This window comes from Streptomyces sp. NBC_00019, from assembly GCF_045041015.1.
Classification (GTDB): Bacteria; Actinomycetota; Actinomycetes; order Streptomycetales; family Streptomycetaceae; genus Streptomyces.
The window spans coordinates 8,932,441-8,987,211 of the sequence record NZ_CP108302.1 but is presented as its reverse complement, the minus strand read 5'-3'; the positions used below and the strand labels follow the sequence as shown (position 1 = coordinate 8,987,211).

General features: G+C 71.3%; 53 protein-coding genes, 1 tRNA gene and 6 pseudogenes (2 of these 60 cut by a window edge). 28 read left to right on the top strand and 32 right to left on the bottom strand.

The window, feature by feature from the left end; all coding sequences use genetic code 11:
- A protein-coding gene (locus tag OHU89_RS41640) for a M1 family metallopeptidase (RefSeq protein WP_405650324.1) crosses the window boundary here: on the bottom strand, window positions 1–1,323 show its 5' portion. Its footprint begins 213 nt before the window's first position; 1,323 of the gene's 1,536 nt are visible here — the first part of the coding sequence; its start codon is at window positions 1,321–1,323; the stop codon falls past the left edge of the window.
- A gap of 207 nt (window positions 1,324–1,530) precedes the next feature.
- On the opposite strand from OHU89_RS41640, the gene OHU89_RS41635 reads away from it, so the two are divergent.
- The 4 genes from OHU89_RS41635 (at window position 1,531) to OHU89_RS41620 (ending at window position 5,666) form a co-directional block, all read left to right on the top strand.
- Window positions 1,531–3,750, top strand: a complete 2,220-nt coding sequence (locus OHU89_RS41635) for an NADP-dependent isocitrate dehydrogenase (RefSeq protein ID WP_405650322.1) — start codon at window positions 1,531–1,533, stop codon at window positions 3,748–3,750.
- Between the two features lie 208 nt (window positions 3,751–3,958).
- On the top strand, window positions 3,959–4,822 hold the full coding sequence (locus tag OHU89_RS41630) for a helix-turn-helix domain-containing protein (protein ID WP_405650320.1): 864 nt from the start codon (window positions 3,959–3,961) through the stop codon (window positions 4,820–4,822).
- On the top strand, window positions 4,819–5,049 hold the full coding sequence (locus OHU89_RS41625) for a DUF397 domain-containing protein (RefSeq protein ID WP_405650319.1): 231 nt from the start codon (window positions 4,819–4,821) through the stop codon (window positions 5,047–5,049). Before OHU89_RS41630 ends, OHU89_RS41625 begins: the two co-directional genes overlap by 4 nt.
- A 26-nt stretch (window positions 5,050–5,075) precedes the next feature.
- Window positions 5,076–5,666, top strand: a complete 591-nt coding sequence (locus OHU89_RS41620) for a hypothetical protein (protein WP_405650318.1) — start codon at window positions 5,076–5,078, stop codon at window positions 5,664–5,666.
- A gap of 14 nt (window positions 5,667–5,680) precedes the next feature.
- On the opposite strand, the gene OHU89_RS41615 is transcribed toward OHU89_RS41620, so the two are convergent.
- Window positions 5,681–6,022 carry a DUF5713 family protein gene (locus OHU89_RS41615; protein WP_405650316.1) on the bottom strand — a complete coding sequence of 114 codons (342 nt, stop codon included), beginning with the start codon at window positions 6,020–6,022 and terminating at the stop codon, window positions 5,681–5,683.
- Between the two features lie 47 nt (window positions 6,023–6,069).
- Between OHU89_RS41615 and OHU89_RS41610 the strand changes: the two genes are divergently transcribed.
- The gene (locus OHU89_RS41610; protein WP_405650314.1) at window positions 6,070–6,867 is read left to right on the top strand and encodes an N-formylglutamate amidohydrolase; all 798 of its coding nucleotides are present in this window, start codon (window positions 6,070–6,072) and stop codon (window positions 6,865–6,867) included.
- Window positions 6,868–6,926: 59 nt separating this feature from the next.
- Window positions 6,927–8,150 (top strand): cytochrome P450, encoded by a 1,224-nt coding sequence (locus OHU89_RS41605; protein ID WP_405650312.1) that lies wholly within the window; start codon window positions 6,927–6,929, stop codon window positions 8,148–8,150.
- 19 nt (window positions 8,151–8,169) lie between these two features.
- On the opposite strand, the gene OHU89_RS41600 is transcribed toward OHU89_RS41605, so the two are convergent.
- The 3 genes from OHU89_RS41600 to OHU89_RS41590 are packed head-to-tail and all read right to left on the bottom strand — an operon-like array spanning window position 8,170 to window position 10,702.
- A complete protein-coding gene (locus tag OHU89_RS41600) occupies window positions 8,170–8,652 on the bottom strand; it encodes a hypothetical protein (protein ID WP_405650310.1) in 483 nt (160 codons plus the stop codon).
- Window positions 8,649–9,224 (bottom strand): RNA polymerase sigma factor, encoded by a 576-nt coding sequence (locus OHU89_RS41595; RefSeq protein WP_046257452.1) that lies wholly within the window; start codon window positions 9,222–9,224, stop codon window positions 8,649–8,651. Before OHU89_RS41595 ends, OHU89_RS41600 begins: the two co-directional genes overlap by 4 nt.
- Before the next feature lie 59 nt (window positions 9,225–9,283).
- Window positions 9,284–10,702, bottom strand: a complete 1,419-nt coding sequence (locus OHU89_RS41590; RefSeq protein ID WP_405650308.1) for a S8/S53 family peptidase — start codon at window positions 10,700–10,702, stop codon at window positions 9,284–9,286.
- Between the two features lie 147 nt (window positions 10,703–10,849).
- On the opposite strand from OHU89_RS41590, the gene OHU89_RS41585 reads away from it, so the two are divergent.
- Window positions 10,850–13,414: a CHAT domain-containing protein gene (locus OHU89_RS41585; protein ID WP_405654881.1), complete on the top strand. Its 2,565-nt coding sequence runs from the start codon at window positions 10,850–10,852 to the stop codon at window positions 13,412–13,414.
- A gap of 88 nt (window positions 13,415–13,502) precedes the next feature.
- On the opposite strand, the gene OHU89_RS41580 is transcribed toward OHU89_RS41585, so the two are convergent.
- Window positions 13,503–15,296: a LuxR C-terminal-related transcriptional regulator gene (locus tag OHU89_RS41580; RefSeq protein WP_405650307.1), complete on the bottom strand. Its 1,794-nt coding sequence runs from the start codon at window positions 15,294–15,296 to the stop codon at window positions 13,503–13,505.
- A 94-nt stretch (window positions 15,297–15,390) separates the two neighbouring features.
- On the opposite strand from OHU89_RS41580, the gene OHU89_RS41575 reads away from it, so the two are divergent.
- Together OHU89_RS41575 and OHU89_RS41570 are read left to right on the top strand one after the other, a co-directional pair.
- Complete coding sequence (locus tag OHU89_RS41575) at window positions 15,391–16,476, top strand: M12 family metallopeptidase (RefSeq protein ID WP_405650306.1); 1,086 nt, start codon at window positions 15,391–15,393, stop codon at window positions 16,474–16,476.
- Window positions 16,477–16,634: 158 nt separating this feature from the next.
- Window positions 16,635–16,883, top strand: a complete 249-nt coding sequence (locus OHU89_RS41570) for a hypothetical protein (RefSeq protein ID WP_405650304.1) — start codon at window positions 16,635–16,637, stop codon at window positions 16,881–16,883.
- On the opposite strand, the gene OHU89_RS41565 is transcribed toward OHU89_RS41570, so the two are convergent.
- Window positions 16,877–17,827, bottom strand: a complete 951-nt coding sequence (locus OHU89_RS41565; protein WP_405650303.1) for a helix-turn-helix transcriptional regulator — start codon at window positions 17,825–17,827, stop codon at window positions 16,877–16,879. The genes OHU89_RS41570 and OHU89_RS41565 overlap by 7 nt on opposite strands.
- Window positions 17,828–17,924: 97 nt before the next feature.
- Here OHU89_RS41565 and OHU89_RS41560 point away from each other — a divergent pair, with 97 nt between their 5' ends.
- Window positions 17,925–18,296, top strand: coding sequence for a hypothetical protein (locus OHU89_RS41560; RefSeq protein ID WP_405650302.1), 372 nt, complete (start codon window positions 17,925–17,927; stop codon window positions 18,294–18,296).
- On the opposite strand, the pseudogene OHU89_RS41555 reads toward OHU89_RS41560, so the two are convergent.
- The 9 genes and pseudogenes from OHU89_RS41555 to OHU89_RS41515 all read right to left on the bottom strand — a co-directional run.
- Window positions 18,275–18,874, bottom strand: a pseudogene (locus tag OHU89_RS41555) (LLM class flavin-dependent oxidoreductase); the annotation flags it as partial. The gene OHU89_RS41560 and the pseudogene OHU89_RS41555 sit on opposite strands and share 22 nt — an antisense overlap.
- A pseudogene (locus OHU89_RS41550) lies at window positions 18,873–18,995 on the bottom strand (LLM class flavin-dependent oxidoreductase); the annotation flags it as partial. The pseudogenes OHU89_RS41555 and OHU89_RS41550, both read right to left, overlap by 2 nt.
- On the bottom strand, window positions 18,992–20,368 hold the full coding sequence (locus OHU89_RS41545; protein WP_405650301.1) for an NtaA/DmoA family FMN-dependent monooxygenase: 1,377 nt from the start codon (window positions 20,366–20,368) through the stop codon (window positions 18,992–18,994). The pseudogene OHU89_RS41550 and the gene OHU89_RS41545, both read right to left, overlap by 4 nt.
- Before the next feature lie 22 nt (window positions 20,369–20,390).
- Entirely contained in the window at window positions 20,391–21,638 is a 1,248-nt protein-coding gene (locus tag OHU89_RS41540; RefSeq protein WP_405650300.1) for an LLM class flavin-dependent oxidoreductase, read from the bottom strand.
- Between the two features lie 33 nt (window positions 21,639–21,671).
- Window positions 21,672–21,755: a putative leader peptide gene (locus OHU89_RS41535; RefSeq protein WP_405654879.1), complete on the bottom strand. Its 84-nt coding sequence runs from the start codon at window positions 21,753–21,755 to the stop codon at window positions 21,672–21,674.
- Window positions 21,756–21,796: 41 nt separating this feature from the next.
- Window positions 21,797–22,045 (bottom strand): annotated as a pseudogene (locus OHU89_RS41530) (GNAT family N-acetyltransferase); the annotation flags it as partial.
- 2 nt (window positions 22,046–22,047) lie between these two features.
- Window positions 22,048–22,374 (bottom strand): annotated as a pseudogene (locus OHU89_RS41525) (amino acid ABC transporter permease); the annotation flags it as partial.
- Window positions 22,375–22,810: 436 nt separating this feature from the next.
- Window positions 22,811–23,680: a glutathione S-transferase C-terminal domain-containing protein gene (locus tag OHU89_RS41520; RefSeq protein WP_405650298.1), complete on the bottom strand. Its 870-nt coding sequence runs from the start codon at window positions 23,678–23,680 to the stop codon at window positions 22,811–22,813.
- A 110-nt stretch (window positions 23,681–23,790) separates the two neighbouring features.
- A complete protein-coding gene (locus OHU89_RS41515; protein WP_323185116.1) occupies window positions 23,791–23,913 on the bottom strand; it encodes a putative leader peptide in 123 nt (40 codons plus the stop codon).
- 175 nt (window positions 23,914–24,088) lie between these two features.
- On the opposite strand from OHU89_RS41515, the gene OHU89_RS41510 reads away from it, so the two are divergent.
- The 5 genes from OHU89_RS41510 (at window position 24,089) to OHU89_RS41490 (ending at window position 29,408) form a co-directional block, all read left to right on the top strand.
- Window positions 24,089–24,892 carry a tetratricopeptide repeat protein gene (locus tag OHU89_RS41510; RefSeq protein WP_405650296.1) on the top strand — a complete coding sequence of 268 codons (804 nt, stop codon included), beginning with the start codon at window positions 24,089–24,091 and terminating at the stop codon, window positions 24,890–24,892.
- A 4-nt stretch (window positions 24,893–24,896) separates the two neighbouring features.
- A complete protein-coding gene (locus tag OHU89_RS41505) occupies window positions 24,897–25,184 on the top strand; it encodes a DUF1905 domain-containing protein (protein ID WP_405650295.1) in 288 nt (95 codons plus the stop codon).
- 208 nt (window positions 25,185–25,392) lie between these two features.
- The gene (locus tag OHU89_RS41500) at window positions 25,393–26,517 is read left to right on the top strand and encodes a glycoside hydrolase family 19 protein (RefSeq protein WP_405650293.1); all 1,125 of its coding nucleotides are present in this window, start codon (window positions 25,393–25,395) and stop codon (window positions 26,515–26,517) included.
- 15 nt (window positions 26,518–26,532) lie between these two features.
- On the top strand, window positions 26,533–27,312 hold the full coding sequence (locus OHU89_RS41495) for an NPP1 family protein (protein ID WP_405650291.1): 780 nt from the start codon (window positions 26,533–26,535) through the stop codon (window positions 27,310–27,312).
- A gap of 143 nt (window positions 27,313–27,455) precedes the next feature.
- The gene (locus OHU89_RS41490; protein ID WP_405650290.1) at window positions 27,456–29,408 is read left to right on the top strand and encodes a right-handed parallel beta-helix repeat-containing protein; all 1,953 of its coding nucleotides are present in this window, start codon (window positions 27,456–27,458) and stop codon (window positions 29,406–29,408) included.
- A gap of 53 nt (window positions 29,409–29,461) precedes the next feature.
- On the opposite strand, the gene OHU89_RS41485 is transcribed toward OHU89_RS41490, so the two are convergent.
- Window positions 29,462–29,535: transfer RNA gene (locus OHU89_RS41485), tRNA-Pro, on the bottom strand.
- A 72-nt stretch (window positions 29,536–29,607) separates the two neighbouring features.
- The gene (locus tag OHU89_RS41480) at window positions 29,608–31,050 is read right to left on the bottom strand and encodes an MFS transporter (RefSeq protein WP_405650289.1); all 1,443 of its coding nucleotides are present in this window, start codon (window positions 31,048–31,050) and stop codon (window positions 29,608–29,610) included.
- Between the two features lie 173 nt (window positions 31,051–31,223).
- Between OHU89_RS41480 and OHU89_RS41475 the strand changes: the two genes are divergently transcribed.
- From OHU89_RS41475 to OHU89_RS41460, 4 genes are read left to right on the top strand one after another with little or no spacing between them, the layout of a single operon-like run.
- Window positions 31,224–31,802 carry a TetR/AcrR family transcriptional regulator gene (locus OHU89_RS41475; RefSeq protein ID WP_405650288.1) on the top strand — a complete coding sequence of 193 codons (579 nt, stop codon included), beginning with the start codon at window positions 31,224–31,226 and terminating at the stop codon, window positions 31,800–31,802.
- 34 nt (window positions 31,803–31,836) lie between these two features.
- Entirely contained in the window at window positions 31,837–32,754 is a 918-nt protein-coding gene (locus OHU89_RS41470; RefSeq protein ID WP_405650287.1) for an alpha/beta hydrolase, read from the top strand.
- 28 nt (window positions 32,755–32,782) lie between these two features.
- Window positions 32,783–33,145 carry an MBL fold metallo-hydrolase gene (locus tag OHU89_RS41465; RefSeq protein WP_405650286.1) on the top strand — a complete coding sequence of 121 codons (363 nt, stop codon included), beginning with the start codon at window positions 32,783–32,785 and terminating at the stop codon, window positions 33,143–33,145.
- Between the two features lie 44 nt (window positions 33,146–33,189).
- Window positions 33,190–33,525 (top strand): MBL fold metallo-hydrolase, encoded by a 336-nt coding sequence (locus OHU89_RS41460; RefSeq protein WP_405650285.1) that lies wholly within the window; start codon window positions 33,190–33,192, stop codon window positions 33,523–33,525.
- 64 nt (window positions 33,526–33,589) lie between these two features.
- Here OHU89_RS41460 and OHU89_RS41455 read toward each other — a convergent pair whose 3' ends face one another.
- From OHU89_RS41455 to OHU89_RS41425, 7 genes are all read right to left on the bottom strand, one after another.
- Window positions 33,590–34,918, bottom strand: coding sequence for an MFS transporter (locus OHU89_RS41455; RefSeq protein WP_405650284.1), 1,329 nt, complete (start codon window positions 34,916–34,918; stop codon window positions 33,590–33,592).
- Window positions 34,919–35,032: 114 nt separating this feature from the next.
- Window positions 35,033–35,983 carry a catechol 2,3-dioxygenase gene (locus OHU89_RS41450; protein ID WP_405650283.1) on the bottom strand — a complete coding sequence of 317 codons (951 nt, stop codon included), beginning with the start codon at window positions 35,981–35,983 and terminating at the stop codon, window positions 35,033–35,035.
- Window positions 35,980–37,038 carry a 4-oxalomesaconate tautomerase gene (locus OHU89_RS41445; protein WP_405654876.1) on the bottom strand — a complete coding sequence of 353 codons (1,059 nt, stop codon included), beginning with the start codon at window positions 37,036–37,038 and terminating at the stop codon, window positions 35,980–35,982. Before OHU89_RS41445 ends, OHU89_RS41450 begins: the two co-directional genes overlap by 4 nt.
- 32 nt (window positions 37,039–37,070) lie before the next feature.
- Window positions 37,071–37,775, bottom strand: coding sequence for a 4-carboxy-4-hydroxy-2-oxoadipate aldolase/oxaloacetate decarboxylase (locus OHU89_RS41440; RefSeq protein ID WP_405650281.1), 705 nt, complete (start codon window positions 37,773–37,775; stop codon window positions 37,071–37,073).
- 2 nt (window positions 37,776–37,777) lie between these two features.
- Window positions 37,778–38,527, bottom strand: coding sequence for a PIG-L deacetylase family protein (locus OHU89_RS41435; protein ID WP_405650280.1), 750 nt, complete (start codon window positions 38,525–38,527; stop codon window positions 37,778–37,780).
- A gap of 49 nt (window positions 38,528–38,576) precedes the next feature.
- Window positions 38,577–39,227: a GntR family transcriptional regulator gene (locus OHU89_RS41430; RefSeq protein ID WP_405650278.1), complete on the bottom strand. Its 651-nt coding sequence runs from the start codon at window positions 39,225–39,227 to the stop codon at window positions 38,577–38,579.
- Window positions 39,228–39,335: 108 nt separating this feature from the next.
- Complete coding sequence (locus tag OHU89_RS41425) at window positions 39,336–40,193, bottom strand: LysR family transcriptional regulator (RefSeq protein ID WP_405650277.1); 858 nt, start codon at window positions 40,191–40,193, stop codon at window positions 39,336–39,338.
- 69 nt (window positions 40,194–40,262) lie between these two features.
- On the opposite strand from OHU89_RS41425, the pseudogene OHU89_RS41420 reads away from it, so the two are divergent.
- Window positions 40,263–41,141: pseudogene (locus OHU89_RS41420) on the top strand (EamA family transporter); the annotation flags it as partial.
- Window positions 41,142–41,410: 269 nt separating this feature from the next.
- Here OHU89_RS41420 and OHU89_RS41415 read toward each other — a convergent pair.
- Complete coding sequence (locus OHU89_RS41415; protein ID WP_405650275.1) at window positions 41,411–42,118, bottom strand: response regulator transcription factor; 708 nt, start codon at window positions 42,116–42,118, stop codon at window positions 41,411–41,413.
- 36 nt (window positions 42,119–42,154) lie between these two features.
- A complete protein-coding gene (locus tag OHU89_RS41410; protein ID WP_405650274.1) occupies window positions 42,155–42,646 on the bottom strand; it encodes a MarR family winged helix-turn-helix transcriptional regulator in 492 nt (163 codons plus the stop codon).
- 148 nt (window positions 42,647–42,794) lie between these two features.
- Between OHU89_RS41410 and OHU89_RS41405 the strand changes: the two genes are divergently transcribed.
- Together OHU89_RS41405 and OHU89_RS41400 are read left to right on the top strand one after the other, a co-directional pair.
- Window positions 42,795–43,628, top strand: coding sequence for a sensor histidine kinase (locus OHU89_RS41405; protein ID WP_405650273.1), 834 nt, complete (start codon window positions 42,795–42,797; stop codon window positions 43,626–43,628).
- A gap of 85 nt (window positions 43,629–43,713) precedes the next feature.
- Window positions 43,714–45,195: an MFS transporter gene (locus tag OHU89_RS41400; protein WP_405650272.1), complete on the top strand. Its 1,482-nt coding sequence runs from the start codon at window positions 43,714–43,716 to the stop codon at window positions 45,193–45,195.
- A gap of 72 nt (window positions 45,196–45,267) precedes the next feature.
- Here the strand turns inward: OHU89_RS41400 and OHU89_RS41395 are convergent, their stop codons facing one another.
- The 3 genes from OHU89_RS41395 to OHU89_RS41385 all read right to left on the bottom strand — a co-directional run bounded on the left by OHU89_RS41395 (window position 45,268) and on the right by OHU89_RS41385 (window position 47,763).
- On the bottom strand, window positions 45,268–46,326 hold the full coding sequence (locus OHU89_RS41395; protein WP_405650271.1) for a maleylacetate reductase: 1,059 nt from the start codon (window positions 46,324–46,326) through the stop codon (window positions 45,268–45,270).
- Window positions 46,323–47,165: a dioxygenase gene (locus OHU89_RS41390; RefSeq protein WP_405650269.1), complete on the bottom strand. Its 843-nt coding sequence runs from the start codon at window positions 47,163–47,165 to the stop codon at window positions 46,323–46,325. The genes OHU89_RS41395 and OHU89_RS41390 overlap by 4 nt, the downstream gene beginning before the upstream one ends.
- 82 nt (window positions 47,166–47,247) lie before the next feature.
- Complete coding sequence (locus OHU89_RS41385; protein ID WP_405650267.1) at window positions 47,248–47,763, bottom strand: hypothetical protein; 516 nt, start codon at window positions 47,761–47,763, stop codon at window positions 47,248–47,250.
- A 131-nt stretch (window positions 47,764–47,894) separates the two neighbouring features.
- Here OHU89_RS41385 and OHU89_RS41380 point away from each other — a divergent pair, with 131 nt between their 5' ends.
- Window positions 47,895–48,239, top strand: coding sequence for a cupin domain-containing protein (locus tag OHU89_RS41380; RefSeq protein WP_405650265.1), 345 nt, complete (start codon window positions 47,895–47,897; stop codon window positions 48,237–48,239).
- Here OHU89_RS41380 and OHU89_RS41375 read toward each other — a convergent pair.
- Window positions 48,229–49,230: a LacI family DNA-binding transcriptional regulator gene (locus OHU89_RS41375; RefSeq protein ID WP_405650264.1), complete on the bottom strand. Its 1,002-nt coding sequence runs from the start codon at window positions 49,228–49,230 to the stop codon at window positions 48,229–48,231. The genes OHU89_RS41380 and OHU89_RS41375 overlap by 11 nt on opposite strands.
- Before the next feature lie 110 nt (window positions 49,231–49,340).
- Between OHU89_RS41375 and OHU89_RS41370 the strand changes: the two genes are divergently transcribed.
- Entirely contained in the window at window positions 49,341–50,492 is a 1,152-nt protein-coding gene (locus OHU89_RS41370; protein WP_405650263.1) for a Gfo/Idh/MocA family protein, read from the top strand.
- Here the strand turns inward: OHU89_RS41370 and OHU89_RS41365 are convergent.
- Window positions 50,482–51,513, bottom strand: coding sequence for a LacI family DNA-binding transcriptional regulator (locus tag OHU89_RS41365; RefSeq protein WP_405650262.1), 1,032 nt, complete (start codon window positions 51,511–51,513; stop codon window positions 50,482–50,484). The two genes, OHU89_RS41370 and OHU89_RS41365, sit on opposite strands and share 11 nt — an antisense overlap.
- 107 nt (window positions 51,514–51,620) lie before the next feature.
- Between OHU89_RS41365 and OHU89_RS41360 the strand changes: the two genes are divergently transcribed.
- From OHU89_RS41360 to OHU89_RS41345, 4 genes and pseudogenes are all read left to right on the top strand, one after another.
- The gene (locus OHU89_RS41360) at window positions 51,621–52,787 is read left to right on the top strand and encodes a phytanoyl-CoA dioxygenase family protein (RefSeq protein ID WP_405650261.1); all 1,167 of its coding nucleotides are present in this window, start codon (window positions 51,621–51,623) and stop codon (window positions 52,785–52,787) included.
- A gap of 14 nt (window positions 52,788–52,801) precedes the next feature.
- The gene (locus OHU89_RS41355; protein WP_405650259.1) at window positions 52,802–53,578 is read left to right on the top strand and encodes an SDR family oxidoreductase; all 777 of its coding nucleotides are present in this window, start codon (window positions 52,802–52,804) and stop codon (window positions 53,576–53,578) included.
- A gap of 53 nt (window positions 53,579–53,631) precedes the next feature.
- The gene (locus tag OHU89_RS41350; RefSeq protein WP_405650258.1) at window positions 53,632–54,636 is read left to right on the top strand and encodes a Gfo/Idh/MocA family oxidoreductase; all 1,005 of its coding nucleotides are present in this window, start codon (window positions 53,632–53,634) and stop codon (window positions 54,634–54,636) included.
- Window positions 54,633–54,771, top strand: a pseudogene (locus OHU89_RS41345) (gfo/Idh/MocA family oxidoreductase) (its annotated part continues 136 nt past the right edge of the window); the annotation flags it as partial. The gene OHU89_RS41350 and the pseudogene OHU89_RS41345, both read left to right, overlap by 4 nt.

Genomic DNA, 54,771 nt, shown 5'->3' with positions numbered 1-54,771 from the left:
GCGGAAGCGCTCCAGGAAGGTCCGCTCGATGCCGTTGAAGACGGTCTCGCCGACCAGCTGGCGCAGCGCGTACAGGACGAGGACGCCGCCCAGGTAGCGCTGGCTGTCGAAGAGGTTGGCCGCGTTGGGCGACGCGACCGGGCCCGAGCTCTTGCGCCACTGGTCGCCGCGCGCGTACGTGTCCTTCATCCGGGCTTCCATCGTGACCAGCCCGAGGGAGTCGGTCCAGCCCCGCTCGTAGCGGTACAGCAGCCCGTAGAAGTCGGCGTGGCCCTCGTTGAGCCACAGGTCGGACCAGGTGGCGGGGCTGACGCTGTTGCCGAAGTAGGAGTGGACCAGCTCGTGCATCATGTGCGAGCCGATCTTCGGCTCGGCCTGGAGCAGGTAGTTCGGCTTGTACAGCGTGAGGGTCTGGGTCTCCAGACCCGTGAAGTCGAAGGCGTCCGAGGCGTCGTTGTTGCACGGCAGGAGGCCGTACGTCTCGAACGGGTACGCCCCGAGCCGCTGCTCGATCCAGCTCACCAGGTTCGGGGTGAGCGAGAGCGCGGGCTCCAGGGCGGCGGCCCGGGCGCTGGGTACGACGTCCCGGAGCGGCAGCCCGTTGGGTCCGGGCCGGTCCTTGATCACGTAGTCGCCGACCGTGATCTGCACGAGCTCGGTGGCCATCGGCTCGCGGGAGCGGTACGTGTACGCGGTACGGCCGTCCCCGAGCTCCTCGGTGCTCACCAGGCCGCCGCTCGCGACGCCGCGCAGGCCCCCCGGGACGGTGATGCGGAAGGTGAAGTCCGCCTTGTCCGCCGGGTGGTCGTTGCAGGGGAAGACGGTGTGCGCCGAGTCCGGCTGGGGGCACACCGCGAAGCCGTCCGGGGTGGGGACCCAGGCGGTGTGCGCGAGGGTGCGGCGCGGGTCCGCGGAGTAGGCCACGGTGACGTCCACCGGGATGTCCGCGGCCGGCGGCTCGGCGGGGGTGATCCGCAGCTTCTCGCCCGCCTGCTCGAAGCCGGCCGCGGCACCGGCCACGGTCACGGTGCGTATCTCCAGGCCGAGCGCGTCGAGCGAGAAGCGGCTCAGGTCCTGGGTGGGGGTGATCGACAGGGTCGCCGTCGCGTCGACGAGCTTGGTCGTGGCGTCGTACGCGAGGTCGAGGTGGTACGCCGAGACGCGGTAGCCGTCGTTGCCGAGGCTCGGGAAGACGCCGTCGCCGAGGCTCTCCGGGCCCGGGGCGCCGGTCTCGGGGGCCGCGAGTGCCGGGGATGCCACGCTCAGTACCGCCGCGGTGCCGAGCAGAGCGGCAGGGGCCGTCACTCTGGTGCGATATCTCATGGTCCGCTTTCGTTCGGGCGGCCGGCTGGTCAGGTCCGGCCGTCGGAAGACGTGTGATCAACATGCATGACCGCAAGATCAGACGCTTCGAACGGCTCTGCGGATGCGCCCGTTCTCGGACAGCGTGCGCGGACCCCTGTCGAGCCTCGGACGTTCAGGAGATATCTTGATGTCGAGCAATGTTGCAGACGTGGAGCGGAGCACCCGGTGACTGACTCGACCATCATCTATACGCACACTGACGAGGCCCCGGCCCTGGCGACGTATTCCTTCCTGCCGGTGGTCCAGGCGTACGCCTCGCAGGCGGGTGTCGCCGTGGAGACGCGGGACATCTCGCTGGCCGGCCGCATCATCGCGGTGTTCCCGGAGTACCTCACCGAGGACCAGCGCATCCCGGACGCCCTGCACGAGCTGGGCGAGCTGGCGAAGACGCCCGAGGCCAACATCATCAAGCTGCCGAACGTCTCGGCGTCGATCCCGCAGCTCAAGGCCGCGGTCGCCGAGCTGCAGGCGCAGGGCTACGCGCTGCCGGCGTACCCGGACGACCCGAAGACCGACGAGGAGCGGGACATCCAGGCCCGCTACGACAAGATCAAGGGTTCCGCGGTGAACCCGGTCCTGCGTGAGGGCAACTCCGACCGTCGCGCCCCCGCCTCGGTCAAGAACTACGCCAAGAACCACCCGCACCGCATGGGTGCCTGGTCGTCGGACTCGAAGACCAACGTCGTGACCATGGGGCAGAACGACTTCCGCTCCACCGAGAAGTCCGTCGTGATCTCCGAGGCCGGCGCGCTGAGGATCGAACTGGTCGCCGAGGACGGCGCCACCACGGTGCTGCGCGAGTCGGTACCGGTCCTCGAGGGTGAGGTCGTCGACGCGTCCGTGCTGCACGTGGCCGCGCTGCGGGAGTTCCTCACCGCGCAGATCGCCGAGGCCAAGGCCCAGGGCGTGCTGTTCTCCGTGCACCTGAAGGCCACGATGATGAAGGTCTCCGACCCGATCATCTTCGGTCACGTGGTCCGCGCGTTCTTCCCGAAGACCTTCGCGCAGTACGGCGCCGCGCTCGCCGCGGCCGGCCTGACCCCGAACGACGGTCTGGGCGGCATCCACAAGGGCCTGGAGTCCCTGCCGGAGGGTGCCGCGATCAAGGCGTCCTTCGACGCCGAGCTCGCCGAGGGCCCGGTCCTGGCCATGGTCGACTCCGACAAGGGCATCACCAACCTGCACGTGCCGTCCGACGTCATCGTCGACGCCTCGATGCCGGCCATGATCCGCACCTCCGGCCACATGTGGGGCCCGGACGGCCAGGAGGCCGACACCCTCGCGGTGCTGCCGGACTCCTCCTACGCCGGTGTCTACCAGGTCGTCGTCGACGACTGCCGCGCCAACGGCGCCTACGACCCGTCGACGATGGGCTCGGTTCCGAACGTCGGCCTCATGGCGCAGAAGGCCGAGGAGTACGGCTCCCACGACAAGACCTTCGAGATCAAGGCGGCCGGTACGGTCCGTCTGGTCGACCAGGCCGGCAACGTCCTCATCGAGCAGCCGGTCGCCGAGGGCGACATCTTCCGTGCCTGCCAGACCAAGGACGCGCCGATCAAGGACTGGGTGAAGCTCGCCGTCACCCGCGCCCGCGCCACCGGTAACCCGGCCGTGTTCTGGCTGGACGAGACCCGCGCGCACGACGCCAACCTGATCGCCAAGGTCAACGCGTACCTGACGGAGCACGACACCGAGGGCCTGGACATCCGGATCCTCGCCCCGGTCGACGCGACGAAGCTCTCGGTGGAGCGCATCCGCCGCGGCGAGGACACCATCTCGGTCACCGGCAACGTGCTGCGCGACTACCTCACCGACCTCTTCCCCATCCTGGAGCTGGGCACCAGCGCCAAGATGCTGTCGGTCGTCCCGCTGATGGCGGGCGGCGGCCTCTTCGAGACGGGCGCCGGCGGCTCCGCGCCCAAGCACGTCCAGCAGCTGGTCAAGGAGGACTACCTGCGCTGGGACTCCCTCGGTGAGTTCTTCGCGCTGGTCCCGTCCCTCGAGCAGTACGCGGCGGCCACCGACAACCCGAAGGCCAAGGTCCTCGCCGACACCCTCGACCGCGCCACGGCGACCTTCCTCAACGAGGACAAGTCCCCGACCCGTCGCGTCGGCGGCATCGACAACCGCGGCAGCCACTTCTTCCTGTCCCTGTACTGGGCGCAGGAGCTGGCGGCGCAGACCGAGGACGCGGACCTGGCGAAGGCCTTCGCGCCGCTCGCCGAGACCCTCGCCTCGAACGAGCAGAAGATCATCGACGAGCTCAACGCCGTCCAGGGCAAGCCGGCCGACATCGGCGGCTACTACCTGCCCGACCCGGCCAAGGCCGCGAAGATCATGCGCCCGTCCACGACGTGGAACGACGCGCTGGCGTCCCTGAACTGACGCAAGCACTCCGCACGGCTCCGCCCCGGTCGGGTTCTCCCGGCCGGGGCGGCCGTGTGTCCGGGCTCCGGACGACCGAGCGACTTCCGCCACGCAATTGCGTGAGCCAAATGTCTGGAACCAACTCTTCCCGGGTACAGGCACGTTGAGGGCGTGGCACACTTGCGTCAGGCAAAACTCCGCACCATCACATGCGAGGAGTGAGGCGATGGCCACGGTCGGGGGACCCACGGTACGGCGGCGTCAACTCGGTGCGGAGCTGCGGCGGCTCCGGGAGCAGGCGGGCAAGCGGATCGAAGACGCCGCCACCCACCTGGAGTGCTCCATGTCGAAGATCAGCCGCGTGGAGACGGGACAGGCCCCGATCAAGGCTCGTGACGTACGCGACCTGCTGGAGTGGTACGGCGTCACCGATCCGCTGCGCATCGAGACCGTCATGCAGATCCACAAGGACGCCCAGCAGCAAGGCTGGTGGGCGCACTACGGGGATGTGCTCCCCTCGGGCATGGCCACCTACGCGGGCCTGGAGTCCGACGCCCGCGTCCTGCGCCAGTACGAGTCGACGGTGGTGCCGGGCCTGCTCCAGACCGAGGACTACGCCCGTGCGGTGATCGCCACAGCGTGGTTCAACCAGCCTCATGAGACGGACCAGTTGGTGCGCTTCCGCAAGGAGCGCCAGACATTCCTCACCCGGCAGCCCGATCCGCTGGAGCTGTGGGTGGTGCTGGAGGAGAGCGCGTTGCGCCGGCCGGTCGGCGGCAGGGAGGTGATGGCGGCCCAGCTGCGGCACCTCGCCGAGACGGTGACCATGCCGAACGTCACGCTCCAGATCATGCCGACGGCCAAGGGTGCCCACGTGGCCATGGCGGGCCCCTTCTCCCTGCTGGAGTTCCAGCCCCACGCGTCCACGGTTGTCTACGTCGAGTCGGCCGCCGGCAACGTCTACCTGGAGAAGGAGCGCGACGTCCGCACCTTCGTCCAGACCTTCGATCTGCTCCGGGCGACGGCTCCTGATCCTCAGGAGGCGCTCGCCCTGCTGGAACAGCTCACCAGGGAGATGCAGGAGTCATGAACACGTTCGACGGCCGGCGTCCGCCGCAGGCCGGTCTCGACGGCGCCGTATGGCGCAGGAGCAGCCACAGCAACAACAACGGGGCGTGCGTCGAACTCGCCGTCGTCGAGGGGGTGGTCGCGGTGCGGGACTCCAAGGACACGGACCGCCCGGCCCTGGTGTTCTCGCCACTGATGTGGCGCGCGTTCCTCGGAGCGGCCTCCGAGGGCTGCCCGCATCGCCACTGAACGGACCGGCCAAGGGGGGATTGCCCGTGTACCACGTCTTATCCGCCCAGGCCGTCGCGTCGGGCGCGTTCTACGCGACGGAGACCTTCTGGACCGCGGTCGGGGTCCCCGTCGCCGCTCTTCTGGGATGTGGCACGATCTGGGCCGCGTTCCGGGTGGCGCACCCCCGGCGTCGGCTCATCTGCACGGTCGGTCACGCCTCGCTGGTGCGGGGCCCGATCGACGCCAGCCTGGAGATCAGCCGCAACGGCACTCCCCTGACCGACCCGCATCTGGTCACCGTGGTGCTGACGAACCCCGGCCGCCGGGACATCGCCAGCAGCGCCTTCGACCGCGGCGAGCCCTTCCGTGTCCGGTTCGCCGTGCCCTACGCCGAGCTGCTGCGCACCGAGTCCCTCCCCGACGACGCTCAGGCCCCGCCGACCCGCATGCGCGGCACCGAGCTCCACATCGGCCCCGGCCGCCTGGGGGCCGGCACGACGGTCACCTACCACCTCCTCGTCGACACGGTCCCCACCTACGACTTCCGGCACTCCCTGCTGGACGTACGCGTCCACTGCACGACCGCGTCGACCCCGCGCGGTCTGTCCCGTACGGTGCCGCTCGTCCGCCCCTGAGGACGGCACGTACCTCACCACTCCCGGGTGGCGATCAGCTCCTCCGAGTCCGCGTCCGTGAAGCCGTAGGCGTGGGCGATGAACCAGAACTGCTCGCCTATCTCCTCCCGTGCGACGGTCTCGATCTCGCTGCCCGCCTCGTCGAAGGCCGCCTCGAGGTCGTTGAACTCCTCGGTGGCCGCGTGCGTCAGCGCGTACAGCGCGGCAAGACCGGCGGGGCGTTCCGTCTCGATCCGCTCGCACAGGCGCAGCAGGATCTCCCTGCCCCGGTCCAGCACTTGGTCGGGGTAGTAGTCGTCCGCGTACAGCGCCTTGAGAAACGGGTGCGCGGTCACCTGCGGATTGCTGATGTTCATGCTGTGATCGTGCACCACACCACTGACAACGCCCCCGGAGCCGCCGCATGACCTCAGCCGAACCGTCCTTCGAGCTGGTGCCCGGAGCCGGGGAATCTCCCGTGATCCTGCATGTGCCGCACTCGGCGCGGGAGATACCGGCCGACGTGCGGGCGGGGATCCTGCCGAAGGGCACCGCGCTGGAGCGGGAGCTGGACCACATCGTCGACGCGCACACCGCGGAGCTCGCCGCGGAGGCGGCCGGGGCGTCGCGCGTCGCTCCGTGGCGGTTCGTGAACCGGCTCTCCCGGCTGGTCGTCGATCCCGAGCGCTTCCCGGACGAGCGGGAGGAGATGCTCGCCGTCGGGATGGGAGCCGTGTACACCCGGACGACCCGACGCACGCCGCTGCGGCCCGAGGGCTTCGACCCCGAGCCGTTGATCGCGCGGTACTTCCGGCCGTACGCGCAGGCCATGACCGACGCCGTGGCCCAGCGGCTCGCCGCCACGGGGCGGGCCGTGATCGTCGACGTGCACTCCTACCCCACCGCCCCGCTCCCCTACGAGCTGCACGGCGACGGCCCGAGGCCGCCGGTGTGTCTGGGGACCGACTCCTTCCACACCCCTCCCGAGCTGGTCGAAGCCGCTCAGGAGGCGTTCGCGGGCTGTGGGGGGATCGGGCTGGACAGTCCGTTCAGCGGGACGTACGTGCCGTTGGAGTTCCACGGCCGTGATCCCCGCGTGTCCGCGCTGATGGTGGAGATCCGGCGGGACACCTACATGAGCGAACCCGGCGGGCCCGCCGGCCCCGGGCTCCGGACTCTGGCGTCGGCCCTCGCCGCTCTCGTCGACGCCGTCACCCGCTGACCTCCGGCTGGAGCACTCCCGCGCGACAGCGCACCACAGGGCCGGTGAGGCTGGGGGGCATGACCGAGGAGACCAGCACGCTGACCGGCCAGGACCTGCCCGACGTACGGGACTGGCCCACCCTCGACCTCGACGGCACCGAGTTCGATCCGATCCTTGCCGACCTCATGCGGGAAGGGCCGCTGACCCGCATCCGGCTGCCGTTCGGCGAGGGCTGGGCATGGCTGGCCACCCGCTACCAGGACGTCAGGGCGATCACCAACGATCCGCGCTTCAGCCGCACCGCGGGCATGACCCGTCAGGTCACCCGGATCGCCCCGCACTTCAGCCCCCAGCCGGGCTCCCCGGCGTGGGCCGACCAGCCCGATCACAACCGGCTGCGCAAGACGGTGGCCGGCGCGTTCACCGTGAGCGCGATGAAGCGGCTGCGCCCTCGCGCGCAGGAGATCCTGGACCCGCTGGTGGAGGGTGTCCTCCAGGACGGGCCGCCCGCCGATCTCGTCGAGCGGGTGCTGGAGCCCTTCCCGGTCGCCGTGATCTGCGAGGTCATGGGGGTGCCCGCCGCCGACCGGGAGCGGATGCACACCTGGGCGGCGCAGATCGTCTCCACCAAGGGCGGGGCCGAGGCCTCCGCGGAGGCCAAGAAGGGCATGTTCGGCTGGATCGCGGACACCGTCCGGGCACGCGCCCACAGCGAGGGTGACGACGTGTACTCGCTGATCGGTTCGGCCGTGCGGCGGGGCGAGATCAGCGAGGCGGAGGCGGTCGGGCTGGCCGCGCCGTTGCAGATCGGCGGTGAGGCCGTCACCCACAACTGCGGTCAGATGCTGTATCTGCTGCTCACACGCCCCGAGTTGATGGAAAGGATGCGGGAACGGCCCGCGGAGCGCGGCCCCGTCCTCGACGAACTGCTCCGCTACATCCCGCACCGCTCCTCGGTCGGCCTGGCCCGGATCGCCCTGGAGGACGTCGACCTGCACGGGGTGCGGATCGGGGCGGGCGAGGCGGTCTACGTCTCCTACCTCGCCGCCAACCGCGACCCCGACGTCTTCCCGTCCCCCGACCTGATCGACGCCGACCGCGACCCCAACCCGCACCTGTCCTTCGGCAACGGCGTGCACTACTGCACCGGCGCCGTCCTCGCCCGGCTGCAGATCGAGCTGCTGGTCGACACTTTGCTCGACCGGCTGCCCGGTCCGCGCCTCGCGATCCCGGCCGACCAGGTCGTCTGGCGCCGCAGGACGATGATCCGCGGACCCCAGACACTCCCCGTGACCTGGTAGGCCGACCCTCGCAAAGGGCTCAGACCCGCAGCCACTCCGTGACCACGACGTCCCCGCCCGCCCGCAGCCGCAGCGCGAAGGGACCGACGGGCGGCGCGTCGCCGGTGAAGCGGCCCATGTCGTCGGTGACCAGGGCAGCGGCCGCCTGCGGACCGGTGAGCACCTCGATCAGGGCCTGCTGGGGCGGCAGCACCTGCCCCAGCAGTTCCTGTCCGGTCACCTCGACGTCGACGGTGACCTCGCCCGCGCGGAAGGTCAGCATCCGCGGTGCGCCGACGGCTCCCCGCACGGGGATGGCGTCCACCACCGAGTCGAAGGTCAGCTCGGCGATGCGGGCGTCCAGGTCATGCAACGCGTAGGCCGCCACGGCGATCTCCCGCAGCTGGGCCGGTACCGGATCGAGGATCGAGGCGGCCCGGCGGAGCTCCTCCTCCAGCAGGTCGACGTCGAACTCCTCGCCGTCGTGGGCCTCTTCGTCGAAGTCGTCGTTCACGGTGTTCACACCGCCCCCCTTGCTTCCATGCGTGCCCGCAGCCGGCGCAGACAGCGCTGGCGCAGGGGTCCGATGCTGCCCACGGCGATGCCCAGAGCGGAGGAGACCTCCTGGTAGCTGGGCGGCGGCGAGGCCATCAGGATGCGCAGCAACTGCCGGCAGCGGTCACCGAGTTCCTCGAACTCCTGCCACAGATGACGGATCCGCTCGCTCTGCACGGCCGCCTCCTCGGAGTCGAGCAGCGACTGCTCGGGGGTGCGGTCCTCACTGACCCGGTCGAGCAGCTGCGGATCGTCCGTGGGCGTCAGTCGCCTTAAACTCTTGAGCACCTTCAGGCACTCGTGCCGTGCGGTGCTCGCCAGCCACGAGCCGGCCTTCTGCGGTTCACGGATCCGGCCGAGATGCTGGGCGAAGCGGAACCACACCGTCTGGTACACCTCGTGCGCGTCGGCATCGGACAGCCGGTGCGCGCGCACGACGGACCACACCAGTGGGCTCAGCCCTTCCACGAGCGCCTTCCAGGCCGCAGCGTCACCGTCGACGGCGGACTGGACCAGCGCGCCGACATCTGCTCGGTCCACGGCCCCACCCCTCGTGTACGGCATGTCATCGTACGCCGTGACAGGGGCGAGTTCGGCCCTCACAGTTGTACAGCCGTGCTCGGGCGCCAGGTCGGCGGAATGAGCGCGGTGACGTGCGCCCCTCGCACCTCCGCGAACTCGGTGTTGGCCGCGATCAGTTGCTGCCGGGCGGCACGCGGGTCGCCCTCCTTGTTCGCGGTCATGTACGCGGCCACCATGCCGGCGGCGGCAGGGGTGGCGAAGGAGGTGCCGCTCCAGTGCGCGAAGCCGTCGAACATCACCTGGTCCGGCTTGGCGGGGGTGCCGTCGTCGCTCAACACGCCCGCGTGACGGGGGTGTTGGCAGGTGCACAGGTAGCTGAAGTGGAAGCGGCAGGCCTCGTACGTGGAATGCTGGTACACATACGGGATCGGTGCGTCGAAGCCGGTGAGGGTGCTGGTGAGGCGCTCGCCGGGGGCGTAGGCGTTGACCCAGGAGCCGTGGTTGCTGAAGCAGGCGCCGTGGTCGCCGTCGGTGCGCAGCGCGCCGATCGACAGGACAGAGCCCGCGTAGTCGGGCAGCGAGGCGTAGGCGGCGGGCCAGAAGGGCGTGGCGCTGGCATTGTTGCCGGCCGCGGCGACCAACAGGGTGCGCTGCTGCCGGAGTTCCTGCATGAAGGCGTCCACGCCGAGCAGGCCGTCGATGCGGCCGTTGGAGGTGCCCGCGGAGAGGCTGATGATGTCGGGCCAGCCGCCCTCGTCGACGGCGGCGAACAGGGCCTCGCCGAAGTCGGATTCGAGGATGGCGCCGGCGTCGTTGAGGGTGTTGCGCACGGTGATGTTCGTGTTGGGCGCGATGGCCGCGAGTATCCCGGCGATGAAGGTGCCGTGGCCGACGTACTGGAGCAGGTTGCCCTGCGCGTCGGTCTCGGTGCCGTGCAGGTCGCCCTGGACGTGGCCCAGCAGCGGGACCAGCCGGTGGTCGTGGGTGAGGCCGTTGTCGATGACGAGGACGCCCACGGCGGTGTCCGCGTCGTAACCCGCCTCGGCGGGGGCCGGGTTGGTGCCCTGGTTGAGCGGGGCGGGCACGGGCTCGTCGCCGGGACAGGAGTTCACCGCGATCGACACCACGTGGTTGCGGCTGACGAGACGGCGTCCGGCGCGTCCCTCCGGCTCGCGCATGGCGCGCAGGGCGTTGGCGACGGCCCGGTCGGCGCGCCGGTCTCCGTGGCCGGGGTCGCCGACCTCGATACGGGTGATGCCGGAGCGGTTGGTCTGCGGCCCGGCCCGGCGCACTTGATCGCCGCTCAGACCGGTCGCGGCGGTGAAGTGGGTGCGCACGGTGTCCTCGACGAGTGCCGCCTCCTCACCGTCCCGGGCGAGTACGACACCCTTCTCGTAGATGAACTCGGCCGAATCGTCGGGCCCCAGTGCCAGGGCGACGTCGGGCATCGAACGCTGGATCTGGTCGAACTGCTCGTTGAAACGCTGTGGTGCCATGGCGTGTCCTCCCACTGGGCGGTGGTCGTCAGTCAGAGTCGCGGGGCCGCTGATTGATACAGCGCCAAACCTGTATGGCGCACTACCCGGAGCACTACCATCCGTTGAGTGACGGCGAGAAGCGAATCGGTTCTCGAACTGCTGCCCATGGTGTTCGCCGCCCCCAACCAGGCGCTGGCGAGGGCGGAAGAGGTACTCGGCTCCGATCCCCTACCGCTGCACGCCTCCATCGCCCACCAGGTCATCGGTATCTGGCAACGGGACTGGGGCGACCTGAGGATCGCGCTGGAGCATCTGCGGCGTGCCCGCGATCTCGCGGCGCGCGCGGAGTCGGCCGACCGCGAGGCGGATGTGCTGGCCGCGCTCGGTGTGGCGCTGGTGCACGCGGGCCGGACCCGGGAGGGCCTGGACGCGCTGGAACGGGGTGTCGCGATCGGCAGCGGACACACCCGCGCGCGCGTCCTGTTCCGCCGCGCCTTCGCCTCGTGGGTCCTCGGCCGGCACCGGGAGGCGCTGGAGGACGTACGCCGGGCGATCCCGGTGCTGCGGCAGGCGGACGACGTGATCTGGACCGCGCGGGCTCTCACCCTGCGCGCGACCGTGCATCTGGCGCTGGGCGCGGTGGAGCGGGCGGACGCCGACTTCACCGCGGCCGAGACGCTGTGGGACACCACCGGCCAGGACCACGACAAGGCCGACGTCGTGGAGAGCCGGGGTCTGGCCGCCTTCCGGTCCGGGGACGTCCCGGTCGCGCTGCGGCTGCTGGACGAGGCCGAGGAGCGGTACGCCAAGCTCGGCACGCCGTCCTTCATGCTCTACATCCGGCGCTGCGAGGTCCTGATGGCCGCCGGACTCATCCCGGAGGCGCTGGCCGAGGCGGACGCGGCGATCGGCGTGCTCGACCGGATCGGCGGACAGTCCACCCGCAAGGCGGAGCTGCTGCTGGCCGCCGCGCGCGCCGCCCGCCTCGCCGGCGATCCCCATACGGCGATCGCGCGTGCCGCGCTCGCCGTGCGGCTGTTCGCCGCGCAGCGGCGCCCCTGGTGGGAGACGCATGCCCGGCTGGTACTGATCGAGGCGCGGGTCATGGCCGGGCGTGGTTCGGGGCGGCTGGTCGCCGACGCGGCCGAAGTGGCCGAGCGGCTGGCCTCGTTCGGCGCACCGGCCGCGCCGGAGGCCTCGTTGCTCGCGGGCCGGATCGCGCTCGGACTGGGCTGGACGGCCGACGCGGAACGGCATCTGGCCGTCGCCGCCCGCAGCAGACACAGCGGTCCGCCGCTGGCCCGGATGACGGGCTGGGCGGCACAGGCCCTGCGGGCCCGGGCGGCCGGGTCGGGGCGGGGCGTGCTGGAGGCCTGCCGGCGCGGCCTGGACGTGCTCGACGACCACCGGATGACGCTGGGCGCCGCGGAGCTGCGGGCCCGGGCCACCGCCCAGGGTGCCGAACTCGCCGCGATGGCCCAGCAGGCCAGTCTCGACTCCGGCCCGCGTCGGCTGCTGGTGTGGAGCGAGCGCTGGCGGGCCACCGCGCTGTCCACGCCGCCCACCCGTCCGCCGGCCGATCCGACGCTCCTCGGCGATCTGACCGCGTTCCGCGAGATCGCGGCCCGCGCGGAGGGGGCCCGTATGGAGGGCCGTCCGGTGCCGGCGCTGGATCGCGAACAGCGCCGGCTGGAGCGGGAGATCCGCTCCCGGACCCTGCACATCCGCGGGGACGCACCCGGCTACGGCAGCCGGTTCGACCCGGCGAGGCTGCTGGAGCGGCTGGGGGACGAGATACGTCTGGTCGAACTCGCCGTGCTGGACGGGCGTGTCCAGGTGCTGCTGTGCGGGCAGGGCCGGGTGCGGCGGTTCGAGGCGGGGCTGCTGGCGGACGCGGTGACCGAGGCCGAGCATGTGCAGGCGGGGCTGCGGCGGCTGGCCCACCCCGGGGCGGAGGCACGGCTTCCGCTGGTGGTGGAGGCAGGGCGCCGTCTGGAGGAGCTGTTGCTCGGTCCGGCGGCGGCGCAGCTCGGGTCCGGCCCGGTCGTCGTCGTCCCCCCGGGCCGGCTGCACCGGGTGCCGTGGGCGCTGCTGCCGTCGCTGCGGGAGCGGGTGCTCAGCGTGTCCCCGTCGGCGAGCGGCTGGCTGCGGGCCCGGGAGACCGAGCCGCCGCCCGGTGGGCGCCAGATCCTGGTGCGGGGGCCGGGGCTGGCGACCGAGGGCGCCGAGGTGCCCGAACTGGCGGACCGGTACGGCGGGTCGACGGTGCTGGAGGACGACGACGCGCGCGTGCCGCGGGTGCTGGAGGAGCTCGACGGGGCCGCTCTCGCGCACATCGCCGCGCACGGCACGTTCCGGGCCGACAGCCCGCTCTTCTCGTCGCTGCGGATGGCGGACGGCCCGCTCATCGTGCACGACTTCGAGCGGCTGGACCGCAGCCCGTACCGGATCATCCTGTCCTGCTGCGACACCGCCCGCTTCGCGTCGGTCGGCGCCGACGAGCTGCTCGGCCTGGTCACCGCGCTGCTGCCGCTGGGCACCGCGGGCGTGGTGGCATGCACGGCGCCCGTCAACGACGCGGCGGTGGTGCCGCTGATGCTCGCGCTGCACAAGGGGCTCGACGCGGGGCTCTCCCTTGCGGAGGCGCTGCGCGACGCGCGGGCCGCGCTGCCCGGGGACGCCACGCATCAGGCCACGGGGTGGGCGTTCTCGGCGTTCGGTGCGGCCTGAAGCCTGCGGGGCCGAAGACGCGGCGAGGATGTGGCGGCCTGACCCCTCCCCCGATCACGGGGGTCAGACCGCCGGTCCGTGGGCCGGCTCAGGCCGGCTGTGCGGCGGGCAGTTCCACGTGCCACGGCAGTGCGCCCCGGCCGCCCGCGCCGAGCCGGGCGTACGCGCTGTAGAGGTGGTTGCCGACGGTGCGGATGGACAGGGTCAGCTTCTCGGCGATCTGCCGGTTGCTGAGGCCGGCGGCCGCGAGGGTGACGATCTGCCGCTGTCGGGCGGTGAGTTCACCGAGGACGAGACCGGACAGGGCCGGGGTGCGGGCCCCCTGGCAGCGGCGTGCCAGGGCGACCGCACGGGTGCGTGAGGTGCGGGCGGCCCGGGGGTCGCTGTGGACGTGCACGGCCTGGGCACAGGCCTCGGCGGCGAAGAGCAGGAACCCCCGCTCCTCCAGCCGCTCGGCCGCCCGGTCCAGGGCGGGACCGTCACCACGGGCGAGCGCGTCGGCGTGCAGCGCGAAGACCCCCGCGCCGGGCGACTCGCCAGGGGTTCCCAGGCGTACGGCGTCGTAGGCGTCGGTGACCGTCTCCCGCGCCTTGTCGAGGTCGCCGCGTGCGGCCGCCAGCCAGGGCGCCGTGCGGGGGTCGGTGCGCACCTGGGTGTCCGCGCCGGTGTCCGTCATCTCGCCGGACTGCAGAACGGCCAGGGCGAGTTCGGCACCGCAGGCCGGATCGCCCGCCGTGTCCCGCAGTCCCTCCCTCGCCCAGGCCGCCGCCTCCCGCAGTTCTCCCCGCAGCCGCGCGAACCCCGCGCGCACGGCCGCGTACCAGGACGGCACCGGCTCGCCCTCCGCGACAAGCCACTCCCCCACGGGTGCGTACAGGTTTCGTACGTCGGCCCGCTCCATCGCCCGCGACAGCTCGGCCGCCTCGTCCTCAAGGGCGGCCTTGCACTGCTCCGGCGTACGGGCGAGCCGCCGCGCCCGCAGCCGGCCGGCCGCCGCCCGCAGGACGGGACCGTGCAGGGGGTGGGCCAGGCGTACACCGCCGTGGTCGTCGACCCGCACCAGGCCCTCGGCCTCCAGGTCCTCGAGGACGCGCAGGTCCAGTCCGTCCATGTCCAGCGTCAACGGCTCGGCGAACGCGAGGAGTTCGAGCGTCTCGCGCTCCGGCCGGTCCAGGACACCCCCCGTCCGTTCCCGTACGGTCGCCGTCACGGGCACCGGCCCCCGCCACGCCCACTCGTCCGAGCCCGGCAGCCGGCCGAGCAGCCCGCCTTCCCGCACGGCACCGACCACCTCGCGCATCAACCGCAGATCCCCCCGGCACAGACGGTGCAGCCGGTTCACGGTGAGCGGCTCCAGCCCGCCGCCGACGCCCGCCGCCAGCAGCTGGGCCGTCTCCTCGTGGGGCAGCGGCTCCAGAGCGAGGCGGGGCAGCAGCTCACCGGTCCACAGCCGGGACACCGCACCCGGGACCGGGACGCCGTCCGTGGCCACCACCAGGAGCCGGGTGCGGCCGTGCACCGCCAGCTGGTGGACCAGGGCGGCCGAGGCGTCGTCGAGCAGGTGCGCGTCGTCCACCAGCAACAGCCGCACCGCGGACAGCAGTTGCACGGCGCGGTGCAGGGAGACCGTCTCGGGCAGCAGATGGGCGAACGCGGCGAAGGGGATGTGCCGGGTCTCGGGCGTCCCGGCCACCCTGGCGCAGTCGGTGCCGCGTACGGCCTCCGTGACGAGCCGGGTCTTGCCGCAGCCCACCGGACCGGTCACCACGATGCCGTGGTGACCTGCGGCCGAGGACCGGCGGAGCAGCTCCAGTTCGTCCTCCCGGCCGGTGAACGGCCAGGGCAGTTCCAGGGTCTTCGTGTCACGTTCGAAAATCGTCACGACTACAAGAGCCCGAGTACTCACACCTGATACACAGGGACTTGAGTAGCCCTCGACTCAGGCGCCCGCCGAGCACCGACGGCACTCTTGGCGCATGACCTCCCGCTACTGCTCTCTCGCGCAGCAGCCGGCCCCCGCCTTCACACCGGGGCTGGCCGCAGAGAGGCTCAGTGCGCTCATCGGCGGAAGCCGGATGTGGGTCAACAACACCGTGCTGCACTACCACTTCTTCGACGGCGAGTCCGATGCCTCGGTCATCGCCGTACCGGGCAGCGGGGCGACCCGGCGGGTGTCGTGGGTCGGCGCCAAGGAGCAGCGGGACGTGGTGCGCGAGTGCTTCCAGGAGTGGCAGGACCTCGGCGTCGGCGTGACCTTCGCCGAGGTCGGTGACCGCGGCGAGGCGGAACTGCGCATCGGGTTCCAGCTCGGCGACGGCTCCTGGTCGACCGTGGGCAGGGACGCGCTGCGGGTCGGACTGCACGAGCGGACCATGAACTTCGGCTGGGACCTGACCGCGCCCGGGGAGCGCGGGACGGCCCTGCACGAGATCGGGCACGCGCTCGGCATGCACCACGAGCACCAGAACCCGTTCGCCGGGATCCACTGGGACGACGAGGCCGTCTACGCCGATCTGGCGGGCCCGCCGAACTTCTGGACCCGGGACAGGACGTTCTTCAACATCCTGCGCAAGCTCGACGTGCGTGAGGTGAACGGTTCCGTCTGGGACCCGCAGTCGATCATGGAGTATCCGTTCTCGGCGGGGCTGATCCTGGAGCCGGAGCAGTTCCGTGCGGGTCTGAACCCGTCCGGCGCGCTCTCGCCCTCCGACAAGGAGTACGTCCTGCGCTGGTACCCGTCGGCCGGCCCGTCGCGGCCGCCCGGACTGGTGCCGTTCCGTTCGGCCCCGCTCGGGCTCGGCCCGGGCGAGCAGGCCGACTTCACCGTCGAGCCGCCGGAGACCCGCGAATACAGCGTGGGCACCTTCGGCGACAGCGACGCCGTCGTGGTGGTCTTCGAGGAGCGGGACGGGGAACCCCGCTATCTCGCCGGCCACGACGACGGAGGAGCGCCGCACAACGCCACCGTCAAGGCCCGTCTCGTCAAGGGCCGTCGATACTTCGTCCGTGTGCGCCTGTACTCCGCGTGGGGTTCGGGGGAAACCGCGGTCATGTGCTGGTGACAGCGCGTACAGGTCGCACACGGGCGATGCCGGCCACTGTCCGGCGCCGGGGGAAGCGGCGGCGACAGTCTCCTTCGGGGGAGGGAGACTGTCGCCGCCCACACCATGCCCGGAACACCGGCCCCCCGCACACGCCTTCGCCGGGCTAGGATCCACTCATGCTTGCTTCGGACGGCGGCACGGGCGATGAGCTGCGGGACTTCCTTCTGATGATCCTGTGGCTGCTGCCGATCACGGCGGTGCTGTGTGCGGTGTCCTGTGGGGTGTTCTTCGGGGCCGGGCGCAGGCTGCGGGCGGCCGGTGAGACGTATGCCGCGACGGTCAAGGCGCGCAACGCCGTGGCGACCGGGATGCTCGCCCTGTTCCTCGCCGCCTGCTGGGGTGCCATTGCCCTGATGGTTCAGTAGCGGGCGGCTGTCCGGCGTGCCGTGTCCGCCACCAACTCCCTTACTTCCGGCGGTCCGAGGACCTCGACTTCCGGGCCGAAGCCGAGCAGTCGGCGGCACGCGGCCTGTGGGTCGTCGAAGTAGAGGTCGAGCCGGTACCCCTCCCCGTCGAAAGTGGCCCGGGTGGCCGCCTCGGCGTCGCCCAGTACCGCCGGCAGTGTGTCCAGGCCCGCCTTCGACAGGCGTACCGTCACCCGGAGTCGGTCCAGGCTCGCCTCGAACTCGGCTGTCCAGCGCGTCCAGAATTGCGTCACGTCGAAGCCGTCCGGGCGCAGGAAGGTCTCCGGGAGTGGGGCGGCGTGGGCGATCCGCGCCGCCCGATGGGCTCGAACTCCCTTGTCGGAAGCGGCGATCAGGTACCAGACGCCCGCCTTGGCGACGAGGCCGAGCGGTTCCACGGTGCGTTCGCTCGTACGACCGTCCCGGCCCGCGTAGGTCAGACGCAGGCGGCGGTCCCGGCGTACGGCATCCACCAGCACGGGCAACGCCGGGATCGTTTCGGCGGGCCTGAACCAGGCCTGGCTGTCGATGTGGAAGCGGCTCGCGGCCGCGCGGGTGTCCTCGCGGCCGGACGGCGGCAGTGCCGCCAGCAGTTTGAGCCGGGCCTGCGCCAGCGCGTCCCCTAGAGCGATCCGCTCCAGCGGGCCGCCCGCGGAGACGGCCAGCAAGGCCGTCGCCTCCTCCGCGCTGATGCCGAGGAGCGGACTGCGCCAGCCGTCCATCAGCCGGCACCCGCCCCCGGGGCCGCCCCTCGACACCACCGGCACGCCGGCCGCGCCGAGCGCCTCCAGGTCCCGGTAGACCGTGCGCACCGACACCTCCAGCTCGACGGCGAGTTGACGTGCCGTCACCTGCCCCCGGGACTGCAGGCACAGCAGCAGGGACAGCAGACGGTCCGCTCGCATCCCATGGGTCCCCTCATCGGCGTATGACTGACAGAGGATGTCAACCATGGGGCCGTAGCGTCTCCTTCGCCCGGCCTTCTAACCAGGGAGACAGCACATGATCACCGGTTACGTCCTCGGCGAGAGCCTGCGTCCCGGCGCCGAGTTCGCCCCGCGGGGCCTGCGCATCCGTGCGGTGAAGCGGCTCGACGTCTCGACGAGCGCCGCGGAGGGGCAGCCCCCTGTGTGGACGCTCGTGGAGTGGGAGGCCGAGGAGAGTGCCGCCCAGGAGATCGCCGACGCGCTCGCCGGGGCGCTGGAGCCGGCGCACGGGTGGTACGCCGACTTCACCGCCGGGGACGAGCGCGTCGTCGTCTTCGCCGGGAGGGTCTTCCGTTACCGGCGCGGGGACGATGCGGGCCGTGCCGAGGCGATCGCCCACGGCAGGTCCGTGGGCACGCCCGGGCATCAGCTCGACTGGGCGGAGTGACCTCGCTTGCGCCACTCCTCGGCGAGCAGTTCGTAGGAGCGCACGCGGTCGGTGTGGCCGTGGGTGATGGTGGTGATGAGCAACTCGTCGGCGTCCGTGGCCTCATGGAGCTGTTCGAGGCGGTCGGTGACCGTGGCCGGGGAGCCCACGAACTGGGTGTCGACGCGGTCCTGCACCAACTCCTGGTCCTCGTCGGTCCATGTGTGGGCGCGTGCCTCGCCCGGCGTCGGGAACTGGATGGCGCCCTCGGCGGTGCGGATGCTGCGGACCTACGGGCCGTAGCCGGTGGCCAGTTCACGGGCGGTCTCGTCGTCCTCGGCGACCACGACGTCGGCCGAGACGCTGACGTACGGCTTGTCGAGGGTGTCGGAGGGCTCGAAGAAGGACCGGTAGCCGACCACGGCCTCCAGGACGGTGGCCGGGCTGACGTGGTAGTTCGCCGCGAACCGCAGGCCCCGCGCCCCTGCCGTCTCGGCGCTCGTGCCACCGCTGCTGCCCAGGATCCACAGCTCGACGTCGGCTCCCTCGCCCGGCACCACGTGTGCTTCGATGCCCTCCGGGGAGCGGTAGGTGCCGGCCCAACTCCTCGGCCAGCACGGCGTTGTCGAGCACTTCACGGAACCGGTCGTGCGTCGACTTCCGCCCGCCCGTGACCGGGTCCGGCCGGTGCACGATCAGCGTGATGGCGAGGAACTTCACGACGCCACCCGCTGCTCGCCCCGCGCCTCGTCCGGGTGGGCGAGGCCGAGGTGGTCGCGCAGGGTCGTGCCCTCGTACTCGGTGCGGAAGACGCCCTGTTCCTGGAGCAACGGGACGACCTTGTCGGCGAAGACGTCGAGGCCGGTCGGGGTGATGTGCGGGACCAGGATGAAGCCGTCGCCGGCGTCGGCCTGGACGTAGTCGTTGATGGTCTTCGCGACCGTCGCCGGGGAGCCGACGAAGTTCTGCCGGTTGCCCGACTCGATGACGAGGTCACGGATGGACCAGTTGTTGGCGGCGGCGAGCTCGCGCCATTCGCGGGCGGTGGCCAGCGGGTCGCGGTACATACGGACCTGGGCGCGGCCCTTGGCGATGTGGTCGCCGCTGACGTCCGGGTCGATGTCGGGGAGCGGGCCCTCCGGGTCGTACGAGGAGAGGTCCCGGTTCCAGACGAACTCCAGGTGCTTGAGGGCGGTGGCCCCGCTGACCTGCTGGCGGCGCACCCGCTTGGCGAGTTCCTCGGCCTCCTCGTCGGTGTCGCCGAGGACGAAGCTCGCGGCGGGCAGGATCAGCAACTGGTCGTGGCGGCGGCCGTACTTGGCGAGGCGCTTCTTGACGTCGGAGTAGAAGGCCTGGCCTCCGTCCAGCGTGGCGTACCGGCTGAAGATGGCGTCGGCGCTCGATGCGGCGAACTCGCGGCCCTCTTCCGAGTCGCCCGCCTGGAAGATGACCGGGCGGCCCTGCGGGGAGCGCGGGACATTGAACTGGCCGTGGATGTCGAAGTGTTGGCCGGTGTGGACGAAGGAGCCGGCCTTGGCGTCCCGCAGGAACTCACCCGAGGCCTGGTCGGCGAGGATCTCGTCGCCCTGCCACGAGTCGAAGAGCTCGTTCGTGGTGGCCAGGAACTCCTTGGCGCGGGAGTATCGCTCCTCCTGCGGGAGGAAGCCGCCGCGGCGGAAGTTCTCGCCGGTGAAGGCGTCCCAGGAGGTGACCACGTTCCAGGCGGCGCGGCCGCCGGAGAGGTGGTCGAGGCTGGCGAACTGGCGGGCCACCTCGTAGGGCTCGTTGAAGGTGGAGTTGATGGTGCCGGTCAGACCGAGACGGTCGGTGACGGCGGCGAGCGCGGCGAGGACGGTGAAGGTGTCGGGGCGGCCGACGACGTCCAGGTCGTAGATGTGCCCGCCCTGTTCGCGCAGCCTCAGGCCCTCGGCGAGGAACAGGAAGTCGAACTTGGCGCGTTCGGCGGTCTGCGCGAAGTGGGCGAAGGAGCTGAACTCGATGTGGCTGCCGGCCTCGGGGTCGCTCCACACGGTGGTGTTGTTGACGCCCGGGAAGTGGGCGGCCAGATGGATCTGCTTCAGCGGCTTGGTCATGGCTCTGCGGGGTCCTTCCGGCTCAGGCGGCGTAACGGTTGGCGGGGCGGGCGAGGCCCAGCAGACCGCGCAGGGTGTCGGCCTCGTAGGCGTCGCGGAAGGCGCCGCGGCGCTGGAGTTCGGGGACCAGGCCCCGGGTGATGGCGGGGAGGTCATGGCCGAGGACGGCGGGGCGCAGCCGGAAGCCGGTCAGACCGGCGGACTGCAACTCCTTGAGCAGATCGGCGAGTTGGGCCGGGGTGCCGGCGAAAATGCGGGCGTCGCTCTCGTACGGCTCTCCTGCCGCGGCGTCGAGGCGCTCACGGCGTGCCGCGGCGGCCGCGGGGTCGTCGTCGAGGAAGACCACCAAGTCCCCCAAGATGTGCAGGGGTTGATCGGCGCGACCGGCCGTCTCCTGCTCGGCGCGGATCTCGGCGACGATGGCCCGGGCCTGGTCGGCGTCGTGCGGGGTGACATAGCCGACGTCGGCCTGGCGGGCCACCAGCCGGTACGGGACGGTCTGGTGCGCGAGGGCGCTGACCAGGGGCTGGCCCTGTGGCGGGCGCGGGGTGATGGAGGGGCCCTTGACGCTGAAGTGCCTGCCCTCGAAGTCGATGTAGTGCAGCTTGTCGCGGTCGATGAAGCGGCCGGTGGCGACGTCCCGGATCTCCGCGTCGTCCTCCCAGCTGTCCCAGAGCCGGCGGACGGCCTCGACGTGGTCGGCGGCCTCGTCGAAGAGGTCGCTGACGAGTTCCTGTCCGGCGGGGCTCCGGAGCTCGGCCAGGCTCAGCGCCGGGACGGTGCGGCGCCCGAAGTGGTCGGCCTCGTCCGGGCGGGGCGAGATCTGCACGCGCAGCCCGGCTCGGCCGGTGCTGACGTAGTCCAGGGTGGCGATCGCCTTGGAGATGTGGAACGGCTCGGTGTGGGTGGCGATCACGGTCGGCACCAGCCCTATGTGCCGGGTCAGGGGCGCGACGCGGGAGGCGATGAGTACGGCGTCCAGGCGGCCGCGGACCTGGTCGGTGCGGCCGTCCAGCCCGCCGAAGACCGAGGACTGCAGGCCGAGGCCGTCCTCGAAGGTCACGAAGTCGAGCAGGCCGCGCTCGGCCTCGGCGACCAGGTCGGCCCAGTAGGCGGCGGTGAACACGTCCCGGGGGCGGGCGGCCGGCTCGCGCCAGGAGGCTGGGTGCCAGCCGGTGCCGTCGAGGGCCACGGCGAGGTGCAGGGAGGAAGAAGGGGACACGAGTGGGTGCCTTCCTGGAGATCCGTACGAGATCACCGGCCCGGGCATGCTGCACTCAGGGCACGGTGGCGGAGAAGGAGGTCAGGGGCGACAGAGGGCGCCGGCGACACGCCGGAGGTCGATGTAGGGCCGGGAGTGCAGAAGGAGTCGGTCGATGCGCCGCACGTCCCTGCCTCCCGCCCTGGTGGTGCGTGTCTCGTCGCCAGTCACAACGCCCTCGCCCGGGCGTCTGTTCCTGGCGTGCGTACCTGGAGGATGGCCGTCCGGCGGCGCAGGGTGAAGCCGATCGACTCGTACAGCCGGATCGCGGTGCCGTAGTTCGCGGCGGCGTGCAGGAACGGGGTCTCCCCGCGCTCCCTGATGCCCGCCGCGACCGCCCGCACCAGCCGGGTGCCCAGGCCCCGGCCGCGGTGTTCCGGGTCGGCGCAGACGGCGCTGATCTCGGTCCAGCCGGGCAGGTCTTCGAGAGCCGGGCCAGCGCGAGGACGACGCCGCCGAGGAGACCCAGCACCGCGCTGTAGGCGGTGACTTCGAGAGTGATCAGCAGTCCGTCGAGGATCGTCGGCCGCAGGAACCAGTAGCCGAACCGGTCCCACTGGTAGAAGGGGTTGGACACCAGGCCGTGCACGAACTGGGCCGCGAGGACCAGGACGACGGCGGTGGCGATCCAGCGTCCGGGCCGCCGCAGCGGCAGAACTCGCTGTGCGGTGAGCTGTTTTGACGGGGTGTCGGTGATCGGCGGTGGCTCCGTGATGGAGACAGCGGCGCCTGGGGGTTCACTCATGAGGGGCTCCGGCGGGATCGGATCCCGGACACGGGCGCACGGGACGTGGCTACGACGGCCGTTCTACGGCAGGTCGTGGCACACGGGGACGCACGGGAACCGGGGGCTGGGCGGACAACGGCACACCGCGCGGGCGGTGTTCGTCGGGAACGCGGGGGCTGCGGAGGGGGACGTCAGCCCCGACAGCGGGCTCGGCCCGGAGCGGTACACAGTGCGCTGTTCACGCGCAGGAGGTCGACGGAGCGATCGGCGACAAGGAGGTTCGCGTACGGCGGTACGCAGCTCGAGGCACGGCGCGTGGCCGTCCTGGGAGCTGCGTACATGTCCGTCACCGTCATCGTTCTCAGGGGCCTCTAAGGCCCTTCTGCGTCAAGAGTGCCGTAAATGAAGCCAGTTGTCCGAGCGTCTGTCAACGCCGGTCCACCAGATGGAACGCCTAGCGGGTCCGCGCGGTGTGCGCCGCCCAGTCCAGGATCTGCACGGCCGAACCCGCGGCCTCCAGGCCACGGCAGTGGGCATGGTGGCGACGGGCGATGCCGTCGAGGTCGAGGTGCGCGCCGAAGGCGGGGTGAGCGGCCAGCCGGCGGGCGTACGCCCACAGTGCGGGGTGGGCGGCGATCCACTGCACGGCGGAGGCGTCGAGGTGATGGCGGTGCACGGTGTCGAGCTGGACCAGCGTGACCCACAACTCGACGTCTGCCGCGGTGATCTGATCCCGAATCAGATACTCCCGTCCGGTGAGCCAGCGCTCCAGCGAGGCCAGCGTCTCCAGCAGCCGGTCGAGCGCCGCGGCACGCGCGTCCGGGTCGGTGCCCGCCGTGCCGGCCTCCTGCGCGGCACGCTCGATGCCCTGGGCACACAGCCGCTCCACGGCCTCGGTCTCCGACTCCGCGCCGCACGGGTACAGCGCCGGGCGGTCGCCGCCGAAGCGCCGGGCCAGGTCACGGGTGATGTCCGGGGCATGGGTGCTGACGATGCGGCCCGACCAGTCGTCGCTGAGCACGGGGCCGACGGCGGCGCCCTTGTACCGGTGCGCGCTGGCCTCGTAGAGCGGGCGCAGCGCCGTGTGGCCGCCGTCGGGACAGTCGGGGATCGCGTCGAGGAACGTCACGGGACAGGCGTCGTCGAGGCCGAGCAGGCCGTGGACGACGGCGATGCGCAGTCCGTCCGGACAGGCGGGCGACAGATGCAGCCGGTAGCGGCGCGGCACGGCGTAGTGCCCACTGCGCGCGTCCCGACCGATCCGGCCCCGGAACGCGGCGGTGGACTGCGCGGCCGAGGCGGGCGCGAGCGGTGTGACGGACATGGATCTCCCCGGGTGTGGGCGCGCGGACGTACGCGCGGCGGAAGCGACGTCGGGCCAGGACAGGGGGGTGCGCCGGTGCGCGGCGACAGGGGCGCGGGGACGAGCCGGGCTCAGCCGAGCCGGCGGATCGCGCTGCAGACGCGCTGCAGGTCGATGTGGCGGCGGGAGGTCAGAAGAGGCGACGGCCGAGAGGTACGGCTCACTCGGCCGACTGCCGACTCAAGGCGCCTCATGTTTCCCTACCTGTTCACTAGGATTCCCGTCTGGAGTGTCGATCGGCCGCGCAAGGACGTCAAGAGGGCGCCCACGAGGCGGTCACCGAGGCCGGGACGGACGACCGTCTTCTGGGGTGCGACGACGCTGGCTACTCTGGGAGCGCGGCCGACGATCCAGGCGGGGGCGGGCTCCATGGCATTGCTGCGCGAGCGCCATCTGGGCGCATCCACGATCGGCGCCACGGGCAATGCCGCCGCCGCGTTGCAGCTGCTCACCCGGCTGGAGTCGGACTGCCGTACCCGGCTCGGGGACGACGCCTGGTTCACGCTCGTCGTACGTCACGGTGTCGCGTACTGGACGGGCGTGTGCGGCCGGGCCCCGCAGGCCAGGCAGCAGACCCAGGACCTGCTGGACGTGTACCGGGAGCGGCTGGACGACCACGACCACCGGGCCCTGCGCCTGTTGCGCGACGACCTCGCCCGCTGGACCGGAGAGACCGGCGATGCCCAGGACGCCGCGCGGCGGTACGCCGAGCTCCACCACGACACCGAACGGATCCTGGGCCGCGAGGCTCCGGAAACCCTCCTGGCCCGCCACAACACGGCCTACTGGACGGCGGCCCAGGGCGCCCGCACCCGGGCCCTGGCCGAATGCCGCGCCCTCCTCGACGACTCGCACCGGGTCAACGGTCCGGCCCACCCGCACACCCTCGCCGTACGCCACAACATCGCGGGCTGGACCGAGGACGAGGGCGAACCCCGGGAATCGCTGCGCCTGTTCACCACCCTTCTCGACGACCGCACCGCCGCCCTCGGCCACGAACACCCGCACACCCTCCTCAACGCCTTCCACGTGGGCCGGCTGACCCGGCACCACCGGAACGCGCCGGCAGGGGACGCCCGCCTCGCCGGGCTCCTGCCCGTCTTCACCCGCGTTTTCGGCGCGGACCACCCCTGGACACGGCGGCTGCACCGAGAACTCCAGGGCGGACAATGACCTCATGGAGCTCTCCTTCACCAGCCGTGTCATCGAATGGCGTGGTCCGGCGCCCTATTACTTCCTCCCCGTTCCGGACGAGGAGTGCGCGGACATCCACGAGGTGGCCGCGACGGCCAGCTACGGCTGGGGTGTGATCCCGGTCCGGGCCCTCATCGGTGAAGTGGACTTCGAGACCTCGCTGTTCCCCAAGGACGGCGGCTATCTGCTGCCGCTCAAGAACGCCGTGCGCACACCGCGGGGCATCACGGCCGGCGACGACGTGACCGTGCGGATGACCGTCGTGCTCTGACGCGGCAGCGGAGACGAGTTCGTCGCAGCCGCCGGCCGCGAACGCGTCGACGTAGGACTTGACCACCTGGGCGAAGCTCCAACTCGCTTACTTCAATACTTACTTCAACCCTTGACTGGCCTGGTCCATACCTTTAGCTTCACGGGTCAGCAACGCCACGTGTGACGCACTCACCCCCCCCCGACACACTCCAGGAGCGTCCTCAGCCATGCCCTTCTCCGAACGCAAACGGTCCCGTACCCGGCTCACGGTCCTCGCCGCACTCTCCGCCGTCCTCGCCGCCCTGTTCACCGCGACGCCCGCCCAGGCGGCCACCGGCTCGATCACCGGTCTCGCGGGCAAGTGCGTCGACGTCGCGGGCGCGAGCAGCGCCGACGGCACCGCCGTACAGCTCTACGACTGCAACGGAACAGGTGCCCAGGCCTGGTCCAACTCCGGTGACGGAACCCTGCGCGCGCTCGGCAAGTGTCTGGACGTCGTCGACCGCGGCACCGCCGACGGCGCGGCGGTCCAGCTGTGGGACTGCTCGGGCGGCGCCAACCAGCAGTGGGTGGTCACCGCGGCGCGTGACATCGTCAATCCGGCCGCGAACAAGTGCCTGGACGTCCGGGAGAACAGCAGCGCCAACGGCACCCGGCTGCAGATCTGGACCTGCTCCGGCGGGGCGAACCAGAAGTGGAACGCGCCCGCGAGCGGAGGGGGCACCACCCCGTCCGGGTTCGTCGTCTCCGAGGCCCAGTTCAACCAGATGTTCCCGAACAGGAATTCCTTCTACACCTACGGCGGCCTCACCGCGGCCCTCAGTGCCTACCCCGGCTTCGCGGGCACCGGCAGTGACACGGTGAAGAAGCAGGAGGCGGCCGCGTTCCTGGCCAACGTCAACCACGAGACCGGCGGACTGGTCCACATCGTCGAGCAGAACACCGCCAACTACCCCACCTACTGCGACTGGAGCCGCCCGTACGGCTGCCCGGCGGGCCAGGCCGCCTACTACGGCCGCGGACCGATCCAGCTCAGCTGGAACTTCAACTACAAGGCCGCGGGCGACGCACTCGGCATCGATCTCCTGGGCAACCCCTGGCTGGTGCAGAACGACTCGGCCGTGGCCTGGAAGACGGGCCTGTGGTACTGGAACACCCAGTCCGGCCCGGGCACGATGACCCCGCACAACGCCATGGTCAACCAGGCCGGCTTCGGACAGACGATCCGCAGCATCAACGGCTCCCTGGAGTGCGACGGCAAGAACCCGGCCCAGGTGCAGAGCCGCGTCGACGCCTACAACCGGTTCACCTCGATCCTCGGCGTCGCGCCGGGCGCCAACCTCTACTGCTGACAAGGCGGCCCGCTGATGCCCAAGTCGAAATTCCGGTTGAGACCCCTCGCCCAGGCGCTCATCGGCGCGTTCGGCGCGCTGACGTTCGTCCTCGCGGTCCCGGCGACCGCCCGCGCGGACGTCCTGACCCTGCTGCCCCAGAGCGCCGACGGCCTGGAGCAGACCTTCTCCCCCGCCTACGACTACGACGGCGACGGCTGCTACGCCACCGCGGCGATCGGCGCCGACGGCACCCTCAACCCCGGCCTCAAGCTCGGCGGTGACGTCAACGGCAAGTGCCACGACCCCGCCCAGCTGGCCAACGCCAACACCTACTCACGTGCGAAGTGCAACAACGGCTGGTGCGCCGTGATGTACGCCAGCTACTTCGAGAAGGACCAGGCGACGCTCGGCCCGGCGGCCATCGGACACCGGCACGACTGGGAGCACGTCGTGGTGTGGATCAACAACGACCAGGTCCAGTACGTGTCGGTGTCCCAGCACAGCGGCTACCAGGTGGCCGCCCGCGCGTCGGTCCGCTTCGACGGCACCCACCCGAAGATCGTCTACCACAAGGACGGCATCTCGACCCACTGCTTCCGCTTCGCCGGCAGCAATGACGAACCGGCGGAGAACGCCACCGGCAACTGGTTCTTCCCCCGGCTCGTCGGCTGGAACGGCTATCCGGCCGGCTACCGCGACAAACTGATCGGCGCGGACTTCGGCTCGGCGACCCTCAAGATCGACGACGGCGACTTCCCGTACCACCTCGCCGCCTCGAAGCCGTCGGGCATCGCCTTCGACCCGTACGCATGACAGACGTGGCAGCGGTCCGCCTACTTTGGTAGCCGCCCGTGCCATCCGAGGATGGTTCTTCCATCGACGATCGCCCGATGCCCGCCAGCTCCCGCTTCCTCCAGGGTGGAGACACGACCCACCCTGGGGGAAGCATGGTGATCTTGCACAATCGGACGAGAGCGGGTGCGCCGACCGCGGTGGCACTGGCGATGGCGGTGGCCATGACGGTCCTGCCGATCACGGCGTCGGCCGAACAGCCCGCGGCCGCACCGCAGTTGTACGTCGCCCCATGGGGCAAGGACTCCTGGCCGGGCACCCTGGACCGCCCCTTCGCCACCCCGGCACGCGCGCAACAGGCCGCACGCGCCCGGGCACCGCAGAGGACGTCCGACCTGGTGGTGAACCTGCGCGGAGGGACGTACACCCTCAAGGAGCCGCTGCGGCTGTCGGAGGCCGCCGGCGACTCCGGGGTGACCTACCAGGCGTACGGCTACGGGACCCCGCGGCAGGAGCGGGTCACCCTCAGCGGCGGCCGGCGGATCTCCGACTGGCGACCGGATCCGGGGCGGCGTGGGTTCTGGCGCGCGGACGCGGGCGGTCTGGAGACCCGGCAGCTCTACGTCGACGGACGCCGCGCCACACGGCTCTCCCGCGAGGGCGCCGGCTTCGGCGGCACGCTGAAGGTGACGAAGAAGGGCTACGCCACCACCAGCACCGTTCCGCGGAGCTGGAAGAACCCCGCCGACATCGAGTTCGTCTACCGCGCCGGCTATGTCGAGGGCCGCTGCGGAGTCGCCGGTGTCTCCGGCACCTCCATCACGATGGACCAGCCGTGCTGGGATCTGGCCCAAGCCCTCTACGAAGGGCCGGAGTTGCTCACGTCACCGACGGCCGTCGAGAACTCCCCCAGCTTCGAGCCCGAGCCCGGCAGCTGGTACCTCGACCGCTCCCGCCCCGGTCACCACGAGCTGCTCTACTTCCCACGTCCCGGTCAGGACATGCGCCGCGCCGAGGTGATCGCCCCGGTCCTGGAGAACCTGGTCACCGGCACCGGCCGACCGGGCCGCCCCCTGCACGACGTCGGCTTCCGGGGCCTGACGTTCGCGTACTCCACCTGGCTGGCGCCCAGCGAGCCCGCCGGGTTCCCCGCCGCGTGGAGCATGTATCTGCGACCCGGGAAGGGCGACGACGCGAAGCTGCTGACGGTGCCAGGTACGGTCGCCTTCCGCACCGCCGAGCGGATCACCCTGGAGGGCAACCGGTTCACCCGTCTCGGCGCCCAGGCACTGGAGTTGTCGCAGAACAGCTCGTACAACACCGTTGACGGAAACCTCATCGACGACGTCTCCGACGGCGGAATCCTGATGGGGGTGGCCCCGCCGGACCAGAAGGGCACCAACCGCGGCAACCGGATCACCAACAACCGGATCCACCACATCGGCGCGGAGTACCACGCCGCCTCCGCGATCTGGGACACCGCGACCCAGGACACCACCATCGCGCACAACCAGGTCGACCACGTGCCCTACACCGGCATCCTGTCCGGCCCCGCCGACGACCTGCGCGGCATCATGCGCGGCAACCACATCCTCGACAACCGCGTCTTCGCGACGAACCGGCTCCTTGCCGACGGCGGCGGCATCTACCTGCGGGGCGAGCAGGGCACCTCGTTCGCCGACGGCGCCGTCATCAGCGGCAACGCGGTGACGAGCAGCAGACACGGCGAGTGGAACGTCGGGATCTACACCGACGACAGCACCAACTGGACGACCGTGGACGGCAACGCGGTCTACGACTATGTCGCCGCCATCGGCGGATGCAGCGAGGAGTGGGGCGACCGCCCCGTCCGCAACGTGCGCTACCGCGGCAACTTCTGGGACGACGCCGTGCCCTCGTGGCTGGAGCGGCGGGCCTTCCCCGGGGCCTGGCCGCCGGCCGACGAGGCACACCCCGACGAGGGGTGCGGAGACCCGCACGACCTCGAGTTCACCGGCAACACCCTGCTGCCCCCGCGCGACCCCGGACAGGCCTGCGCGGCGGAAGCCGACTGCGCCGCCGTACTGGCGAACGCCGGACCTCTGCCGCAGTACCGGCAGCGGCTGGGCATACGCTGACGGAACGACGAAGGGCCTTCGCAGGCTGCTGCCCGCGAAGGCCCTTCACACCGTCGGGACGACAGGATTTGAACCTGCGACCCCTTGACCCCCAGTCAAGTGCGCTACCAAGCTGCGCCACGTCCCGGTGCGACTCCCCCGGGCGAACCGCGGGAACACGCAGGTAAACCCTACCGCATGGACGTGACGACGGCGGACGTCAGCCGCGTACGGCCGTCGGCCGCCCGGCCTCCGACGGTTCGCCCGTGGCCCGCGCCGTCCCGGTCGCACGGCCCGCCCGGCGGACCGGCACCAACAGGGCGGCCAGGGCGGCGGCGAGGCACAGGACCGCGAGCAGGGTGAAGCCGTGGGTGTAGCCGGAGCCGTACGGCAGCCCGGAGGGCTGGAGCCGGCCGGTGACCAGGACGCTCGTGACGGCGGCGCCGATGGAGCCGCCGATGGTGCGGATGTTGGCGTTCATGCCGGTCGCGGCGCCGGTCTGCTCGGGCGGGACGCTGCCGACGATCAGGTTGGCCATCGAGGCGAAGGCCAGTCCGATGCCGAGGCCGAACACTCCCGCGACGACGGCGATCTGCCACTGCGCGGCGTGCCAGAGGGCGAGGAAGCCGAGGGCCACCGCGCCGAGCGCGGCGCCGGTGGTGAGCAGCGCCTTCGCGCCGACCACGGGTTCCAGTCGGCCGCTCAGGATGCCGGAGCAGAACATCGCCAGCAGCATCGGCAGCATCAGCAGTCCGGAGGTCGTGACGCTCGCGCCGAAGCCGTACCCGGCCGAGCCCGGCGTCTGCACGAAGGCCGGCAGGAAGGACCAGAGCGCGTACATGCCCGCGCCGAAGAGCAGCGCGACGGTGTTGGTGGTCCACACCGCGGGCAGCCGCATGACGCGCAGGTCGATCAGCGGGGAGCGCGAGCGGGCCTCGGCCAGCAGCCAGAGCACGAACAGGGCGACGGCCACGGCGAACAGGCCGAGCACCTTGGCCGAACCCCAACCCCATGTGCCCGCCCGGCTCAGCGGCAGCAGCAGGGCCACCAGCCACGCCGACAGCAGGACGGCACCGAGCCAACTGACCTTGCCCTCGGCCCGGTTGGGCGACTCGGGGACGTAACACAGGGCGATCGACGTGGTTGCCGCGACGACCGCGACGGGGATCCAGAACAGCCAGCGGTAGTCGAGCGCGGAGACGATGGGTCCGGCCGCGACGATGCCGACGCCGCCGCCCGCGGCGATCACTGCGGACAGGTTGCTGATGCTGCCGGGGACCTCGGACGGAGCGAACTCGTCACGGATGATGCCGAACGACAACGGGAAGAGGGCGCCGCCGACGCCCTGGACGACCCGGGCGACGATCAGCATGCCGATGTTCGGCGCCAGGGCGGCGAGCAGACAGCCCGCCAGGACGACGAGCAGGACGGCGACCAGGGTGCGCTTCTTGCCGATCAGGTCGCCGATACGGCCGAGGATCGGGGTGAAGACCGAGGCGGACAGCAGATACGCCGTCATCACCCAGGTCGCGGTGGACTGCGAGGTGTGCAGCGCTTGCTGGACGGTCGGCAGGGCCGGCGCGATCAGCGACTGCAGCATGGCGAACACGCCGGCACCGGTCGCGAGGACCGCGAAGGTGAGGCGGGTGGACTTGCGGGGCATGGAGAGCCTCTCCGAACACAGGATGCGGCCAGAGCCTCGTGGGAAGCGGTCGCGGAAAGGGCAGGGACGCACCTCGACTGATAAAGTGGAGGCACGCCTCCACTCTAGCGGAGGCACACCTCCGCTTCAACCCGGAACGGAGGTGGACCTCCGTTTCAGCCCGGGAGGCTTCCGTGACCGCCCAGCCGTTCCCCGTCAGCGAGATCGTCGCGACCCGCCGGCCGACCCGGAAGGACGCCGCCCGCAACTACGACGCCCTGCTGGCCGCCGCCCGCGAGGCCTTCGCGGAGCACGGGTCGGATGCCTCCCTGGAGGACATCGCCCGGCGGGCGGGCGTCGGCATCGGCACGCTGTACCGGAACTTCCCCACCAGGCGCCATCTCTTCGAGACCGTGTACGCGGACGAGGTGAACACCCTGGTGCGGGTCGCCGAGGAGGTGGCCGACCGGGAGCCCTGGGACGCCCTGACCGCATGGCTCGACCGGTTCGCGGACTACATGGTGACCAAGCGGGCCGTCCGCGAGGCCCTCAATGACGAGACGGAGATCTTCGCCGCCTGTCGCACGTCGATGTACGGCGCCGGCACCCCCCTGCTCGAACGGGCCCAGCGGGCGGGCGAGGCGCGCACCGACATGGACTTCACCGATCTGCTGCGCATGGTCGCGGGCATCACCGCGACCGCTTTCGACGACGACGCCCAGCGCAGGCGGGTCATGTCGATCGCCCTGGACGGCGTTCGCACGAAGGGCTAGCCTCTCATTGCCTAACTCAAGTAAGTTCGGCCGCATGTCCCTCTTGGCTCGACCCTCGATCGCCACCCTCGCGGCCAAGGCGATGCAGAGAACGACCCGGCTGGCCGGCCGACGCCTGGCCACCTCGTCCTACGCCCGCTTCCCCGAATTCCCGCGCAATGTACGGGAGTTGACGATCCCGACGTCGGTCGCCCCGGCCCGGGCGACGGTCTATCTGCCCGCCGCGAGCCAGGACACGGCACCGCCCGTGCACGTCAACTTCCACGGCGGCGGATACGTCATGACGCTCACCGAGCTGGACGACCCGCTGTGCCGGTTCCTGGCCGCGGAGGCGGGCGTGGTCGTGATCAACGTGGACTACGCGGTCGCCCCGCAGCATCCGTTCCCGGCACCGCCCCGACAGGCCTACGAAGTCGTCCGCTGGGTCGCCGAGCACGGCACCGAGCAGGGCTGGGACGGCGGCCGGCTCACGGTGGGCGGACAGAGCGCCGGCGGCGGGCTCGCGGCAGCCGTGGCCCGGCAGGCGCTGGAGGAGGCCGGACCCGAGATCGCCCTCCAGGTCCTGCACTACCCGCCGCTCGACCTGGCGACCGGCGCCCGGCAGAAGAGGGCGGCCATCGCCCGACCGATGCTGCGGCCCTGGATGGCCGACGTCTTCGACACCTCGTACATCCCGGACGTACGACTGCGCCGCGACCGGCTCGCCTCCCCCGCGCACCCGTCGGACACCGCCGACCTGAAGGGCATCGCCCCGGCGCTGATCGTCACGGCCGAGTACGACCTCCTGAAAGCCGAGGCGCAGAGCTACGCCGACCGGCTGCGGTCCCTGGGCGCGCTGTCCGGGCACCATGACGTGGCCGGCGCCGACCACGGCTACGACGGCAAGGACAACGTGAGGGCGCGGGAGTCGTACGCGCTCATCGCCCGGCACCTGCGGGAAGCCGTCAACTGACGACCGAGCCGAACTAAGCTGCTGGGCCATGCGATTGACAGTTCTCGGCGGCTGCGGCGCCTGGCCCACCGCCACTCAGGCATGCAGCGGCTACGTGGTCGAGCACGACGGTTTCCGCCTCCTCGTCGACCCCGGATACGCAACGCTGCCGCGCCTGTTGGCGCGTCTCACCGTCGGCGCCGTGGACGCCGTCCTGGTCAGCCACGGCCACCCCGACCACTGCGCCGACCTCAACCCCCTGCTCCGCGCACGGGGGTTGAGCGACGACCCGCCGCCCGCATTGCCGGTGTACGCCCCGCACGGGGCACTCGACGCCGTCCTCGCCCTCGACAAGCCCAGCATGCTCGCCGCCGCGTACCGTCTCCACGAGTTCCGTCCCGGCGACCGCTGAGGATCGGCCCCTTCACCGTCGGCACCCGGCTCCTGCCGCACTTCGTGCCCAACGCCGGCCTGCGGATCAGCACTCCGGACGCCGTGCTCGTCTACACCGGCGACACCGGTCCGAGCGAGGACATCCCGCGCCTCGCCGAGGGCGCGGATCTCTTCCTGTCCGAGGCGACGTACGTCCACCGGGTCCCGTCGCCCGGCGACGCCCCGTATCTGCTGACCGCGCGACTGGCCGGCGAGTACGCCCGACAGGCGGGTGCGGCAAGGCTGTTGCTCACTCACCTGTGGCCGGGCACCGACACGGGGGCGGCTCTGGAAGCGGCCGGTGAAGCCTTCGCAGGCTCCCTCGACATCGCCGCCCCGGATCTGGTCGTGGACCTCTGACACGCCGGAAGCCGGTCTCCGCAGCGCATGCGGTGACCGGCTTCCGTCCTTGCCCCCGACCCGGTCAGTGAGCACCGACCAGCTCCTGGTCCGCACCGCTCTGCGCGGCCTGCTTGGAAGTGCGCAGTGCGGCGATGCCGATGAAGACCATGGACGACAGTCCGGCGATCGCGAAGGCGGTGAAGCCGAACTCCCCGTTGCCCGCGGCGAGCAGCTGGCCGCCGAGCCACGGGCCGAAGACGGCACCGAAGCGGCCCATGCCGGAGGTCCAGCCGACGGCCGTGGCACGACTGTCCGGAGTGGAACGGATGGACACCGTCGCGTAGATCATCGTCTGGGCGCTGTTGAGGAAGACGCCGGTGAAGAAGACGACGACCGTGGTCACACCCATCGGCATGTGGACGCTGAGCAGGAACACCCCCGCGGCGGTCAGCGCGAACCAGATCGCCGAGATACGCGGGGCACCGAAGCGGTCGGCGGCCCGGCCCGCGACGAGCATGCCCACGATGCCACCGAGGTTGAAGACGACCACGAAGGTCAGCGCGTTGGCGAGCTCGTAGCCCTCGGCGCGCATCAGGGTGGGCAGCCAGGTGGCGACGCCGTAGACCAGGAGCAGTCCACCGAAGGAAGCGAACCAGTACAGCAGGGTCTGGATCCACTCGCCGCCGCGGAACAGGTTGAGCAGCGAGTTCCAGCGGTCGGCCGCGGCCTGCTTGCCGCCCTTGGCGGCGGGCAGTTCGACGTCGTACCGCTCGGCTTGCGTGCGGGCCTCCTCGGTACGGCCCTTGGCGACGAGGAAGCTCAGCGACTCGGGCAGGAACCTGGCGAGCACCGGCGCAAAGAGCAGCGGGAGCACGCAGACCCAGAAGGCGGCGCGCCAGCCGACGGGGTCGATGAGCCACTTGGCGACGTAGGCGGAGAGGATGCCGCCCGCGTGGTGGGCGGTCATCAGCATGCCGATGATGATGGCGCCGCGACCGCGCGGGGCGTAGTCGGAGACCATGCTGATCGCGGTGGGCAGCAGGCCGCCGAGGCCGATGCCCGCCAGGGTGCGGCCGAGGCCGAAGACCTCGACACTGCCCGCCATGGCGCAGACACCGGAGGCCAGCGAGAAGAGGGTCACGCAGGCGACCATCAGCTTCTTGCGGCCGATCCGGTCGGCGACGGTGCCGGCGGTGAGCGCGCCGATCAGCATCCCGAAGGTGGCGTAGGAGCCGAGGTCGCCGGCCTGGTCGGCGGTGAGGCCGAAGGTCTTCGTCTCCAGCAGGTGCGGCAGCACCGAGCCGTAGATGAACATGTCGAGGCCGTCGAAGAGCATGGCCAGCCAGCACAGACCGACGACCAGGAGGGCCAGTCTGCTGCCGCGAGCGGACAGGGAGGGGGAGGAAGACATCGTTGGTTACCTCTCGTGCTTGGTGCGCTAGACGCTAAGGAGCCACCCGCCAAGAGTCAACGTTTTTGTCAACAATCTCATCGACAATCACTGGCGGATGGCCCTTTGCCCAGCTCAGACCACCGGTGGCGTCCCGTGGGTGTGGAACGACTCAATGGTCTGCAGACCCCAGGCCTGCCCCTTCTTGCGCTCCTCCTCGGTCCAGGTGATCAGCGGCCAGTCGGGCGCGAGGACGAGCCGCGTGAGCGGGTTGCACAGCTCGATGCGGTTGCCGCCCGGCTCGTAGACGTAGAGGAAGAACGTCTGCTGGATGGCGTGCTTGTGCGGGCCCGTCTCGATGAACACACCGCTGTCGATGGCGAGATCGGCCGCGCGCAGGATGTCCTCGCGGGTGTCCGTCGCGAAGGCGATGTGGTGCAGCCGTCCGGTACTGCCGGTCCAGTCCGAGGTGTAGACGACGTCGTACGACTTGTTCGTGTACGTCAGCCAGCGCGCCGCGATCCTCCCGCTGTCCAGCTGGATCTGCTCGGTGGGCCGGGCGCCGAGGACGTCCTGCTGGAACTCGGCGTTGGCGAGCACGTCGGCGGCGAGGAAGTTGATGTGGTCCAACCGCCGTACGCCCACGCCCCGGTTGGGTTTGGCCTGCGGCTGGTTCTTCAGCGCGGGCCTGAGCTCATCGGGGGCCCGGTAGTGCTCGCTCTCCCAGTACAGGGCGTGTTCATGGCCGTCCGGGTCTGTCGTGACGTAGAGCTTGCCGAGGCCGGGCTCGTCCTCGACCCACGTGCCCGTGCCGCCCGCCTCCTCGTTCGCCTTGATACGGCGATGGAGGGCCTCCTCGCTTGAGGTGCGCAGGGCGAGCCGACCGAGGCCGGGCTGTTCGCGGGCGGTGAGGACCAGGCTGTGGTGCTCGTAGTCGTCGAAGGTCCGCAGATAGACGGTGTCGCCGTCCTGTCCGTCGACCGTGAGGCCCAGGTAGTCGGTGAAGAAGGCGACGCTGGCGTCCAGGTCCGGGGTGAACAGCTGGGCGTGGCCGATGTGCGCGATGTCGCCGAGCGGCGGAGTCATCGGTGACCTCCTTGGGGTCGTGCGGCAGCCCTGGGGAAGACGGTGCCGTCGAAGATCTTGCGGGCCGTGCGGACCACGGCCGTGCGGCGGGCGGTGGGGAGGCCTTCGGGGGTGGTCCCGAGGCTGCTTTCGATGTCGAGGAATCCGGTGGGATGTTCTATGCGAATCCGGTCACTGTCGGGATCAAGCTCCGCGAGATCCGCCCCCACGCCGCCGTCGATCCGCAGCCCGGCGGCCACACTGGCCGCGCCGAGCACACCGATCGAGGTGTGGCAGCGCACCGGTATGAAGGTGCGGGTGGTGACCGCGCCGCCCTCGCGGGGCGGGGCGAGGAGGGTGAGCTTGGGGACGGTGGTGTCCGAGACGTCACCGAGGCCCATCAGCCGGCCCGCCGCCAGGCGGATCCGGTGGAGCCGGTCGGCGAGCGTCAGGTCCTCCTCCAGGTCCTTGGGCGACTCGTACCCGGTGACCTTCAGCGAGGTGGCGGCGATCAGCACGGTCGGCATTCCGTTGTCCACGCAGGTCACCTGGACGCCGTCGATCTCGTCGCGGACGCTTCCCGTGGGCAGCAGCTCGCCCGCCTTGGCTGGGAACTCGATGACCACCGGAGCGGCTGTCCCCGGCACTCCGGAGATCTGTGCGTCGCCGGTGTAGTCGACCCGGCCGCCCGGAGTGGGAAAGGTCGCCGTGGCGTGGTCGCCGGAGTTGACCATGCGGATCCGGACGCGGGTGCGCTCCTCCCCCGCCGCGACCAGTCCGCGCTCGACGGCGAAAGGGCCGACGCCGGCGAGGATGTTCCCGCAGTTCTGACGGTCGCTCACCTCGGGTCGGTCGACGACGACCTGGAGGAAGAGATAGTCGACGTCGGCCTGTGGATCGGCGGACGGCGAGACGACGGCCACCTTGCTGGTGAGCGGGTGCGCGCCGCCCAGGCCGTCGATCTGCCGCTCGTCCGGACTGCCCATGATGCGCAGCAACAGGTCGTCGCGCAGGGCGGGTTCGGCGGGGAGGTCACCGGCGAGGAAGTAGGCGCCCTTGGAGGTGCCGCCCCGCATCAGCAGACAGGGCACCTCCTCGGGCACGGAGCTCACGACGACTCCCCCGCGTACTCCTCGTACGACCGGTACTCGACGCCGAGCCGCTTGAGCGTGTCCCGCAACCCGTAGCGGTCCAGGCCGAGTTGGCCCTCGACGAAGGCGGCGCGGGTGGCGGCCTCCTTGGCCTCGCGGGCCTCGGACTTCAGGGCCGTCTCCCGGGCGCGCTCACGCGGAACGACCACGACACCGTCGTCGTCGGCGAGGATCACGTCGCCGGGGCGGATCACCTGACCGTCGATGGCGATCGGGACGTTGACCGAGCCGCCGGTGGCCTTGACCGTGCCCTGCGAGGAGACCGCGGAGGACCAGGCGGCGAAGCCCATGTCGCGCAGCTCCTGGGTGTCGCGGATGCCGGTGTTGGCGACGACGCCGCGCACCCCACGCTGCTTCAGGGCGGTCGCGAACAGCTCACCGAACAGGCCGTCCGTGCACGGCGAGGTGGTCGTGACGACCAGGATGTCACCCTCGCCGCACTGCTCGACAGCGGCGTGGATCATGAGGTTGTCGCCGGGCCAGCTGAGCACGGTGACGGCCGCCCCGGCGACCCGCACACCTTGCTGGACGGGGCGAATCCCCGGGCCCAGCAAGCCGGTTCGGCCCATCGCCTCGCTCACCGTCGCCACGCCGTAGCCGGCCAGCGCGTCGACGTCCTTCAGCTCCGCCTTCGGCGGGTTGGTGACAATGACACCGCCCATGGTTATGCCAGCTCCTTCGCGATCTGCGGGTAAGGACGCATGTACGCCTCGGCCATGGTCTTGTGGGCCAGGCCCAGGTTCGGACCGGCGTTGCGCTTGAGCTGAACGCCGCGGCGGACGGCGAGGTCGGTGTAGTAGTCCCACAGGTGCTGCTGGGCCGCAAGGCACTCCATGGCCTTGCGCTTGGTGTCCCAGACCTCGGTGATGTCGAGGAGGACCTCGGGCTTGAAGCCGCTCATCTCGGGCTGGTGCGGCTCGAAGAAGAAGACCGGCGGGGCGCCGATGATCTCGCCGGGGCCGGGGTAGCCGATGGCCTGCGCGAGGACACGGGCCTCCAGGGCCATGCGGTTGGCGGCCGGGTGGTCGCCGTTGTACGGGTCCTCGACGGGGTGGGTGAGCACGACGTCGGGCTGGGTGTCGCGGTAGACCTCGACGAGCCGGTCGGTCAGTTCGGGGGTGACCAGCAGCGGGTAGTCGCCGGCGTCGAAGAAGCGGACCTCGGCGCCGAGGGTGGCGGCGGCCCGCTCCGCCTCCTCCCGGCGTATCGCCTTGATCTCGTCCAGCTTCCTGCCCTCGCGCCACGCCTTGGCGGACTCACCGCGCTCACCGAAGGTCAGACAGGCGATGGTGACCTTCTCGCCGCGGGACGCTGCCAGGGCGATGGCGCCACCCGCACGCCACACGAAGTCGCCGGCGTGCGCGGTGATGACAAGTGTCGATCGTGGGCTGGCGGGCGCGTTGGCCTCGGACATGCTGAAATCTCCTTGGTGACGGGTGTGCGCCCGCCCCGCGCCACCGTGATCAGTCGCGCAGCGCCTCGATCACGCTGGTGAGGTGGGCGCGGACGGCCGTCTCGGCCGCCTGCGGGTCCCTGGCCCTGATCGCCTCGATCATGGTCAGATGCTCGTTCAGGGATTGCTGCGGACGCCCCGGACGCAGCGCCAACTGGAAGCGGTGACGCACCAGTTGGGCGTTGAGCCGCTCCAGCAGTTCCTGCGCGGTCTCCTGGCCGGAGAACTCCCGGATACGGACGTGCAGTTCGTGGTTGAGCTCGGAGTAGGTGACCGGCTCGCCGTCGGCGACGGCCTTGGACATGGCCGTACCGAGGTCGGTGAGTTCGACCAGCTGCTCGTCGCTCGCCGCGACCGACGCCTTCGCCGCGCACAACCCTTCGAGGACCATGCGGCACTCGGTGATGGCGACCGCTTCGTCCACGGTCACCACCCGCACCCGTGAACCACGGTTGCGGATCCGCTCCACGAGCCCCTGGGACTCCAGGTCGATGAGAGCCGCGCGGATGCTGGCCCGCGTCACACCGAACTGCTCGGCGAGCTCGTTCTCCACCAGCCGCTGCGCCGGTGCCATCTCGCCGTGCAGGATCGCCTGCCGCAGCTGCGCGAGCGCATGCAGTTTGGCCTGCTCCCCGGTGCTCGGACGGGCTTCTTTCGGCATCGTTGCCCTCCCTGAGTGAGTGCCTGTCGAACCTAAATCTAGCCAAACAAGATTGTCAACAATTTTGTCTGCCGTATTGCAGGCATGCTTGTCGCCCATGGTCGCAGCTCAGCCCTCGCGATACAGCGACGTGAGCAGTTCCATCACCGCCTGGGTGGCGGGATGCGGGTCGTCCCGCCACCACGCGAGCCGCACGGCGATCGGCTCGCCGTCACGCACGGGCCGGTAGACGACACCCGGCCGCGGGTACTGGTCGGCCGTCGATTCCGGCGTCATGCCGACACAGCGACCGGTGGCGATGACGTTCAGCCAGTCGTCGACGTCATGCGTCTCCTCGGTGGCCGGACGGACCTCCGGCGGCCACAGGTCAGGCGTCGCGGTACCGGTACGCCGGTCGACGAGAAGGACGCGCCCCGCCAGGTCGGCCAGCCGGACGGACCGGCGCCGGGCCAGCGGATCGTCGGCGGCCATCGCGCACAGCCGCCGCTCCAGACCGACGATGACCGACTCGAACCGCCGCTCGTCCACGGGCCGGCGCACGACGGCCAGGTCACAGGCGCCCTCCGCGAGACCGGCCGTGGCCGAGTTGACCCGCACCAGGTGCAGATCGGTCTCCGGACGCTCCCGGCTCCAGCGGCGCTGAAAGGCGAGGGTGTGCCGGCCGAGCGCCGACCAGGCGTAGCCCATGCGCAGATGGGCGTGGCCCGAGGTGGCGTCCCGGACCAGGTCGTCGACCTCGGCGAGCACCCGCCGGGCGTGCGCGAGGACCCGCAGTCCGGTCGGGGTCGGGGTCACCTCGCGCGAGGTGCGCCTCAACAGCCGGACACCCAGGGCCCGTTCGAAGGAGGCCAGGGTGCGGGAGACGGCCGCCTGGGAGACCCCGAGGGCCAGGGCGGCGTCGGTGAAGGTGCCCTCGTCGACGATCGCGACGAGACAGCGCAGCTGCCGGAGGTCCACATCATCCATGACTCAAGCGTATAGATCGATCGTGCCATGCATTTTGCGCAAGCACCGAGGGCGCGCACCATCGGCCCCATGCAAGAGGCACCCGCACGCCCCGCGGCCACTCCCCTGCCCACCGCCGAGCCCTCCCGGACGAGCGCGACCGGGGTCGCCACCATGGTGGGCAGCGGCCTGTCCAACCAGGTCGGTGCCGCGATCGGTTCGCTCGCCTTCCCCGTCATCGGCCCCGTCGGGGTCGTCGCGGTCCGCCAGTACGTCGCGGCGGCCGTCCTCCTCGCCGTCGGCCGACCCCGGTTCCGGTCGTTCACCTGGAGTCAGTGGTGGCCGGTGCTGCTGCTGGCCATGGTGTTCGGGACGATGAACCTCTCCCTCTACACCGCCGTCGACCGCGTCGGCCTGGGGCTCGCGGTGACCCTGGAGTTCCTCGGCCCGCTGTCCATCGCCCTTTCGGCCACCCGGCGGCGCGTGGACGTGTGCTGTGGGCTGCTCGCGGTGGCGGGTGTCGTCACGCTGATGCGCCCGCAGCCCTCCGCCGACCATGTCGGCATGGGCCTGGGCCTGCTGGCCGCCGGGTGCTGGGCGGCGTACATCCTCCTCAACCGCACCGTCGGCCGCCGTATCCCCGGAGCGCAGGGCTCGGGTGCCGCGGCGGCGCTGTCCGCCCTGACGTTCCTGCCGGTCGGGATCGTCGTCGCCGTGCGGCATCCGCCGACGGCATGGGCGGTCGGCTGCGCGGTGGCCGCCGGTGCGCTGTCCTCGGCGGTGCCCTACCTCGCCGATCTGTTCACGCTGCGCCGGGTGCCGGCCCCGGCGTTCGGCCTGTTCATGAGCGTCAACCCGGTCCTGGCGGCCGTGGTCGGGTGGGTCGTCCTGGGGCAGCGGCTGGGTTGGCCGGAGTGGGCGGGGATCGCGGCCGTCGTCGTGGCGAACGCGCTGAGCATCGGCACATCCCGCAGGACGGCCCGGCGCCCCGTCGGCAGTGCCGCGATCCGCGCCGCCGGTCACCCCCGGCCCCGTCGCGGCCTCCCCCGCCGGCACGGTGAAGCCGCATGTCGGCGCAGCCTCTCACCCGTTGGGGATGCCCCGGAAGACGCACCCTGAGCGGTCCCGACGACATCCGGTGGGATACCGCGCCTCAAAAGAAGCGCGGGGCTGTGCCGATATGCCGCCCGCCCAGCCCCACCGGCCCACAGGTTCGTCCCCGCCCTCCAGCAGGGCGCTCAACCTCCGAGCCAGTACCCGAACCCCCGACGCGTATGGATCAGCGCGGGCCCCTCCTCGTCCACCTTGTGCCGCAGCCGGGAGACGAGCTTCTCGATCGCCTGGTGTCCCCGGAACTCCCCCCACACATGCCGGCTGATCTGCTCCTTCGACAGCACGCGCCCCGCGTTGGTGAGCAGATGGCGCAGCAGCCGGTACTCGGCGGGCGTGAGGTCGAGCGGCCGGGGCCCGCGGCGGGCGCGGCACGTCGTGTCGTCCAGGGCCAGGTCGCCGTATCCGGGCATCCCGGGACGCGGCGTGGGACTTCGGCGGCGCAGCAGTACCTGCGCCCGGGCCAGTACCTCGGGGACGCGTACGGGTTTGATGACGTAGTCCTCCGCGCCCAGGCCGAGTTCGGGCAGGAGCCGGTGCAGGGAGTCGCAGGAGGCCAGGAAGAGCAGTGGCGGCCGGTCCGCGGGGGCCATACGGCGGCCATGGGCGAGGTCCGGCAGGTCGGGCAGGGCGGCGTCAAGGACCACGAGATCGAACCGCTGCCGGGTGAGCCGTGCCATGCCCTCGGCACCGCTCTCCGCGGTGCCGACCTGATAGCCGGCCAACTCCAGGGTGGTGGTGAGCAGTTCGGCGTCGCCGGGATCGCCCACGACGACCAGGACGTGCTGTCCGTCGCCGCGGGGTGGTGACGGTTTCTCCAGGAGATGCGCGTACATGGCAAGACCAATCGTGGGGTCTGGACGGCGGTACGGTCAGGCGGAGAGCGGTGGGCCGACAGGGTCCTCGGCATGGCCGACGAAGTCGTCGACGAGCCGGTGGAAGAGGGCGGCAAGCTGTCGCAGGTCGTCCTCGGACCAGTCGCCCAGGGCCTGTTCGAGGTAGCGGCGGCCGACCTCGCGGACACGGCCGACCGCGGCCAGGCCCTCGTCGGTGAGCTGGACGCGCTGGGCCCGGCGGTCCTCCGGGTCCGCGACGCGGATCACATACCCGCCCCGCTCCAACTGCCGCAGCTGACGGGTGACATGGGAGGCCTCCACGGAGAGCCGGACCGCCAGCACCCCGGGGCGCAGGGGCTCGCTCTCCGCGATGTGCCGCAGAATCGCCACGGCCGCGCGGTCGAGCGGCACCCCGGCCATCGCCATGAGACGCTCGTGCCGTCGGCTCCGCCCGGCAAGGTATGCGACCCGGCTGAGCACTCGCTCTATCTCGGCCAGGGTCGCCGAGTCCGGCGCTTCTGCGGTCATGACGCCACCCTAGAGGTACTTGCCTAACTTAAGCAACGTAAAGTTGGTTGCTTGACTTAAGTAATATAGCTGTGCCGGAGTGCCGCTGGCCGGCGTCGCGTGTCTCACATTGCTCTGGCACCGCGGCCGTCCCCGCACGACCGTCGCAGTGACCCTGGTCTGCGCCACGGCCTCGTCCGCGCTCGGGTATCTCCTCACGGTTCTGCTGCTGGGGCCGCTGATGGTCGCCCTGTACTCGCCGGCCGTACGCACCGACCGCAGAACCGCCAACACCGCCGCCGGCGCGGCCATCACCGCCCTCGTGACCACCTCACTGATCGCCGGTCCCACCGACGAACCTCTGGTGCTCAAGCTGCTCGGCCCCACCACGTGGCTGCTGCTGCCCACCTCTCTCGAGACGGTGGCCCGTCTGCGCACCGCCTATCTCGACGCGGTACGGGGCCGGGCCGAGGACGCGGAGCGGACGCGGGAGGAGGCGCGGCGCCGGGTCGCCGAGGAGCGGGTACGTATCGCCCGGGACCTGCACGACGTGGTCGCCCATCACCTCGTTCTCGCGAACCTCCAGGCCGGCGCGGTCGCCAGGCACCTGCCCGCGCGGCCCGGGGAGGCCGGGCGGCTGGCCCTGGACCTGAGCGGTACGACCGCGGCCGCGATGCGCGAACTCAAAGCGACCGTGGGCCTGTTGAGGCACACCGTCGACGAGGGGAGCCCGCCGGTCGGGCTCGCCCGACTGCCCGATCTCGCCGCCTCGTTCCGGCACGCCGGCCTCACGGTGAACGTCGTCAGCGAAGGCGAGCCACAGCCGCTCCCCGCCGGTGCGGACCTCACCGCGTACCGCATCGTGCAGGAGGCGCTCACCAACGTCACCAAGCATGCCGACACCCACTGCGCCGAGGTGCGGCTCACCTACTCCCCCGGGCCCCTCGGCATCACGGTCACCAACGAGGGCGGCTTCGAGGTCGTCGCCGAGCTGCCCGTATGACCCCTAGCACTCACTTGCTTAAGTCAAGCAATGTACTTATGGTTGAGTAACTCAAGCAATCCTTATTGTCCACGGAGGCCCTGCCATGTCCGACGCCCTTGCCCGACCCGCCGCAGCGGGGTCCGCCCCGTCGCGGTCGAACGCCGTCGTGGCGGTGCTGGCCTTCGCCGGGATCGTCGTCGCGCTGATGCAGACGCTCGTCATCCCGATCGTCCCGGAACTGCCGAAGCTTCTCGACGCCTCGGCGTCGAACACCGCCTGGGCGGTCACCGCCACCCTGCTCGCAGCCGCCGTCGCCACCCCCGTGGTCGGCCGCCTCGGCGACATGTACGGCAAGCGCCGCATGCTCCTGGTCAGCATCGTCCTGCTGATCTCCGGCTCGGTCGTCTGCGCACTGGCCGACTCCGTGATCCCGATGATCGCCGGACGCGCCCTGCAGGGCCTGGCCGCCGGCGTCATCCCGCTCGGCATCAGCATCATGCGCGACGTACTGCCCGCCGAGCGGCTCGCCGGGTCCACCGCCATGATGAGCGCCTCGCTCGGTGTCGGCGGCGCCCTCGGCCTGCCCTCCGCCGCCTTCATCGCCGACAACTTCGACTGGCACATCCTCTTCTGGACCTCCGCCGTCCTGGGCGCCGTCTCCTTCCTGCTCGTGCTGCTGATCGTGCCCGAGTCCGACGTGCGGGCCGGCGGCCGCTTCGACCTGGTCGGTTCGCTGGGTCTGTCCGCCGGACTGGTGACCCTGTTGCTGGCCGTCTCCAAGGGCAGCGACTGGGGCTGGACGTCCGCCGGCACCCTGGGCCTCGGCATCGCCTCGGTGGTGATCCTGCACGCCTGGGGCCTCTACGAGCTGCGCAGCAGCCGGCCCCTGGTCGACCTGCGCACCACCGCCAAGCCCCAGGTGCTGTTCACCAACCTCGCCTCGGTCGCGCTCGGCTTCTCGATGTTCGCGATGTCCCTGGTCCTGCCGCAGCTGCTCCAGCTCCCCGAAGCCACCGGCTACGGCCTCGGCAAGTCCATGCTCACCGTGGGCCTGGTCCTCGCCCCCCAGGGCCTCGTCATGATGGTCATGTCCGGCGTCTCCGCCGCCATCACCAAGGCCAAGGGCCCCAAGCTCACCCTGATGATCGGCGCCCTGATCGTGGCCGCCGGCTACGGCCTCAACATCGTGCTCATGTCGGAGGTCTGGCACCTCGTCCTGGTCTCCTGCATCATCGGCGGCGGCATCGGCTTCACCTACGGCGCCCTGCCCGCCCTGATCATGGGTGCGGTCGACCCCACCCAGACCGGTGCCGCCAACAGCCTCAACACCCTGATGCGCTCCCTGGGCACCAGCTTCGCCAGCGCCGTCGCCGGTGTCGTCCTCGCCCAGATGACCACCGACTTCGGCGGCTACGCACTGCCCTCGGAGAACGGCTTCAAGGTCGTCATGGCCCTCGGCGCCGGAGCAGCCCTCCTCGCCTTCCTCATCGCCACCTTCATCCCGGCGAAGCACGCCGCTGTCCCGGCCCGGACGCCGCAGGACAGCCCGAGCGAGGCGGCGGAGGTCACGGGCGCCAAGGCCTGAGGCACGTCGACAGCCACGGTCCGCCCCCGGAGTTCCGTACTCCGGGGGCGGACCCGTGTTCTTCCACGACCGTCAGGGCGGCCCGCCCTCGTACGCCGCCCGCAGCACCGCCAGCGCCCCGTCCGCCGTGACCTCCCTGGGGTTGGCGTACGCCTGGCCCGCCACCTGCTCGGCCGCCACCGCCAAGTCGGCCTCCTTCAGGCCGAGTTCGGCGAGGGACCGCGGAGCACCGAGGCTCCCGGCCAGCTGCCACAGGGCGGTCGGGGCCTCGTCCGCGTCCAGGGCTCGGGCCACGGCGGCCACCGCGTCCGGGACCGCGGGCGCGTTGTACGCGAGGGCGTACGGAAGGACCACCGTGTGGGTCTCCGAGTGCGGCAGGCCGAAGGTGCCCCCGAGGACGTGGCACAGCTTGTGGTGCAGGCCCATCGTGGTGGCGCCCAGGCAGGAGCCACAGAGCCAGGCGCCGTACAGGGCACGGCCGCGGGCGTCCAGGGAGGCCGGGTCGCCGGCCACGTCGGGGAGGGCTCGGGCCATCGCCCGTACCCCCTCCTCGGCCATCAGCGCGATCAGGGGCGAGGCGTCCGGGGCGTACAGGGCCTCGACGCCGTGCGCGAGGGCGTTGACTCCGCTGGTCACGGAGAGCGGTACGGGGAGGGAGAGGGTCAGTTCGGGGTCGTAGACGATGCTGCGGGGCAGGACGGAGGGGTCGCGGCCGGTGCGTTTGGCGCCGTGTTCGGTCAGGCCCCAGACCGGGGTCGCCTCGGAGCCGGAGTAGGTGGTGGGTACGGCGATCAGCGGCAGTCCGGTGCGCAGGGCGATCGCCTTGCCGAGGCCGATGGACGAGCCGCCGCCGACCGCGACGCATCCGTCGGCGCCCGCGGTCCGCGCCACCTCGACGGCCCGGTCGGCGACCTCCACGGGGACATGCATCCGGGCCCCGGTGTGCAGGCCCGCACAGGCCTGGCCGAGGGAGTCGGCGACCGCCTGGGCCGTGTCCGCACCGCGTGTGCCGGAGACGACCAACAGCCGCCGCAGGCCGAGGCGTCGGGCCTCGTCGGGGGTCGCCGTGGTGGCGGCGCCGGGGCGCAGGACGACCCTCATGGGCGGGGACTCGTGGACGAACTCCGTCATGAGCGCTCCAGTACGAGGTCCACGCGCGCGTGCCGGAAGGGGTTCGGGACGCCGAACTCCCCGGCCAGGGAAGGGTCGTCGGTCGGGGTGAAGTCGCGGACGAGGCTCTGTTTGACGGCGAACACCGCGTCGGATGCCAGGTAGGGGTCGCCGGCCACGAAGATGTGCGTGGTGACGGGGTCGTGTCCGTCGGCCGAGGCGATGAAGTGGATGTGCGCGGGGCGGTAGGGGTGACGGCCGGTGGCGCGCAGGAGGTCGCCGACCGGGCCGTCCGTGGGGATGGGGTACGAGCTGGGCACACAGGTGCGGAAGCGGAAGCCGCCCTCGGCGTCCGCGGTGAACAGGCCGCGGCCGTTGCCCGGCGGCTGGATCCCGGGCTGCTGGACGTCGTAGTAGCCCTGGTCGTTCGCCTGCCAGACGTCGACCGTCGCGCCGGGCAGTGGAGTTCCGTCCGTCGAGAGCACCCGGCCGCTCACCACGCACCGCTCGCCGCCGCCCATGAGGTCGATGTCCGCCCCGAGTTCACGCGCCGGCGACTCGGTCATGTGGAAGGGGCCCAGGACCGTGCTCTCGGTGCCGTGACCGTCGCTGTGGATCGTCTCGACGAGCATCGACAGTCCCAGCACGTCCGACAGGAGGATGAACTCCTGCCGGGTGTCCGTGCAGGACTGTCCGGTCGCCGTGAGGAAGCGGATCGCGGCTTCCCACTCGTCCTGGGTGAGCCGGGTCTCGTGCGCGAAGGCGTGCAGATGGCGGACGAGGGCCGTGAGCAGTTCGCGGAGGCGGGGGTCGGCGGTGGCGTGCAGGCTGTGGATCGCCTCGTCGGTGACGTCGGTCATGTCGGCTCCTTCCCCCGCACACCGGTCGGTCGAACCGGACGCCGTCGATGTCCGTCCCTCTGCGCGCCGAACCTGCGCGCTCTCACTTGATGACCGCGTTGGCCACCACGACCCCCACACCGAGCAGCGCGTCCACCAGGCCGATCAGCAGGGCGTAGGGCCAGGAGCGGTGCGACCAGCGGGCCGTCACGACGCCCAGGGTGAACAGCAGGCTGATGTTCAGGGTGAACGCCGGGTACTCCACGCCCTTCGCGGGCCACCAGCCCCAGCCCGCGCCCGCCAGGATGAAGACCGTGGGCAGGACCGCCGCGACCAGGGGCCACTCGTTGATGAGAGTGCGCACGGCGTCGCCGCGGCGGTGCGGGGTGCGTTCCGCGATGTAGTGGGCGTAGCCGTGGGCGAGGGCGGAGGCCAGAGCCGTGACCACGAGCCAGACGGCGTCGTAACGGCGGGTCTCCTGGTCGGTGTGGCCGTACTGGGTGAGCGCGGCGACCATCGAGCAGGCCAGGACCGCGCCGTAGACGCCGCCGAACAGGAGACTCTCGCGTGTGTCGTGCGCGTGCCGCTCGGACGCGGCAGCAGCCCGGGTGTCCGCCATGCCCTCCACGATCACCCGGGTGCGGGCACCCCGCCAGTCCGCTCGACCCCGACGGAGTGTCCTCCTACCTGGGCCGATACCCCACATGCTGTCCACGGCCGTGATCGGTTCGCCGAGGCTAGGGTCGTCCCATGACCCACAGTTTCGTTGTCCACATCCCCGACGCCGAGCTCGAGGCGGAGCCCCTCGCCGCGGAGCAGATCGTCTCCGGCACGCCCGAGGTGACCGGGAAGGTGGTCTGGGAGTCGCGGGACGGCAAGCAGATCCGTGGGATCTGGCAGATCACGCCTGGTGTCGTCACCGACACCGAGGCGGACGAGCTGTTCGTGGTGATCAGCGGGTCGGCGACGGTCGAGGTCGAGGGCGGGCCGACGCTGAAGGTCGGGCCGGGGGACATGGCCGTGCTGCGGGAGGGCGACCGTACGACGTGGACGGTGCACGAGACGCTGCGGAAGGCGTACTCGATCAGTCTGTAGGCGGTGGCGCCGCCGTCGTGCCGCGGATCTCCAGCGTGGGCGCCGCCAGATGCACCTGGCCCGCTCCCCCGCCGCCCTCGAAGCGGTCCAGGAGGCAGCGGGCCGCGCGGCGGCCGACCTCGTGGTTGGCGCTGTCGACGGTGGTGAGCCAGACGTGGCGCAGGCTCGCGATGCGTGTGTTGTCGTAGCCGACGACGGACAGGTCACGCGGGACACACAGGCCCAGTTCCTCGGCCGCCGACAGGACACCGACCGAGGCGATGTCGTTGACGGCGAAGACGGCGGTGGGCCGGTCGGGGCGGCTCAGCAGCCGGACGGTGGTGCGGTAGCCGCCCTCCTCCGTCATGTCGCTGGCCTCCACCACCCCTGCCAGGCCGTGCGCCCGCATCGTCGCCTCGAAGCTGCGCCGGCGCAGCTCGCCGACGGCGCCGTACCCCGCGATGTGCGCGATCCGTCGGTGGCCCAGGCCGATGAGGTGCTCGGTGACCAGGCGGGCGCCCTGTTCGTCGTCGTTGGCGACCATGTCCACGCCCGGCAGGACCGGCTCACGGGCACCCGCGACGACGACCGGGATGCGCTCGGCGATCGCCCCGAGCGCGGCCGGGTCGGGCAGGGTGCCGATGACGACCAGGCCGTCGGCGCGCAGGTCGAGGAAGGGGCCGGTCACGTCCTGGCCGATGCGGCGGTTGAGGCGGGTGTCGGCCATCAGCATGTGCAGGCCGTTGTCGTGCAGCAGTGAGTTGAGGCCGTCGAGCAGGTCGACGAACCAGGGGTTGCGCAGATCGTTGAGGAGCACGCCGACCGTGCGGGTGCGCTGCTCGCTGAGGCTGCGGGCGGCGGCGTTGGGCCGGTAGCCGAGCTCCTCCATCGCTCGCGTCACCGCCTCGCGCTTCTCGGGGCGCACCTGCTCGGAGCCGCGCAGCACCAGGGAGACCAGGGACTTGGAGACGCCGGCCCGGTCGGCAACGTCGCGGATCGTCGGAGGTCTCATGGTATGGACCGTTCCATGAGGCCTATTGTCCTGTCAAAGGGTTGACACCTTGGGGAATGCGACTCAGGGTGGCCTGGACAGATTGTGGACCGGTCCAAAGAGGGGCTGTCATGGTGGATTCGCTCGGGGTCGCCGTCGTCGGGTTCGGCTGGATGGGCCGGGTGCACACCCAGGCGTACTCCCGCGTCCTGCACCACTACCCGCGGCTGGGCCTGCGTCCGGAGCTCGTGATGGTCGCCGAGGAGGTGCCGGGGCGGGCCGAGGAGGCCGCCGCGCAGTTCGGGTTCGCCTCGACGACCCGGAACTGGCGGGACGTGGCCGCCGATCCGCGGGTGCGGGCCGTCAGCATCACCGCGCCGAACTTCCTGCACCGGGAGATCGGGGTCGCGATGGCCGAGGCCGGCAAGCACATCTGGATCGAGAAGCCGGTGGGGCTGAGCGCCGAGGACGCCCGGGCCGTGGCGGACGCGGCCGGGAAGGCGGGGGTCCACAGCGCGGTCGGCTTCAACTACCGCAACGCGCCCGCCGTCGAGGCGGCCCGCGCGCTGATCGCCTCCGGTGAGATCGGCACGGTCACCCATGTCCGCATCCGTCTCTTCAGCGACTACGCGGCGCACCCCGAGGGCGCCCTGACCTGGCGGTACGAGAAGGAGCGGGGCGGCAGTGGGGTGCTGGGCGACCTGGCCTCGCACGGGGTGGACCTGGCGCGGTATCTGCTCGGGGACATCGCGTCGTTGACGGCCGACACGGCGATCTTCGTGCCGGAACGGGCCCGTCCGACCGGTGCCACCGCGGGTCATTCCCGGGCTTCCGGCGGGGAGTTGGGCCCGGTGGAGAACGAGGACTACGTCAACTGCCTGCTGCGCTTCGCCTCCGGCGCCCGCGGCGTCCTGGAGGCCTGCCGGGTCTCGGTCGGTGAGCAGAACAACTACGGCTTCGAGGTCCACGGCACCAAGGGCGCGGTGTTCTGGGACTTCCGCCGGATGAACGAGTTCGGCGTGAGCCGCGGCACCGGCTACCAGGACCAGCCCGTCAGCACGGTCTACGTCGGTCCGGGCGACGGCGAGTTCGGGGCGTTCCAGCCGGGTGCCGCCAACGCCATGGGCTACGACGACCTCAAGGTGGTCGAGGCGCATCGCTTCCTGCGGTCCGTCGCGGAGGGCACCTCGTACGGGGCCACGCTCGCGGACGCCGTGCACAGCGCCGTCGTACTCGATGCGATGGCACGGTCGGCGGAGACCGGCGCGTGGGTCAGCCTGTGAGCACGGTCGGCATGTTGTAGGGCGTCACGACCTGTATCGCGGACGGCACCGTCGGTCCCGCGGGCGGCAGCGCGCCGTGCTCGCGCATGACCAGGTGGCAGGCCTCGCGCATGTCCTGGCGCAGGTCGTGGTGGAGGACGGCGGAGAGCCGGTGCTCGCGCAGCAGCCGGTCGTTGTCGTGGTCGAGGTCGTGGGCGATGAACACCGCGCACTTTCGGCCGAGGTCCTCGAAGGCCTTCAGCGTGGCGATGTTGCCGCCGCCGATCGAGTAGACCGCGCGGATGTCCGGGTCGCGTTCCAGGGCGGCCCGGACGAGGTCGTACTGGGTGGCGTCCAGGCCCTGGCCCTCGGCGATCTCGACCAGTGTGCGCTCGGGGTGGCGGGCGCGCATGGCGCTGCGGAAGCCCATCTCGCGCTCCTCCTCGTTGCGGAAGAAGCCGCTGCTCAGGCTGGTGAGGACGTTGCCGGGGCGGTCGCCGAGCCACTGGCCCATGAGGTACGCGGCGGTCGCGCCGGCGGCGCGGTTGTCAATGCCGACGTAGCCGAGGCGCGGGGTGGCGGGCAGGTCGGTGACCAGGGTGACCACGGGGATGCCGGCCTGGGCCAGGCGGCCGACGGCGGCGGCGACCTCGGGGACGTCCGGTGCCTTGAGGATCACTCCCTGTGAGCCGCGGCGGGCTATCCGGTCCAGGATTCTGACCTGTTCCTGGGCAGGGCCGGTCTCACGGAAGTGGAAACGGGAGCGCACGACGGCCGGGTGCAGGGCGGGCAGTTCCGTCTCCAGGGCCGCTCGGACGGCGGTGGAGAAGCGCTCCGGCGCCTGCATCACGATGTCGATCATGAAGGTGCGGCCGACCAGCCTGACCTGGGTGCGCTGCCGGTCCAGGTCGGCGATGGCCTGCTGGACCTCACGGACCGTGCTCTCCCGGACCCCTCCCCTGCCGTTCAGGACCCGGTCGACGGTGGCCTCGCTCAGGCCCGCCTGACGTGCGATTTCCCGGATCGGGAAGGGGTGGCCCATTCAGTGGCTCCTTGAGGGGTTTTTGATGGCCCCCTGCTGGTTGTTCGACGGGTTTGTACTGACAAGAATGGCAGCGCTGAGTCGCCCCTGTCACCGAGAGGACACAGATGTCCTTCACCGCCGTACATCACCGTGCCTGGCTGTCCGAGCAGGACTGCGACCTCGACTCGTTCCGCGCGCTCGTCGAGCGGACCGTCGACCCCGCCGACTACCCGCACGCCGCCGGGGTGGAGCGGAACGTCCTGCTGTACGACGCCGAGCGCCTCCTCGGCGCCGGGCATCGCCGGGACGTCCAGGAGGAGCTCGTCAGAGCCCTCGGCGACGGGCCCGGAGTGGTGGTCTTCAAGGGCGCCTTCCGCGATCGCGAGATCGTCGACCGCGCCACCAAGGTGTTCGACTCACTGATCCGCGAGCAGGACGCGGCGGGCACCACGGCCGGCGACCACTTCGCCAAGCCCGGCGCGAACGAGCGGGTGTGGAACGCGCTGGAGAAGGCGGCCCTCTACGACCCGTCGACCTTCGCCGACTACTACGCCAACCCCGTCCTCGCGCTGGTCTCCGAGGCCTGGCTCGGCCCCGGCTACCAGGTGACCTCCCAGATCAACGTGGTCAACCCGGGCGGCCTCGCCCAGACCGTGCACCGCGACTACCACCTCGGTTTCCTCTCCGACGAGGTCGCCGCGGCCTACCCGGCGCATGTCCACCGTCTCTCCCCCGTGCTCACCCTGCAGGGCGCGGTCGCGCACTGCGACATGCCGGTGGAGTCGGGGCCGACGCTGTACCTGCCGTTCTCGCAGGCGTACGAGCCGGGCTATCTGGCCTGGCGGCGGCCGGAGTTCCAGAAGTACTTCAAGAAGCACCACGTGCAGCTCCCGCTCGACCAGGGCGACGCCGCCTTCTTCAACCCGGCGCTGTTCCACGCCGCCGGCACCAACCGCACCACGGACGTGCGCCGCATGGCCAACCTGCTCCAGGTGTCCTCGGCCTTCGGACGCGCCATGGAGACCGTGGACCGGGAGACGGTGACCAACGCGGTCTACCCCGTGCTGCTGCGGCGCGCGTCGGAGGGCGTCGGCGAGGAGTGGCTGGAGAACGTGATCGCCTCGAGCGCCGAGGGCTACCCCTTCCCCACCAACCTCGACAGCGACCCGCCGGTCGACGGCTTGGCCCCGCCCTCGCAGGCGGACCTGGTACGGCGGGCGCTGCGTGAGCGATGGACGCCGCGCACTCTGCGGGACGAGCTGCGGGCGAGCGCCGAGCGGCGCGAGAGCTGAAAGAACCGGACTTCATGGGACTTCTCGACGACAAGGTCGTCCTCGTCAACGGGGGCAGTCAGGGCGTGGGCGCCGCGATCGCGCGGGCCGCGGTGCGTGAGGGCGCGGTGGTCGCCGTGTCCGGGCGGCGTCCGGAGCCGGGCGAGGCGCTGGTCGCCGAGCTGACGGAGGCCGGCGGCAAGGCGCTGTTCGTGCGCGCCGACCTCGCGGACGCGGAGCAGGCCAAGGCGTCCGTGGCCGAGGTCATCGCCGCGTACGGCCGGATCGACTGCCTGGTGAACTCGGCGGGGCTGACCTCCCGGGGCACGCTCCTCGACACCACACCGGAGCTGTTCGACCAGCACATCGCGATCAACCTCAAGGCGCCGTTCTTCGCGATGCAGGCCGCGGTCGCCGACATGGTCGGCCGCAAGGCCCCCGGCACGATCGTCAACATCATCACCTCCTCGGCGCACGGCGGACAGCCGTTCCTCGCGCCCTACGTCGCCGCCAAGGCCGGGCTCATCGGGCTGACCCGCAACGCGGCGCACGCCCACCGCTGGGACCGGGTACGGATCAACGGCCTCAACATCGGCTGGACCGCGACCGAGGGCGAGGACGCCACGCAGAAGGCGTTCCACGGCGCCGGGGACGACTGGTTGGAGCAGGCCGCCGAGAAGCTGCCGATGGGCAAGCTCGGCCAGCCGGACGAGATCGCCGACTTCGTGGTCCTGCTGCTGTCGGACCGGTCGGGCGTGGTCACCGGTTCGGTGATCGACTGGGACCAGAACGTACTCGGCGGACTCGACTGAGGCTCTCCGGGCCTCCCGTTTTTCGTAAGAACCCTCAAGGAGCTGCAACCCCCATGCGCATCGGAATCCTCGGCCTCGGCCGCATCGGCGCCTTCCACGCCGAGACCCTCTCCGGACTCGACGTGGTCGAGTCTCTCGTGCTCACCGACCCGTTCGCGGACGCGGCCAAGACCGCCGCGGAGAAGTTCGGCGGCGAGGTCGTGGACTCGCCCGAGGCCCTGCTGGCCGCCGGCGTGGACGGCATCGTCGTCGCGGCCGCGACCGACGCCCACCCCGCGCTGATCCTGGCCGGTGTCGAGGCCGGTATCCCCGTCTTCTGCGAGAAGCCCGTCGCCAAGCACATGAGCGAGGGCGTCGAGGTCCTCAAGGCGATCCAGGGCAAGGACGTGCCGATCCAGATCGGCTACAACCGCCGCTTCGACGCCGGGTTCGTCGCCGCGCGTGCCGCCGTGCAGACCGGTGAGCTCGGCAAGCTGCACACCGTACGGTCGACCACGCTGGACCCGGCGCCCCCGCCGGCCGCGTACGTCGCCGCGTCGGGCGGCATCTTCCGCGACTGTTCGGTGCACGACTTCGACATCATCCGCTGGGTGACCGGCCGCGAGGTCGTCGAGGTGTACGCCGTCGGCGGCAACCGGGGTGCCGACTACATCAAGGCGGCGGGCGACGCCGACACCACCGGTGCGCTCCTCACCCTCGACGACGGCACCATCGCGGTGATCTCCAACTCCCGTCACAACGCCCGGGGTTACGACGTCCGCATGGAGATCCACGGCTTCACGGACTCCATCGCCGTGGGCCTGGAGGACAAGCTGCCGCTGCGCTCGGTCGAGCCCGGCGTGACCTTCCCGGCCGGGACGCCGCACGACTTCTTCATGGACCGCTTCACCGAGGCCTACCGCGCCGAACTCACCGCGTTCACCGAGGTCGTCGCGGGCGACCGCACCTCCCCCTGCACGGTCGAGGACGCCCTGGAGGCCGGCTGGATCGCCGAGGCGTGCACACTGTCCCTGCACGAGCACCGTCCTGTCACCATCGAGGAGGTGCGGCAGGCATGAGCGAGCCGGGCCGGGAACCACTGCGCATCGGAGTACTGGGAGCCGCACGGATCACCGAACGCTCCCTCGTCGACCCGGCCCGGATCACCGGCCACCGCCTCGTCGCGGTGGCCGCCCGCGACCGCTCCCGCGCCG

Coding starts and splice junctions, on each gene's coding strand:
- OHU89_RS41630 (WP_405650320.1), top strand. CDS start 3,959: ATGGCCACGGTCGGGGGACCCACGGTACGGCGGCGTCAACTCGGTGCG.
- OHU89_RS41625 (WP_405650319.1), top strand. CDS start 4,819: ATGAACACGTTCGACGGCCGGCGTCCGCCGCAGGCCGGTCTCGACGGC.
- OHU89_RS41615 (WP_405650316.1), bottom strand. CDS start 6,022: ATGAACATCAGCAATCCGCAGGTGACCGCGCACCCGTTTCTCAAGGCG.
- OHU89_RS41610 (WP_405650314.1), top strand. CDS start 6,070: ATGACCTCAGCCGAACCGTCCTTCGAGCTGGTGCCCGGAGCCGGGGAA.
- OHU89_RS41605 (WP_405650312.1), top strand. CDS start 6,927: ATGACCGAGGAGACCAGCACGCTGACCGGCCAGGACCTGCCCGACGTA.
- OHU89_RS41590 (WP_405650308.1), bottom strand. CDS start 10,702: ATGGCACCACAGCGTTTCAACGAGCAGTTCGACCAGATCCAGCGTTCG.
- OHU89_RS41585 (WP_405654881.1), top strand. CDS start 10,850: ATGGTGTTCGCCGCCCCCAACCAGGCGCTGGCGAGGGCGGAAGAGGTA.
- OHU89_RS41575 (WP_405650306.1), top strand. CDS start 15,391: ATGACCTCCCGCTACTGCTCTCTCGCGCAGCAGCCGGCCCCCGCCTTC.
- OHU89_RS41570 (WP_405650304.1), top strand. CDS start 16,635: ATGCTTGCTTCGGACGGCGGCACGGGCGATGAGCTGCGGGACTTCCTT.
- OHU89_RS41565 (WP_405650303.1), bottom strand. CDS start 17,827: ATGCGAGCGGACCGTCTGCTGTCCCTGCTGCTGTGCCTGCAGTCCCGG.
- OHU89_RS41560 (WP_405650302.1), top strand. CDS start 17,925: ATGATCACCGGTTACGTCCTCGGCGAGAGCCTGCGTCCCGGCGCCGAG.
- OHU89_RS41545 (WP_405650301.1), bottom strand. CDS start 20,368: ATGACCAAGCCGCTGAAGCAGATCCATCTGGCCGCCCACTTCCCGGGC.
- OHU89_RS41540 (WP_405650300.1), bottom strand. CDS start 21,638: ATGCCCGGGCCGGTGATCTCGTACGGATCTCCAGGAAGGCACCCACTC.
- OHU89_RS41520 (WP_405650298.1), bottom strand. CDS start 23,680: ATGTCCGTCACACCGCTCGCGCCCGCCTCGGCCGCGCAGTCCACCGCC.
- OHU89_RS41515 (WP_323185116.1), bottom strand. CDS start 23,913: ATGAGGCGCCTTGAGTCGGCAGTCGGCCGAGTGAGCCGTACCTCTCGG.
- OHU89_RS41510 (WP_405650296.1), top strand. CDS start 24,089: ATGGCATTGCTGCGCGAGCGCCATCTGGGCGCATCCACGATCGGCGCC.
- OHU89_RS41505 (WP_405650295.1), top strand. CDS start 24,897: ATGGAGCTCTCCTTCACCAGCCGTGTCATCGAATGGCGTGGTCCGGCG.
- OHU89_RS41500 (WP_405650293.1), top strand. CDS start 25,393: ATGCCCTTCTCCGAACGCAAACGGTCCCGTACCCGGCTCACGGTCCTC.
- OHU89_RS41495 (WP_405650291.1), top strand. CDS start 26,533: ATGCCCAAGTCGAAATTCCGGTTGAGACCCCTCGCCCAGGCGCTCATC.
- OHU89_RS41480 (WP_405650289.1), bottom strand. CDS start 31,050: ATGCCCCGCAAGTCCACCCGCCTCACCTTCGCGGTCCTCGCGACCGGT.
- OHU89_RS41470 (WP_405650287.1), top strand. CDS start 31,837: ATGTCCCTCTTGGCTCGACCCTCGATCGCCACCCTCGCGGCCAAGGCG.
- OHU89_RS41465 (WP_405650286.1), top strand. CDS start 32,783: ATGCGATTGACAGTTCTCGGCGGCTGCGGCGCCTGGCCCACCGCCACT.
- OHU89_RS41455 (WP_405650284.1), bottom strand. CDS start 34,918: ATGTCTTCCTCCCCCTCCCTGTCCGCTCGCGGCAGCAGACTGGCCCTC.
- OHU89_RS41450 (WP_405650283.1), bottom strand. CDS start 35,983: ATGACTCCGCCGCTCGGCGACATCGCGCACATCGGCCACGCCCAGCTG.
- OHU89_RS41445 (WP_405654876.1), bottom strand. CDS start 37,038: ATGCGGGGCGGCACCTCCAAGGGCGCCTACTTCCTCGCCGGTGACCTC.
- OHU89_RS41440 (WP_405650281.1), bottom strand. CDS start 37,775: ATGGGCGGTGTCATTGTCACCAACCCGCCGAAGGCGGAGCTGAAGGAC.
- OHU89_RS41435 (WP_405650280.1), bottom strand. CDS start 38,527: ATGTCCGAGGCCAACGCGCCCGCCAGCCCACGATCGACACTTGTCATC.
- OHU89_RS41430 (WP_405650278.1), bottom strand. CDS start 39,227: ATGCCGAAAGAAGCCCGTCCGAGCACCGGGGAGCAGGCCAAACTGCAT.
- OHU89_RS41425 (WP_405650277.1), bottom strand. CDS start 40,193: ATGGATGATGTGGACCTCCGGCAGCTGCGCTGTCTCGTCGCGATCGTC.
- OHU89_RS41415 (WP_405650275.1), bottom strand. CDS start 42,118: ATGTACGCGCATCTCCTGGAGAAACCGTCACCACCCCGCGGCGACGGA.
- OHU89_RS41410 (WP_405650274.1), bottom strand. CDS start 42,646: ATGACCGCAGAAGCGCCGGACTCGGCGACCCTGGCCGAGATAGAGCGA.
- OHU89_RS41400 (WP_405650272.1), top strand. CDS start 43,714: ATGTCCGACGCCCTTGCCCGACCCGCCGCAGCGGGGTCCGCCCCGTCG.
- OHU89_RS41395 (WP_405650271.1), bottom strand. CDS start 46,326: ATGACGGAGTTCGTCCACGAGTCCCCGCCCATGAGGGTCGTCCTGCGC.
- OHU89_RS41390 (WP_405650269.1), bottom strand. CDS start 47,165: ATGACCGACGTCACCGACGAGGCGATCCACAGCCTGCACGCCACCGCC.
- OHU89_RS41385 (WP_405650267.1), bottom strand. CDS start 47,763: ATGGCGGACACCCGGGCTGCTGCCGCGTCCGAGCGGCACGCGCACGAC.
- OHU89_RS41380 (WP_405650265.1), top strand. CDS start 47,895: ATGACCCACAGTTTCGTTGTCCACATCCCCGACGCCGAGCTCGAGGCG.
- OHU89_RS41375 (WP_405650264.1), bottom strand. CDS start 49,230: ATGAGACCTCCGACGATCCGCGACGTTGCCGACCGGGCCGGCGTCTCC.
- OHU89_RS41370 (WP_405650263.1), top strand. CDS start 49,341: ATGGTGGATTCGCTCGGGGTCGCCGTCGTCGGGTTCGGCTGGATGGGC.
- OHU89_RS41365 (WP_405650262.1), bottom strand. CDS start 51,513: ATGGGCCACCCCTTCCCGATCCGGGAAATCGCACGTCAGGCGGGCCTG.
- OHU89_RS41360 (WP_405650261.1), top strand. CDS start 51,621: ATGTCCTTCACCGCCGTACATCACCGTGCCTGGCTGTCCGAGCAGGAC.
- OHU89_RS41355 (WP_405650259.1), top strand. CDS start 52,802: ATGGGACTTCTCGACGACAAGGTCGTCCTCGTCAACGGGGGCAGTCAG.
- OHU89_RS41350 (WP_405650258.1), top strand. CDS start 53,632: ATGCGCATCGGAATCCTCGGCCTCGGCCGCATCGGCGCCTTCCACGCC.